Annotated in this window: 53 protein-coding genes and 1 riboswitch (2 of these 54 running past the window's edge); of the genes, 17 read left to right on the top strand and 36 right to left on the bottom strand. The window is 39.7% G+C overall.

Going from position 1 to position 57,671, the window contains the following annotated elements; genetic code table 11:
• The 7 genes in view from murA to mlaF are tightly spaced (at most 12 nt apart) and all read right to left on the bottom strand, a layout consistent with a single transcriptional unit that may run on beyond the window.
• Window positions 1–810, bottom strand: the 5' portion of a protein-coding gene (gene murA, locus PVK63_RS11760) for a UDP-N-acetylglucosamine 1-carboxyvinyltransferase (RefSeq protein ID WP_130046913.1). It extends 459 nt beyond the left edge of the window; only the first 810 of its 1,269 coding nucleotides appear in the window; it begins with the start codon at window positions 808–810; the stop codon falls past the left edge of the window.
• A 12-nt stretch (window positions 811–822) separates the two neighbouring features.
• Window positions 823–1,080, bottom strand: a complete 258-nt coding sequence (gene ibaG, locus PVK63_RS11765) for a BolA family iron metabolism protein IbaG (protein WP_122036590.1) — start codon at window positions 1,078–1,080, stop codon at window positions 823–825.
• Window positions 1,080–1,400, bottom strand: a complete 321-nt coding sequence (locus PVK63_RS11770) for an STAS domain-containing protein (protein WP_130086904.1) — start codon at window positions 1,398–1,400, stop codon at window positions 1,080–1,082. The genes ibaG and PVK63_RS11770 overlap by 1 nt, the downstream gene beginning before the upstream one ends.
• Entirely contained in the window at window positions 1,400–2,041 is a 642-nt protein-coding gene (gene mlaC / locus PVK63_RS11775) for a phospholipid-binding protein MlaC (RefSeq protein ID WP_130044385.1), read from the bottom strand. Before mlaC ends, PVK63_RS11770 begins: the two co-directional genes overlap by 1 nt.
• Window positions 2,041–2,535 (bottom strand): outer membrane lipid asymmetry maintenance protein MlaD, encoded by a 495-nt coding sequence (gene mlaD, locus PVK63_RS11780; protein WP_130044386.1) that lies wholly within the window; start codon window positions 2,533–2,535, stop codon window positions 2,041–2,043. Before mlaD ends, mlaC begins: the two co-directional genes overlap by 1 nt.
• A 2-nt stretch (window positions 2,536–2,537) precedes the next feature.
• Window positions 2,538–3,332: a lipid asymmetry maintenance ABC transporter permease subunit MlaE gene (gene mlaE, locus PVK63_RS11785; RefSeq protein WP_130086903.1), complete on the bottom strand. Its 795-nt coding sequence runs from the start codon at window positions 3,330–3,332 to the stop codon at window positions 2,538–2,540.
• Window positions 3,325–4,131, bottom strand: a complete 807-nt coding sequence (gene mlaF / locus PVK63_RS11790; RefSeq protein WP_165371191.1) for a phospholipid ABC transporter ATP-binding protein MlaF — start codon at window positions 4,129–4,131, stop codon at window positions 3,325–3,327. The genes mlaE and mlaF overlap by 8 nt, the downstream gene beginning before the upstream one ends.
• 200 nt (window positions 4,132–4,331) lie before the next feature.
• Between mlaF and PVK63_RS11795 the strand changes: the two genes are divergently transcribed.
• The 12 genes from PVK63_RS11795 to mgtE all read left to right on the top strand — a co-directional run bounded on the left by PVK63_RS11795 (window position 4,332) and on the right by mgtE (window position 13,708).
• Window positions 4,332–5,300, top strand: coding sequence for a calcium/sodium antiporter (locus PVK63_RS11795; RefSeq protein WP_130046918.1), 969 nt, complete (start codon window positions 4,332–4,334; stop codon window positions 5,298–5,300).
• Window positions 5,301–5,500: 200 nt separating this feature from the next.
• Window positions 5,501–6,475: an arabinose-5-phosphate isomerase KdsD gene (gene kdsD / locus PVK63_RS11800; RefSeq protein WP_130046919.1), complete on the top strand. Its 975-nt coding sequence runs from the start codon at window positions 5,501–5,503 to the stop codon at window positions 6,473–6,475.
• Window positions 6,475–7,035, top strand: a complete 561-nt coding sequence (kdsC, locus tag PVK63_RS11805; RefSeq protein ID WP_130086901.1) for a 3-deoxy-manno-octulosonate-8-phosphatase KdsC — start codon at window positions 6,475–6,477, stop codon at window positions 7,033–7,035. The genes kdsD and kdsC overlap by 1 nt, the downstream gene beginning before the upstream one ends.
• Window positions 7,032–7,595 carry an LPS export ABC transporter periplasmic protein LptC gene (gene lptC / locus PVK63_RS11810; RefSeq protein ID WP_130086900.1) on the top strand — a complete coding sequence of 188 codons (564 nt, stop codon included), beginning with the start codon at window positions 7,032–7,034 and terminating at the stop codon, window positions 7,593–7,595. Before kdsC ends, lptC begins: the two co-directional genes overlap by 4 nt.
• The gene (gene lptA, locus PVK63_RS11815; RefSeq protein ID WP_130086899.1) at window positions 7,576–8,073 is read left to right on the top strand and encodes a lipopolysaccharide transport periplasmic protein LptA; all 498 of its coding nucleotides are present in this window, start codon (window positions 7,576–7,578) and stop codon (window positions 8,071–8,073) included. The genes lptC and lptA overlap by 20 nt, the downstream gene beginning before the upstream one ends.
• 2 nt (window positions 8,074–8,075) lie before the next feature.
• A complete protein-coding gene (gene lptB / locus PVK63_RS11820; RefSeq protein ID WP_130044394.1) occupies window positions 8,076–8,801 on the top strand; it encodes an LPS export ABC transporter ATP-binding protein in 726 nt (241 codons plus the stop codon).
• Between the two features lie 66 nt (window positions 8,802–8,867).
• Window positions 8,868–10,295: an RNA polymerase factor sigma-54 gene (locus PVK63_RS11825; RefSeq protein WP_422836555.1), complete on the top strand. Its 1,428-nt coding sequence runs from the start codon at window positions 8,868–8,870 to the stop codon at window positions 10,293–10,295.
• A gap of 19 nt (window positions 10,296–10,314) precedes the next feature.
• The gene (gene hpf / locus PVK63_RS11830) at window positions 10,315–10,602 is read left to right on the top strand and encodes a ribosome hibernation promoting factor (RefSeq protein ID WP_130044396.1); all 288 of its coding nucleotides are present in this window, start codon (window positions 10,315–10,317) and stop codon (window positions 10,600–10,602) included.
• Window position 10,603: 1 nt separating this feature from the next.
• The gene (gene ptsN / locus PVK63_RS11835; RefSeq protein ID WP_130046923.1) at window positions 10,604–11,047 is read left to right on the top strand and encodes a PTS IIA-like nitrogen regulatory protein PtsN; all 444 of its coding nucleotides are present in this window, start codon (window positions 10,604–10,606) and stop codon (window positions 11,045–11,047) included.
• Between the two features lie 19 nt (window positions 11,048–11,066).
• The gene (gene rapZ, locus PVK63_RS11840) at window positions 11,067–11,921 is read left to right on the top strand and encodes an RNase adapter RapZ (protein ID WP_130086898.1); all 855 of its coding nucleotides are present in this window, start codon (window positions 11,067–11,069) and stop codon (window positions 11,919–11,921) included.
• A gap of 2 nt (window positions 11,922–11,923) precedes the next feature.
• A complete protein-coding gene (locus PVK63_RS11845; RefSeq protein ID WP_130086897.1) occupies window positions 11,924–12,202 on the top strand; it encodes an HPr family phosphocarrier protein in 279 nt (92 codons plus the stop codon).
• 150 nt (window positions 12,203–12,352) lie between these two features.
• A complete protein-coding gene (gene mgtE / locus PVK63_RS11850; RefSeq protein WP_130086896.1) occupies window positions 12,353–13,708 on the top strand; it encodes a magnesium transporter in 1,356 nt (451 codons plus the stop codon).
• An 84-nt stretch (window positions 13,709–13,792) separates the two neighbouring features.
• Here mgtE and pmbA read toward each other — a convergent pair whose 3' ends face one another.
• The gene (gene pmbA, locus PVK63_RS11855) at window positions 13,793–15,136 is read right to left on the bottom strand and encodes a metalloprotease PmbA (protein WP_130044441.1); all 1,344 of its coding nucleotides are present in this window, start codon (window positions 15,134–15,136) and stop codon (window positions 13,793–13,795) included.
• Window positions 15,137–15,254: 118 nt separating this feature from the next.
• On the opposite strand from pmbA, the gene yjgA reads away from it, so the two are divergent.
• Window positions 15,255–15,785: a ribosome biogenesis factor YjgA gene (gene yjgA / locus PVK63_RS11860; protein ID WP_165367117.1), complete on the top strand. Its 531-nt coding sequence runs from the start codon at window positions 15,255–15,257 to the stop codon at window positions 15,783–15,785.
• Window positions 15,786–16,030: 245 nt separating this feature from the next.
• Here the strand turns inward: yjgA and tldD are convergent, their stop codons facing one another.
• The 26 genes from tldD to PVK63_RS11990 all read right to left on the bottom strand — a co-directional run bounded on the left by tldD (window position 16,031) and on the right by PVK63_RS11990 (window position 46,223).
• On the bottom strand, window positions 16,031–17,476 hold the full coding sequence (gene tldD, locus PVK63_RS11865) for a metalloprotease TldD (RefSeq protein ID WP_130086895.1): 1,446 nt from the start codon (window positions 17,474–17,476) through the stop codon (window positions 16,031–16,033).
• Window positions 17,477–17,587: 111 nt separating this feature from the next.
• Complete coding sequence (locus PVK63_RS11870) at window positions 17,588–18,406, bottom strand: carbon-nitrogen hydrolase family protein (protein WP_130086894.1); 819 nt, start codon at window positions 18,404–18,406, stop codon at window positions 17,588–17,590.
• Window positions 18,407–18,554: 148 nt separating this feature from the next.
• Window positions 18,555–22,427: a YhdP family protein gene (locus PVK63_RS11875; protein WP_130086893.1), complete on the bottom strand. Its 3,873-nt coding sequence runs from the start codon at window positions 22,425–22,427 to the stop codon at window positions 18,555–18,557.
• A gap of 13 nt (window positions 22,428–22,440) precedes the next feature.
• Entirely contained in the window at window positions 22,441–23,910 is a 1,470-nt protein-coding gene (gene rng / locus PVK63_RS11880; RefSeq protein ID WP_130044405.1) for a ribonuclease G, read from the bottom strand.
• 19 nt (window positions 23,911–23,929) lie between these two features.
• Window positions 23,930–24,523 carry a Maf family protein gene (locus PVK63_RS11885; RefSeq protein ID WP_274440494.1) on the bottom strand — a complete coding sequence of 198 codons (594 nt, stop codon included), beginning with the start codon at window positions 24,521–24,523 and terminating at the stop codon, window positions 23,930–23,932.
• 9 nt (window positions 24,524–24,532) lie between these two features.
• Complete coding sequence (gene mreD, locus PVK63_RS11890; protein WP_130044407.1) at window positions 24,533–25,024, bottom strand: rod shape-determining protein MreD; 492 nt, start codon at window positions 25,022–25,024, stop codon at window positions 24,533–24,535.
• A complete protein-coding gene (mreC, locus tag PVK63_RS11895) occupies window positions 25,014–25,871 on the bottom strand; it encodes a rod shape-determining protein MreC (protein ID WP_274440495.1) in 858 nt (285 codons plus the stop codon). The genes mreD and mreC overlap by 11 nt, the downstream gene beginning before the upstream one ends.
• Window positions 25,872–25,894: 23 nt before the next feature.
• Window positions 25,895–26,938, bottom strand: coding sequence for a rod shape-determining protein (locus PVK63_RS11900; RefSeq protein WP_130044409.1), 1,044 nt, complete (start codon window positions 26,936–26,938; stop codon window positions 25,895–25,897).
• A 122-nt stretch (window positions 26,939–27,060) separates the two neighbouring features.
• Window positions 27,061–30,117 (bottom strand): DUF6701 domain-containing protein, encoded by a 3,057-nt coding sequence (locus PVK63_RS11905; protein WP_274440496.1) that lies wholly within the window; start codon window positions 30,115–30,117, stop codon window positions 27,061–27,063.
• Complete coding sequence (locus PVK63_RS11910) at window positions 30,117–30,551, bottom strand: MSHA biogenesis protein MshP (RefSeq protein WP_165371183.1); 435 nt, start codon at window positions 30,549–30,551, stop codon at window positions 30,117–30,119. The genes PVK63_RS11905 and PVK63_RS11910 overlap by 1 nt, the downstream gene beginning before the upstream one ends.
• Window positions 30,541–31,266: a PilW family protein gene (locus tag PVK63_RS11915; protein WP_274440497.1), complete on the bottom strand. Its 726-nt coding sequence runs from the start codon at window positions 31,264–31,266 to the stop codon at window positions 30,541–30,543. The genes PVK63_RS11910 and PVK63_RS11915 overlap by 11 nt, the downstream gene beginning before the upstream one ends.
• Window positions 31,266–31,844, bottom strand: coding sequence for a prepilin-type N-terminal cleavage/methylation domain-containing protein (locus PVK63_RS11920; RefSeq protein WP_274440498.1), 579 nt, complete (start codon window positions 31,842–31,844; stop codon window positions 31,266–31,268). The genes PVK63_RS11915 and PVK63_RS11920 overlap by 1 nt, the downstream gene beginning before the upstream one ends.
• Complete coding sequence (locus tag PVK63_RS11925; RefSeq protein WP_443111690.1) at window positions 31,841–32,437, bottom strand: prepilin-type N-terminal cleavage/methylation domain-containing protein; 597 nt, start codon at window positions 32,435–32,437, stop codon at window positions 31,841–31,843. Before PVK63_RS11925 ends, PVK63_RS11920 begins: the two co-directional genes overlap by 4 nt.
• Window positions 32,438–32,565: 128 nt before the next feature.
• A complete protein-coding gene (locus PVK63_RS11930; protein WP_274419299.1) occupies window positions 32,566–33,036 on the bottom strand; it encodes a type II secretion system protein in 471 nt (156 codons plus the stop codon).
• A 150-nt stretch (window positions 33,037–33,186) separates the two neighbouring features.
• On the bottom strand, window positions 33,187–33,750 hold the full coding sequence (locus PVK63_RS11935; RefSeq protein ID WP_274440500.1) for a prepilin-type N-terminal cleavage/methylation domain-containing protein: 564 nt from the start codon (window positions 33,748–33,750) through the stop codon (window positions 33,187–33,189).
• 88 nt (window positions 33,751–33,838) lie between these two features.
• Entirely contained in the window at window positions 33,839–34,291 is a 453-nt protein-coding gene (locus tag PVK63_RS11940; protein WP_274440501.1) for a type IV pilus, mannose-sensitive hemagglutinin protein MshF, read from the bottom strand.
• Window positions 34,291–35,520, bottom strand: a complete 1,230-nt coding sequence (locus PVK63_RS11945; RefSeq protein ID WP_130086887.1) for a type II secretion system F family protein — start codon at window positions 35,518–35,520, stop codon at window positions 34,291–34,293. Before PVK63_RS11945 ends, PVK63_RS11940 begins: the two co-directional genes overlap by 1 nt.
• Window positions 35,521–35,531: 11 nt before the next feature.
• The gene (locus PVK63_RS11950; protein WP_130086886.1) at window positions 35,532–37,256 is read right to left on the bottom strand and encodes a GspE/PulE family protein; all 1,725 of its coding nucleotides are present in this window, start codon (window positions 37,254–37,256) and stop codon (window positions 35,532–35,534) included.
• Window positions 37,256–38,368, bottom strand: coding sequence for a tetratricopeptide repeat protein (locus tag PVK63_RS11955; RefSeq protein WP_274440502.1), 1,113 nt, complete (start codon window positions 38,366–38,368; stop codon window positions 37,256–37,258). The genes PVK63_RS11950 and PVK63_RS11955 overlap by 1 nt, the downstream gene beginning before the upstream one ends.
• Window positions 38,365–39,213: an ExeA family protein gene (locus PVK63_RS11960; protein ID WP_274440503.1), complete on the bottom strand. Its 849-nt coding sequence runs from the start codon at window positions 39,211–39,213 to the stop codon at window positions 38,365–38,367. Before PVK63_RS11960 ends, PVK63_RS11955 begins: the two co-directional genes overlap by 4 nt.
• Before the next feature lie 11 nt (window positions 39,214–39,224).
• Window positions 39,225–40,862, bottom strand: coding sequence for a pilus (MSHA type) biogenesis protein MshL (gene mshL, locus PVK63_RS11965; protein ID WP_274440504.1), 1,638 nt, complete (start codon window positions 40,860–40,862; stop codon window positions 39,225–39,227).
• Window positions 40,863–40,873: 11 nt separating this feature from the next.
• A complete protein-coding gene (locus tag PVK63_RS11970) occupies window positions 40,874–41,209 on the bottom strand; it encodes a type IV pilus, mannose-sensitive hemagglutinin D (MSHK) (protein WP_274440505.1) in 336 nt (111 codons plus the stop codon).
• 1 nt (window position 41,210) lies between these two features.
• Window positions 41,211–41,849 carry a type II secretion system protein GspM gene (gene gspM, locus PVK63_RS11975; RefSeq protein ID WP_274440506.1) on the bottom strand — a complete coding sequence of 213 codons (639 nt, stop codon included), beginning with the start codon at window positions 41,847–41,849 and terminating at the stop codon, window positions 41,211–41,213.
• Window positions 41,849–43,297: an MSHA biogenesis protein MshI gene (locus tag PVK63_RS11980; RefSeq protein WP_274440507.1), complete on the bottom strand. Its 1,449-nt coding sequence runs from the start codon at window positions 43,295–43,297 to the stop codon at window positions 41,849–41,851. The genes gspM and PVK63_RS11980 overlap by 1 nt, the downstream gene beginning before the upstream one ends.
• 129 nt (window positions 43,298–43,426) lie before the next feature.
• On the bottom strand, window positions 43,427–45,406 hold the full coding sequence (csrD, locus tag PVK63_RS11985) for an RNase E specificity factor CsrD (protein WP_274440508.1): 1,980 nt from the start codon (window positions 45,404–45,406) through the stop codon (window positions 43,427–43,429).
• Between the two features lie 277 nt (window positions 45,407–45,683).
• Window positions 45,684–46,223, bottom strand: coding sequence for a single-stranded DNA-binding protein (locus tag PVK63_RS11990; RefSeq protein WP_130046947.1), 540 nt, complete (start codon window positions 46,221–46,223; stop codon window positions 45,684–45,686).
• A 506-nt stretch (window positions 46,224–46,729) separates the two neighbouring features.
• On the opposite strand from PVK63_RS11990, the gene galU reads away from it, so the two are divergent.
• The 3 genes from galU (at window position 46,730) to PVK63_RS12005 (ending at window position 52,455) form a co-directional block, all read left to right on the top strand.
• The gene (gene galU, locus PVK63_RS11995) at window positions 46,730–47,599 is read left to right on the top strand and encodes a UTP--glucose-1-phosphate uridylyltransferase GalU (RefSeq protein ID WP_130044426.1); all 870 of its coding nucleotides are present in this window, start codon (window positions 46,730–46,732) and stop codon (window positions 47,597–47,599) included.
• A gap of 176 nt (window positions 47,600–47,775) precedes the next feature.
• Entirely contained in the window at window positions 47,776–50,601 is a 2,826-nt protein-coding gene (uvrA, locus tag PVK63_RS12000; protein WP_274440509.1) for an excinuclease ABC subunit UvrA, read from the top strand.
• A gap of 99 nt (window positions 50,602–50,700) precedes the next feature.
• Window positions 50,701–52,455 (top strand): PglL family O-oligosaccharyltransferase, encoded by a 1,755-nt coding sequence (locus PVK63_RS12005; RefSeq protein ID WP_130044428.1) that lies wholly within the window; start codon window positions 50,701–50,703, stop codon window positions 52,453–52,455.
• A 61-nt stretch (window positions 52,456–52,516) separates the two neighbouring features.
• On the opposite strand, the gene PVK63_RS12010 is transcribed toward PVK63_RS12005, so the two are convergent.
• Window positions 52,517–53,626, bottom strand: coding sequence for a pyridoxal-phosphate-dependent aminotransferase family protein (locus PVK63_RS12010; RefSeq protein WP_274440512.1), 1,110 nt, complete (start codon window positions 53,624–53,626; stop codon window positions 52,517–52,519).
• A gap of 215 nt (window positions 53,627–53,841) precedes the next feature.
• Window positions 53,842–54,014: riboswitch (Lysine riboswitch) on the top strand.
• A 65-nt stretch (window positions 54,015–54,079) separates the two neighbouring features.
• Here PVK63_RS12010 and lysC point away from each other — a divergent pair.
• Window positions 54,080–55,429 (top strand): lysine-sensitive aspartokinase 3, encoded by a 1,350-nt coding sequence (gene lysC / locus PVK63_RS12015; protein WP_130086878.1) that lies wholly within the window; start codon window positions 54,080–54,082, stop codon window positions 55,427–55,429.
• 276 nt (window positions 55,430–55,705) lie between these two features.
• Here the strand turns inward: lysC and metH are convergent, their stop codons facing one another.
• Window positions 55,706–57,671, bottom strand: the 3' portion of a protein-coding gene (gene metH, locus PVK63_RS12020; protein ID WP_130086877.1) for a methionine synthase. It continues 1,715 nt past the right edge of the window; 1,966 of the gene's 3,681 nt are visible here — the last part of the coding sequence; its start codon lies beyond the right edge, outside the window; the stop codon is at window positions 55,706–55,708.

A 57,671-nucleotide genomic window follows, 5' to 3' on the forward strand; every position in this document is an offset into this window, starting at 1 on the left:
GGCTTCTTCAAGCTTAGCAAGAACGGCTTCAAGTAGATGCGCTTTTGTGTTCTTACAAACAACTTTACCGCCAGATACCGCAGCAGCAACTAAGAAAGTCCCGGTTTCAATACGGTCAGCAACCACTTCATGATAACCACCACCAAGACGCTCTACGCCTTCGATAGTAATAGTATCTGTACCCATGCCTGATACTTTCGCACCAATCGCATTTAGGAAGTTAGCAGTATCAACGATTTCAGGTTCACGCGCTGCGTTTTCTAAAATAGTTTTACCTTCAGCCAATGTTGCTGCACACATTACAGTGATTGTTGCACCAACACTTACTTTATCCATTACGATATGAGCGCCTTTCAGACGACCATCAACTTCCGCTTTAACGTAACCTTCTTCAAGCTTAATCGTTGCACCAAGTTGCTCAAGTCCGTGAATATGAAGATCAACAGGACGAGCACCGATAGCACAACCACCAGGTAACGACACTTGGCCTTTACCAAAGCGAGCAACTAATGGGCCAAGCGCCCAAATTGATGCACGCATCGTTTTTACAAGATCATACGGTGCACAGAAATCATTAACGCCGCTAGCATCAATATGAACTGAACCATTACGAGAAACATTAGCACCTAGGCGTTGTAATAACTCCATAGTTGTATCTACATCACGTAATTTTGGAACGTTTGCAACTTCTACTGGTTCTTCAGCCAGCAGTGCTGCAAATAAAATTGGCAGTGCAGCATTTTTTGCACCAGAAATCGTAACTTCTCCAGAAAGTGGTTGTTCACTTCCTTGAATTCGAAACTTATACATTCAAAGGGCCTCTTAGAATAAGCTATTTAATTTTTTATCACGTGCCCACTCTTCCGGAGTAAACGCTTTTATTGATAGAGCGTGAATGGTATTTGTTGAGATGTGTTCCATCAAAGGTCCGTAGATGGTTTGTTGTTTTTTAACTCGGCTCATTCCATTGAACGATTCATCCACAGCAATAACTTCAAAATGGCTTCCTTCACCTTTAACGTGAATCTCTTGAAGTTGAAGTGCTGCGTCTAATAATTCTTTAATCTCGGCGCTTTCCATTACTCTACCTTTTGCGTTATTAAGTGATCAGCAAACAATGATTCCACATTACTTAATTGAATTAATGTAATGAGCTGATCAGGGACGAAAGCTAGCATTATATGACAGTTTTGATTTTTTGCATGCTCTATTAGGTGTAAAAGTAACACTACCCCTGCTGAGTCAATGCGATTAACGTGACCTAAGTCTACCTTTACTTGTGTTGATTTAGGTTTCCATTCTGTCAATTCTTTCCAAATATTCGGCACAGTCTCACGATCAAGGGCTCCATTTAGATGAATTTCATCTATTTTCGTCTCACATAAGTCCACCATTAGCATTATTTACTGCCTTCTAGGCGAATAGGTTGCTGCGCTAAAGACGCCAATTCTTTACTTACTGAGCTAATGCCTTCTTTGCGAATTTTACCATTCCACTCTGACTGCTTGGTGGATAAAAGACTGACGCCTTCGGCAACCATATCAAATGCCTGCCACTCTCCCGTTTTCTTATTCTTACGCAGTTTAAAATCCACTTTTACCGTTGGGCGGGCAGAATCTAAGATATCAACACGAACGCTGATAATTCTTTTACCCTCAGGTATTTTTTTCGCTTTTTCTAATACAATTTGTTGGTTTGTATATAGCGTTAATACTTGAGCATAAGATGACACTAAATAATCACGAAACGCAGTAACAAACTCAGCACGTTCTTCTGGTGAGGTTTTCTTTAAATGAGTGCCTAATAACTTATAAGCGGCATATCTCACATTGACGTATGGCATTAACTCTTCATCAACCACCGTTTTTAATACATTAGGATCAGACTGAATCGCAGCTTGCTCTGCTTTCAAGCGTGCAAACGTCATTTCAGATACCTGAGCCATCATTTCGTATGGTTTTGTTTTATCGATATCTTGAGCCTGAACTGTACCTGTAAATAAACTTACTATAAGGGCAAATAGGCTAATCCACTGTTTCATTACTCATTCTCACTTTTCTCTGACGAATCACCACCAATGCTATACAGCACTTGGCCTATCATATCTTCTAGAACTAAAGCCGATTTAGTGTCTTCTATATAATCACCGTCTCCAAGCATATCAATGTCTTCATCAATAAAGCCAGGTACTATGCCTATGTATTGTTCACCAATTAATCCTGAGGTTAAAATTTGTGCCGCAGAGGTTTCAGGAAAAGAACCAAATTGTTTATCGATCTCCATGCTTACTATTGGTAAATAACTTTCAGTATCTAGCGTGATGCCTTCTACACGCCCAACCACAACACCACCAACTTTTATAGGCGAGCGTGACTTTAAACTGCCAATATTATCGAACTGAGCATTTAGCGTATAATACTCACCACTGCCACCACTTCGAACATCCGCAACTTTAAGTAATAGCATGAGTAACGCTGCCATTCCGGCTAATACAAAAAGGCCAACAAAAAATTCTACTTTACGTGTCTGCTGCATAATTAATTCCCAAACATCAGTGCTGTCAGCACAAAATCAATTCCTAATACCGCCAGTGACGAATGCACTACCGTTCGTGTTGTTGCCAGCGAAATACCCTCAGACGTTGGCGTCGCATCATAACCATTAAATAAGGCAATCCACGTAACTATAAACGCAAACACCACACACTTAATTAAACTGTTTACGATGTCATAATGCACATCAACTGATGACTGCATTAATGACCAAAAGCTACCATAATCAATCCCTTTCCATTCAACACCGACAATTTGACCGCCCCATATTCCTACCGCCATAAAGATCATTGCAAGTAATGGCATTGAGATAATTCCAGCCCATAATCTCGGTGCAATAACACGGCGTAGAGGATCAATCGCCATCATTTCCATACTTGAGAGTTGCTCGGTGGTTTTCATTAACCCAATTTCTGCGGTTAAAGCAGAGCCAGCGCGCCCTGCAAATAATAATGCCGTAACCACTGGCCCTAGCTCTCTTAATAAAGATAAAGAGACAAGCTGCCCTAAACTGGTTTCAGCACCGTAATCAACCAAGATAATGTAGCCTTGTAAGCTGATAACCATTCCGATAAATAAGCCAGAGACGACAATAATAACTAAAGAGCGAACCCCAACGGAATACAGTTGCGTTAATAGCAATGGAAACATTTTGAGGGGTTGAGGCTTTGAAATCAAAGCGCCTAATAACATGAACGTCGCACGCCCAAATGCTTCGCAAACCGATAAAGTACGCTTACCAAGTTGCTCGATAGATGAGATAAGAGAAAAGTTACTCATAAGAAAACAACACCTCATTTAATGGTTTGGCTGGGAACCGAAAAGGGACAGGGCCATCAGAACGCCCATCCAAAAACTGCCGAACTTGAGGATCTGGATTCTCTTCTAATTCTTTTGGCGAGCCTTGAGCAATGACTTTTCCATTTGCTAATAAATAAACATGATCCGCAATACTCATGACTTCTGGTACATCATGAGAGACCACCACTGAGGTCAAACCTAACGCATCATTTAAATTACGGATCAAATCAACCAAGACCCCCATGGTTATTGGGTCTTGGCCAACAAAAGGTTCGTCATACATAATTAAATCAGGATCTAATGCAATTGCACGAGCTAATGCTGCACGACGCGCCATGCCACCCGATAACTCACTCGGCATTAAATCAGAAGCACCGCGCAACCCTACTGCTTCGAGCTTTAATAGCACTAAAGTACGAATAAGTTCTTCTGGTAATCGAGTGTGCTCTCGTAATGGAAAAGCCACGTTATCAAAGACACTCATATCAGTAAAAAGTGCCCCTGATTGAAATAGCATGCCCATTTTTTTTCGAGCTAAATAAAGCGCCTTTCTGCCTAGTTTAGGAATATTCCACTCTTCAAAATGAATATCTCCAGACTCAGGTAAAATCTGCCCACCAATCAGTCGTAATAGTGTCGTTTTACCTATCCCTGACGGCCCCATAATGGCGGTAATTTTTCCTTTTGGGACAGACAAACTAATGTCATCAAAAATCACTCGCTCACCACGTTTAAAAGTGAGGTTTTCTACTTTTATTAAGGTTGTTTCGTTATCCATATCAATATAATTCATTTAAAATCACTTTCTAACAACACCTTCATTAGTATACGTTAAGTTACCGATCCCATTTCTTTTTTTTAACATTCTTGCGAGAATCCCTAAGTAAAGGAGTCCTTTTCTCTTTCCTTTTTGTCAGATAAGCGTCAAAATTGTTCCCCTCAACTATAAAATATCTTCTACAAAAGGAAATTAACACAATGACAGAGCTGCTCATGCCAACTCTACTTCTTATTGTCGGCCTCTCTCTGCTCGTTTGGGGCGCTGATAAACTGGTATTTGGTTCTGCTGCATTAGCGAAAAACTACGGTATCTCTCCTCTTGTGATTGGTATGACTATCTTAGCTATGGGCTCATCCGCACCTGAAATGATGGTATCAGCCGCAGCAGCATTAGATGGTAAAACAGATACCGCAGTAGGTAATGTAATAGGCTCAAACATTGCGAACATTGCGTTAATTTTAGGTATTACCGCTATTATTAAGCCTCTTGCTATTAGCTCTGGTATCATTCGTCGTGAACTACCACTCATGTTGATTGTGACCTTGTTAGCAGGCGCTATCATGTATAACAACTACCTTGGTTTTTACGAAGGGGTATTATTAATTGTACTTTTTGCTGCCTTTATTATCGCGATGCTTTATATCAGTAAAAGCGAACAACAAAATGGGGATATCCTTCTCGAAGAGCAAGAGTCTGAAATTCCTGAAGGCGTAGATAATAAAATTGCCTTATTCTGGGTTGTTGTTGGGCTTATTTTGCTACCCGTTGGTGCAAATATGCTGATTGATAATGCCGTTGTTATTGCTAAATTCTTTGGCATGAGTGATCTAGTGATCGGCTTGACGATTATTGCATTAGGCACAAGTCTTCCTGAACTGGCTGCGTCTGTCGCGGGTGTATTAAAAGGTGAAGATGACATGGCAGCAGGTAATATTATTGGCTCTAACGTTTTCAATATCCTTGCGGTTATGGGGCTACCAGCACTTATCAACCCATCAGCAATTAGCCCTGATTTAATGAGTCGTGATTTTTATGTCATGATGGGCGTTTCTGTTTTATTGCTATTTATGGCACTAGGTAAGAGTCGCAGTATTAACCGAATTGAAGGCGGTGTGTTAGTGACATGCTTCTTGGTATATCAAGGCTACCTTTTTTACACAATATAAGCGTACTCTCATTTAAAAAAATATAGGTTTGTTAATTAGTAAACACACGTTATTAATTAACAACCCATACTCATTTCATTTATTCATCCTCATAACCATCCCCACTAGCTTGAACTACCTCTGGTATATGGCATAATAATTGTATACGCTACTCATCCAAATCATACATCTGTTATAACCAAAATAAAGGTGGTACCCCGATGGCAACTCAGTTTGATTTCTGCACTGCAGGAAAAAATGTACTTCAAATTGAAATAGATGCACTCACTCAACTGAACAACTACATTAATGATGATTTTGCTAAAGCATGCCAATTAATGTTGGAATGTAAGCGTAAAGTAGTTGTAATGGGCATGGGTAAATCGGGCCACATAGGTAATAAAATTGCAGCGACATTAGCAAGTACAGGCACCCCCTCTTTCTTTGTGCACCCAGGTGAAGCAAGCCATGGAGACTTGGGGATGATAGAAAAAGGCGATGTAGTAATTGCCATTTCAAACTCAGGTGAAGCGGGTGAAATTTTAGCGCTATTACCGGTTATTAAGCGCCTTGGTATTACATTAATCACCATGACAGGTAACCCTGATTCAAGCATGGCAAAAGTAGCCGATGTAAACTTACAAATTACCGTACCTCAAGAAGCGTGTCCTTTAGGGTTAGCGCCAACGTCAAGTACCACAGCAACTCTTGCTATGGGTGATGCTTTTGCTGTCGCTCTACTGCAAGCAAGAGGGTTTACTGCGGATGATTTTGCCTTATCTCACCCAGGTGGCGCACTTGGCCGTAAATTACTGCTATTATTGTCTGATATCATGCACAAAGACGATGAACTGCCAATGGTAACGAAAGACGCTCTAATTAAAACAGCACTGCTTGAAGTGTCTGAAAAAGGATTAGGGATGACAGCCATTGTTGATAACGAACAAAAAGTCATTGGTATTTTTACTGATGGTGATTTACGTCGTTTATTGGATAATCGAGTTGATATTCACACCCAAACAATTGGTGAGGTGATGACACACTCTCCAGCCGTTGCAAATCCAAACCTGCTGGCAGTTGAAGGCCTGAACTTAATGCAAGATAAGAAAATTAATGGCCTACTGTTATGCGATGAAAACCATCGTTTAGTCGGAGCACTTAATATGCACGATTTACTAAAAGCGGGAGTAATGTAATGACAACTAAATTCATTTCAACACTCTACGGTAATGTCGACGAAACCGTGTTTAATATCGCAAAAGACATTAAATTACTTATCTGCGATGTTGATGGCGTTTTTTCTGACGGCCTAGTTTATATGGGTAATGATGGTGAAGAGTTAAAGACCTTCCATACTCGCGATGGCTACGGTGTTAAATCATTAATGTCTGCGGGCGTAGAAATCGCCATCATCACAGGACGCAATTCTAAAATTGTAGAAAACCGTATGACGGCCCTTGGTATTAAACTAATTTATCAAGGACAAGATAATAAACTGCAAGCCTATCAAGATATTTTAACTAAACTCAATGTCGCGCCTGAGCATACTGGGTATATTGGTGATGATCTTATTGATTGGCCAGTAATGGAAAAAGTTGCCTTGAAAGTCTGCGTGTCAGATGGACACCCATTACTTGCGCAACGTGCAAACTACGTTACAACCATTAAAGGTGGTCATGGTGCTGTTCGTGAAGTCAGTGACCTTATCCTTGAAGCCAAAGGCGAACTTGAGCAGCATAAAGGTTTAAGTATATGACCTTGAAACACCTTTTCATGACAATATTATTGATGATCTCCAGCTGGTCTGGCTATTACTTGTATTACGAGTACGCTCAAAATAATCAGCAAGTAACTCCTGATCAACAGGTTCCTGTTTTTACTGGTAGAGACATCAGCAATAATAATTATGACGAAAGTGGTGTTCGTAATTACCAAATTGATGCCAAAGCCCTAGAGCGTTTTGCTAAAACCGGTGAAACTAATTTTACCACTCCACACCTTTTTGTTTTTAAAGATGGAGAACTCAAAGAGTGGGAAATTATTTCTGATCTTGGCGTCCTAAATAAAAAGCATGAGCTCTATTTAAGCGGGAATGTCATTGTCAAAAACTTACTGCCAGGCGCAGCGTTCGACACGATGACGACCGATAGCATAACAATAGAGCTTTCCACAAAAGATTTTTCGACAGAAGATGTCGTTAACTTAGTTGGTCCGACGTTTGAAACCACCGGCGTAGGCATGAAAGGTAACTTTACTAGCCAACAAACGACCCTATTAAAAAATGTACAAGGTATCTATGAAGCTTTCACACGTTAGTCTACTTGCTGGCTTATTGTTAAGCTCTCCAAGCTGGGCATTAAGCAGCGACACAGAGCAACCAATTCACATTAATTCAAATTCACAAAACTTTGATATGCAAAGTAATCAAGTGACATTTATTGGTGATGTAACACTAAAACAAGGCAGCATCGAAATTTTTGCTGACAAACTTATCGTTATTCGCCCTCAAGGAGAAGAAGGTCGTGAGATCTTAGAAGCGTATGGTAAACCGACACGCTTTAGCCAATTAACTGATGATGGTAAAACTCTTAAAGGTAAAGCCAATAAACTGCGTTATGAATTAGAAAAAGAATTTCTAAAAATGACGGATAACGCAGAATTAACTCAAGACGATAGCATCATTAAAGGTAAAGTGATTACCTACAATATGAAGACTCAAAAATTAATTGCTGATGGTGGCAAAAACGAACGCGTTACGACCATACTTCAGCCTAGCCAATTGAATAATAAATAATTATGGCCATTTTAGAAGCAAAAAACCTCGCAAAAACATACGGCAGCCGTAAAGTGGTTACCGATGTGAGCTTGACGGTTGAATCAGGAAAGATTGTGGGTTTACTTGGACCAAATGGTGCAGGTAAAACGACCTCTTTCTATATGATCGTAGGTCTTGTCTCTCGTGATGAAGGCTCTATCACTATCGATGGTGTTGATATTTCATTACAGCCAATGCATAACAGATCAAAAATGGGCATAGGTTACCTACCTCAAGAAGCCTCTATTTTTAGAAAACTGTCTGTTTTTGATAATATTATGGCTGTTCTGCAAACCCGTAAAGATTTATCAAAAGCAGAGCGCTTAGATAAGCTTGAAGAGCTATTAGATGAGTTCAACATTCAGCATATTCGTAACAGTAATGGTATGGCGCTTTCAGGTGGTGAACGTCGTCGAGTTGAAATTGCGCGCGCACTAGCTGCAAATCCAAAGTTCATTCTACTTGATGAACCTTTTGCTGGTGTCGATCCTATTTCTGTAATCGATATCAAAAAAATCATTCAACATTTACGAGATCGCGGTTTAGGTGTGTTAATTACAGACCATAACGTTCGTGAAACACTTGATGTATGTGAGCACGCTTATATCGTAAGCCAAGGCCACATGATTGCCAATGGGACTCCTGACCATGTATTAAATGATGAACACGTTAAACGCGTTTATCTTGGTGATCAGTTTAAGTTGTAATTTATATAAAGGTATCACTATATAATGAAAGCATCTCTTCAGTTAAAAATGGGCCAACAACTTGCTATGACGCCTCAGTTACAGCAAGCAATACGATTATTACAATTGTCGACCCTTGACCTACAGCAAGAGATTCAAGAAGCTCTCGACTCTAATCCTCTCCTTGATGTTGAAGAAGAGCAATTAAGTACGCCTGAAAGTTTATTATCTCCAGAGCCAACGCCTGAAAAAGAAACTGCAAGTGCAGAACAAGAAGATCCTATTACTGACAGTAGCGATGTTATTGAAAGCAATAATATTTCAGAAGAGCTTGAAATGGATGCGAGCTGGGATGATGTATATAGCGCTAACAGTGGCAGTACAGGGTTAGCTATTGATGATGATACGCCATTATATCAGGGTGAAACGACTGAAAGCCTGCAAGACTATTTAATGTGGCAGGCGGATTTGACCCCTTTCAGTGATATTGACCGTACTATTGCAACCACCATTATTGAATCATTAGATGACTATGGTTATTTAACCATCAGTCTTGATGACGTATTAGAAAGCCTTGGTAATGATGATGTTGAAATGGATGAGGTTGAGGTCGTATTAAAACGCATTCAACAATTTGATCCATTAGGCGTAGCTTCACGCGATCTTGCTGAATGCTTAATGTTACAACTTGCCACCTATCCAGCGGACACACCTTGGCTTCAAGAAACAAGATTGATCTTAACCAATTACATTAATCTATTAGGTAATCGTGACTACCGACAATTAGCAAAAGAGACTAAGCTTAAAGAGACTGACTTAAAACAAGTCATGATGCTAATTCATGAACTTGATCCTAGGCCTGGAAATCGAGTTATTGACACTGACACAGAATACGTTATTCCTGACGTTTCTGTCTTTAAGCATAATGGCAAATGGGTTGTGACGATTAACCCAGACAGTGTACCTCGCTTAAAAGTAAATGCAGAATATGCCGCATTAGGTAAAGGATTAGGTAACAGTCCTGACGGACAATTTATTCGAACCAATTTGCAAGAGGCAAAGTGGTTAATTAAAAGCTTAGAGAGCAGAAACGAGACGCTGCTCAAAGTTGCGCGTTGTATAGTTGAACATCAACAAGATTTCTTCGAATATGGTGAAGAAGCGATGAAGCCAATGGTGCTCAATGACATCGCTTTAGACGTTGAAATGCACGAATCAACGATATCTCGTGTAACAACACAAAAATTCATGCATACCCCTCGTGGTATTTTTGAATTAAAATATTTCTTCTCTAGTCATGTTAGTACGGATAATGGGGGTGAGTGTTCATCTACCGCTATTCGAGCACTAGTGAAAAAGTTGGTCGCGGCTGAGAATCAAGCCAAACCGTTAAGTGACAGTAAAATCGCAACCTTATTAGCTGAACAAGGTATCCAAGTTGCACGACGCACCATAGCTAAATATCGTGAATCACTAGGTATTGCCCCATCGAATCAGCGTAAGCGTTTACTTTAATTAACAGAAAGGAAGTGTTATGCAAATAAACATCACAGGTCAAAACGTCGAACTAACCGATAGCCTTCGTGAGTATGTCGATACCAAATTCCAAAAACTCGATCGCTTTTTTGAACACATTAACAATGTCCATGTTGTACTAAAATTAGAAAAAGTACTGCATGTAGCCGAAGCAACACTTCATGTAAATCAAGGTGACATACACGCCCATTCTGACGCAGAAGATATGTATGCCGCTATTGATGGTTTGGTGGACAAGCTCGTTCGCCAGCTCAATAAACATAAAGAAAAACTAAGTAGTCATTAACATGCAATTAAGCACCATTCTTTCATTGGACTGCACTAAAAGCGCAGTCCAATGCTCAAGTAAAAAACGCGCATTAGAACTTATCAGTGAAATTGCGGCACCCAAAATTGGGCAAAACCCTCAAGACTTATTCGAAAGTTTACTCAGTCGAGAAAAAATGGGCAGTACAGGAATTGGCAATGGTATTGCCATTCCACACGGTCGAATTTTTAACTGTGATAATGCCGTTGCTGTCTTACTTCAGTGCCAAGAACCGATCGAATTTGATGCCATAGATAATCGTCCTGTCGATGTACTCTTTGCCTTACTTGTCCCTGATGAGCAATGTAAATTTCACCTACAAACACTCTCTTGTGTTGCTGAAAAACTCAATGATAAGCACGTCTTACGTCAACTTCGTCATGCCGAGAGTGATCAAGACCTATATCAAATTTTCACATCTTAATATACGCAAAGGTCACATAATGAAACTCATGGTAGTTAGTGGTAACTCTGGTGCGGGTAAATCCGTTGCACTTCGAGTATTAGAAGATTTAGGGTATTATTGTGTCGATAACCTCCCTATTGATCTTCTTACTCAGTTTGTCGAGTCCATTCAACACACCGCTCAAAATGTGGCCGTAAGCATCGATATTCGAAATCTACCAAAAGATCCGCTATTACTGACCAATACCTTAACTGAACTGAAAAAAAATCATGATGTAACTGTCGTTTTCTTAGACGCTGAAAATAAAGAATTGATTAAGCGTTATAGTGAAACTCGTCGCTTGCATCCACTCTCTTTAACTGGCGAACAATGTTCACTAGAGCAAGCCGTCGCATTAGAAAAAAATATTCTATGTAACTTTAAAGAAGGTGCTGATTTGGTTCTTGATACCACAACTAAATCCATTCATGACTTAAGTGAAACTTTACGTTCCCGTATTCTAGGTCGAGAATCAAAAGAATTAGTTATGGTGTTTGAATCTTTTGGTTTTAAGCACGGCTTACCCACCGATGCGGACTATGTTTTTGATGTCCGATTTTTACCTAATCCTCATTGGGAACCAAACCTAAGACCAATGACAGGATTAGATAAACCCGTTGCCGACTTTCTAGCTGGGTATGATGAAGTCATTCAACTTAAAGAACAAATTCAGCAATTTTTAACCACTTGGTTACCCGCACTAGAAAAAAATAACCGCAGTTATTTAACCGTTGCGATTGGTTGTACTGGTGGGCAACACCGTTCTGTCTATATAACCCAGCAGCTTGGTGAGTACTTTAAACAGCAAGGGCAACAAGTGCAAATTCGTCATAAAACACTAGAGAGGCACTAACAATGCCAATTTCATCCCGTCACCTATTGATAAAAAATCGGCTTGGGTTACATGCTAGAGCAGCCATCAAATTAGTTGAAATGGCACAAAGCTTTGATGCAGTAATCACTCTAACCAATGACGAGAAAAAACAGGCAACTGCTGATGGTGTCATGGGGCTGCTAATGCTGGACTCAGCACAAGGGCAGTATGTTGATGTTTCTGCTGATGGGCCTGATGCTGAGCAAGCACTCAATGCTATTTGCGAACTAATTAAAGCGGGTTTTGACGAAGATGAGTAGATAATACTCATCTCAACACCTGTTTAACCCAATCCTTACAAAATTCACTTATCGCGCCCTCCAAATTGCGTTACTATTCAGCCCATTATCTAATCTAAATTGTCTATACTCATTATTCGAGTTAGAAATCGGTTTTCTATGGGGGAGAGTATGCAAGAGCTACAAGATTTCGATCAAACCCATCAAACTCTTCAAGAAGTATCTAATGCGCTTGATAGTGGGATGTTTGTCCATGTTCGTCGTTTATTACAAGACATGGAACCCGAGGATATTGCCCATCTATTAGAAGCCTCGCCCAGAAAAAGCCGTAACGTATTATGGCAATTAACCGATCCTGAAGATTACGGTGAAATCCTTGATGAGCTATCAGAAGGCGTAAAAGATGGTATCGTCTCTCAAATGGCACTTGAGAGCATCGTCGAAGCAACTGAAGGCATGGAGACAGATGATGTTGCCTACGTTCTTCGTAGCTTGCCTAACGACCTCTCGCGCGAAGTATTAAGTCAAATGGATACGGTTGATCGCTTCCGCGTTGAAACCGCTCTATCTTATCCAGAAGACACCGCTGGCGGTATGATGAATACCGACTTCATTACCATTCGTGCTGATGTAGAGATCGATGTTGTCCTTCGCTACCTTCGCATGAAAGGCGAATTGCCAGAAGCAACCGATGCTCTGTATGTATTGGATGAAGAAAGCCGTTTAATTGGTCACTTATCCTTAACCACCATTCTTACAGCACAACCTGATGTACTGGTTAGTGATGTAATGGATGATGCCGATGAAGCGATCCCAGTAAATACCGACGATGGCGAAGTAGCTAATTTATTTGAACGTCGTAACTGGATATCGGCACCCGTTGTTGATGAAAATAACCTACTTTTAGGCCGTATTACTATTGATGACGTTGTCGATGTTATTCGTGAAGATGCCGAACACTCAATGATGAGCATGGCCGGTATGGATGACGAAGAAGACACCTTTGCACCCGTAGTGAAATCAGCACGCCGTCGTAGTGTTTGGCTCGGAATGAATGTACTTGCGGCCCTTGCAGCTGCTTCTGTTTCAAATATGTTTGAAGCCACTTTAGCGCAAATGGCATCCATCGCTGTACTTATGACCATTGTACCTTCAATGGGTGGAGTAGCAGGTAACCAAACCGTTGCTCTGGTTATTCGAGGTCTTGCCGTTGGTCATATTGGTGACAGTAACAAAAAAGAACTGCTGATGAAGGAAGCTGGAATTGGGGTACTTAATGGTATTCTTTGGGCTGCGATTATTGGTGGTATTGTGATGGTTTGGAAAGGCGACATCATGCTTGGCGCGATTATCTCCGCAGCCATGTTAGTTAACTTAACCATTGCCGGAGTTGCTGGCGTATCGATTCCTTTAATTCTTAAAAAGATGAATATCGATCCTGCCTTAGCTGGTGGTATGGCATTAACCACCATTACCGATGTTATCGGCCTATTTGCTTTCCTTGGCCTAGCAACTATCCTGATGTAATTTTGATTTTTATATCACATAAAAAAAGCGCGCTCTCATTTAATGATTGCGCGCTTTTTTGTTTATAATTTATTTGTGTTACGACTACTGACCAGCAATTTTCATTGATTCAATTAAGATAGAACCGGTTTGAATTTGTGAACGTGTTTCTACATCATTACCTACAGCAACAATATTGTGGTACATATCAGCAAGGTTACCTGCAATGGTAATTTCAGAAACTGGATATTGGATCTCACCATTCTCAACCCAGAAACCCGCCGCACCACGAGAGTAATCACCCGTTACTGTATTGACACCCTGCCCCATAAGCTCTGTCACTAAAAGGCCAGTGCCCATGGTTTTTAGCATTTGCTCGAAGCTTTGCCCTGTAGATTTAACAAACCAGTTATGGATACCACCAGCGTGGCCTGTTGGTGTCATATTTAATTTTCGCGCCGCATAACTTGTTAATAAGTACGTAGCTAATACACCATCGGTAATAATCTCACGATCTTGCGTGTATAGACCTTCACTATCAAATGGGCTACTTGCTAGGCCTTTTAGAATATGTGGGCGCTCACTCACATTAAACCATTCAGGTAAAATCTTCTCATTTAGCTTATCAAGCATAAACGTCGATTTACGATATAAGTTAGCACCACTGATCGCCATGACAAGATGCCCTAATAAGCCAGTCGCAACATCTGCTGCAAACATAACAGGAACTCTCATCGTCTCTAGCTTTTTAGCATCTAAACGACTCACGGTACGCTCAGCAGCTTCTAAACCAACCTTTTTCGCATCCCATAAATCATCACGATGACGAGCAACGGTATAGCTATAATCGCGTTCCATGTCACCATTTTTATCGACACCAATCACACTACAACTGATGCTATGACGGCTTGATGGGTAACTTGCTAACATGCCATGGCTATTACCATAGACCTTAATACCATAGTGGCTATCGTAACTTGCACCATCACTCTGTTTAATTGAAGAGTGGTACTCTAATGCTGCTTGTTCTGCTTCAATGGCTTTTTGTGCTGCATAATCCGGCTCAGGATCGTCTGGATGAAACAAATCTAAATCAGGAATATTTTGAGCCATTAGCTCTTTTGGCGCAGGTCCAGAAAATGGGTCTTCAGACGTATAGTTTGCAATATCTAGCGCAGCAGCAACCGTCTGCTGAATCGCTTTATCACTAAGATCAGACGTCGATGCACTGCCTTTACGGTGACCACGATAAACGGTAATACCTAATGCACCATCACGATTAAATTCAACGTTTTCAACCTCTCCCATTAAAGTTGATACGCTAATACCTGTCGTTTTAGTGATTGCTACTTCTGCAGCGCTTGCGTGCTTTGTCGCCATTTCTAGCGCTTTGGCTACTGCTGCTTCAAGTTCTATTTTTTGATTCATCATTTGGGCTTTTGCATCCATAACATCAGACTGAATATATACATTTTTACTAGAATAACACTCTATGTGATAAATTTGCGCCCAATTCTCCATTTATCTTGCTAAAATAGAGAGAATCACCCATTAAAGAATGAATATCATGGCACGTAAAAATCAAAAAGCACCTTGGGAAGAAGAAGAAGAGATCATCTGGGTAAGCAGAACCGAGATGAAAAACGACATGGAAGACTTACAAAAGCTAGGCGAAGAATTGGTGGGTTTAAAACCATCTGTTCTTGCTAAGTTCCCATTATCAGAAGACTTGCAAGTCGCAATCGCTGATGCGCAACGCTTTAAGAACGAAGCAAAACGCCGCCAATTACAATACATTGGTAAATTAATGCGTCTTGAAGATCCTGAGCCAATTCAATTAGCTCTAGATAAAATTCGTAATAAGCACTCACAAACTACAATTGCACTTCAAAAATTAGAGATCCTACGTGACCGTATGATCGAAACACCAGATGTGGTAATTGAAGAAGTTATGGTGAGATACCCAGAAGCAGATCGCCAACGCTTCCGCCAACTTGCTCGCCAAGCACAAAAAGAAAAAGCATCGAAAAAGCCGCCAAAAGCGTATCGAGAAATTTTTCAAGTATTAAAAGATCTATACTTAGACGAAGATTTATAAGTCTTATACCAATCACAGTAAGTAAGAGATCAGAAATAGCGCAGGAAAAATGCTTGAGAACAAGGCGAAATTTTTCGATACGTAGTTATTCTACAATCAAAAATTTCAACGTAGTTATCGAGCATTTTAACCAGTTAGGATGACCAATTATTTACTACGATTGGTATTATCTAAAAAGCACAAGGGCCACGTATCTTTTAATACGTGGCCCTTTCTTATAGGTATCGCATAATTTTAACTGGCTGTTACTCAGTACCGCCAACCGTTAAGGCATCCAGTTTTAATGTCGGTTGACCAACACCAACAGGTACGCTTTGTCCTGCTTTACCACAAACACCAACACCGCGATCAAGTGATAAATCATTACCAACCATTGAGATCTGCTGCATTGCTTCAATCCCAGAACCAATTAAGGTAGCGCCTTTAACTGGGCGAGTAATTTTACCATTTTCAATTAAGTACGCTTCTGATGCAGAGAATACAAATTTACCTGACGTAATATCAACCTGACCACCACCAAAGTTTGGTGCGTAAATACCATTTTTAACCGTTGAGATAATCTCTTCTGGTGTATGTTCACCCGGTAGCATATAAGTATTTGTCATACGTGGCATAGGTAAATGAGCGTACGATTCACGACGACCATTACCCGTTGGTGCTACACCCATTAAACGTGCATTCAGCTTATCTTGCATATAGCCTTTTAATACACCGTTTTCAATTAACGTATTATATTGACCCGCTACACCTTCATCATCCACATTTAATGAACCACGGCGATCTGCTATGGTGCCATCATCAACGATAGTACATACCGAAGAGGTAACTTGCTCACCAATCTTGCCTGAAAATACCGATGAACCTTTACGGTTAAAGTCACCTTCAAGACCATGTCCAACCGCCTCATGTAATAAAACACCCGGCCAACCAGAACCAAGTACGACAGGCATCATACCGGCAGGTGCTGCATCAGCATCAAGGTTCACAAGTGCTTGACGGATCGCTTCATCAGCAAATTCTAACGCGATAGATTTACCATTTACCTCGGTTAAGAAATAATCGTAACCATAACGGCCACCACCACCCGCACTACCACGTTCACGCTTATCACCACGCTGAACTAATACGCTAATAGATAAACGCACCAATGGGCGAATATCCGCAGCATACGTACCATCTAAAGCAGCAACCAACATTTGTTCGTAAACACCACTGATGCTTGCTGATACTTCTTGAACAAGTGGTTCTTTTGCTCGAATGTACGCATCTACTTCTTCAAGTAGGGCAATTTTTTGTTGCTTATCCAAGCTATTAAGTGGATTGATTGGCGCATAAAACTGAGGAATAGTTTGCGCTGAAAACGCCTTAACTCTGCCTTCTCCACCTTGTTGAACAATACCACGAGCCGCTTTAGCGCTTTGAGTTAATGCTTCAAGATTAATTTGGTCTGAATACGCAAAGCCTGTTTTTTCACCGGCAACGGCACGAATACCCACACCACGGTCGATATTAAAAGAACCATCTTTAATAATGCTGTCTTCGAGTACTAACGATTCATGCCAGCAAGATTGAAAATAGATATCAGCATAGTCTACGTCTCTTTTTGCGATGGTACTTAAGGTCTGAGACAGTTCTTGCTGACCGATCCCTGCTTGACTCAATAAGGACTGTTCTACTTCTTGCAAACTCATTCGAGGTACTCTTGTTAAGAATTTAAGATCTAGGATCTAATTATGAATAAAAAAGAATGGCTTTTATAGTGAAACTCACTCTTTTATTAAATAAAACGGTAACAATCGCGATTAGTTAAGCTGACAATGCAATCTCGAATGCTGAACAACTGGCATTTTTCTACGTATCGCTCTTAGATGCGAAAGGTCAAGCTCTGCAGTAATTACTCCTGTGCCTTCTTTTTGGGCTGTTACTTTATTTCCCCAAGGATCAACAACCATTGAGTGACCCCATGTTTCTCGTCCTGAACCATGATTGCCCCATTGACCTGCAGCAAGGATCCAACATTGTGTCTCTATTGCTCTTGAACGCAATAATATATCCCAATGGGCGTAACCTGTTACTTTAGTAAATGCAGCAGGGACAACAATAATTTCAGCTCCTTGCTGACGAAGTTCACTATATAACTGTGGAAAGCGCACATCATAGCAAATGGATAGGCCGATCTTGCCAAACGGCGTCTCTACTACTTTGACTTCATTACCGGGAGTAAATGTATCTGACTCTCGATAGCTATGGTGACCATCTTCGATTTCAACATCAAACATATGCAATTTATTATAGTGCTCGACAAGTTCACCATTATCATTAAACACTAAGCACGTCGTCGACAAGCTACCATCATGATTACGAATAGGAAAAGAACCAACAATAAGCCAAAGCTGGTAACGCCTCGCTAGATCAGATAACTCTTGCTGTAAACCCCCCGTACCTAGCGATTCAGCATGACGCTCATAATCTTCTTTTTTCCCAAAGACAATGCTATTTTCTGGCGTTAAAGCAAGTTTTGCTCCTTGCTGTTGCAACCCTTTCAGCTTGAGATTTAATTGCTTCATATTCTCTTCAGGATTTGAGCCTGAATTCATCTGTACTACACCAATCTTCTTCATCTTATATCCTTACACTGATGCTGCAATTTATGTCTTACTCTAATCGATTTGTTCTAGGTAATTATCTGATCAACGACTTATTCAAATAGGCATCATCATTTGAATACTATTTAAGAAAAAACAACCCCACCACTTGGTGAGGTTATTATTATTTTTCCGTTTTCTCTGGTAATTGATATTCACCTTGGCTACGCGAAAGCTCTTTAACTGTTGGCGACTCCAATGGCCCTTCTACCTTGTAATTAACTTGAGTAATTACATCAATAACAGGTGCAATTGCGGTGGCTACCGCAAGCACTATAATCGCCGTCTGAGGAGCCACAGCAAAGGCGGTAATAATAGGTATCCCAGAGGTTAAGTCGGGGGTGAATTTCACTTCCGCATCAACGAGACGAGTATTTAAGTCCGCTTTACCTTTGATTATCATTTCACCTGCAACCGCGTCCATCGTTAGGTTATTACTCACAAAAATACCTTCGCGCATTTTTCCGCTGCCTGTGATCGAATTAAACGCCATGCCATCATCAAAGACGTCTCTAAAGTCCAATTTCATTTTACGAATGATGGAATCAATACTAAATAGCCCAAGAAAACGAGCCGCCCCTTTGACGTCAGTAATTACCCCTTCACCGAGCGTTGACGCTAACTCTCCAGATAAAGTATTAACTTGAATGCTCCATGGCGCACCATCCCAATTAAGATCCGCATCCATACTGTAGCTGGCTTTTTGAACACCAGAACTGATCCCAAATCGAGCCAGTAATTCAGAGTTATTCTTTCCTGACGCAGTCATTTTAAAGGCAGAATGGCTTTTCTCTTTATTTAGCACCCAGCTGCCAGACATCGCCAATTTATTCTCACCACTGGTGATATTTAACTTATCTAGATAAAAAGCATCGCCTTTTTTATGCAGTTTGGTATCTACTTTTCCAAGCTTATAGCCTTGAATCCACGAATCTCTAATCGTTAACTCTAGATTAGGCATTAAACGAAAAAACTCACGATCAAACTCAGAAATAAGTGGGTCGTCTACTTTTGCTCGATTCAACCCTCTTTGATTTTCAGGCTTATCTAGACTAGGAATAAAAATATGTAGGTTATCTAATTGCACTAATAAATCGTCATTTCCTTTCCAACTGGCTTTGCCATCGACTTCTTGGCTTTGCACTTGTGCATACCAGCCTTGAGACTTCTTACGCGCATCAATACTGACATCATTCCAATCTAAACTCGCTACTCGTAATGACTTCACTTTTGCATCAATCCGAGTCGGTGTCGGAATCGTAGGGAAATGACTGACCGATGATGATTTCGATGCACTTTGTGCTTTTTCTTTTGCCAAAATAGGTTCAGATAACCAAGTATCTAAATCAAATGTCTTGGTATTAATGGAAGCAGATTGTCCCACAACAGGACTCACCTTAAAGTTACCTCGACCAACGATGACATGACTGGCAGTAATAACTGGCTCTGAACTTGAGATATTTATTTCTGCTTGGTATTTAGCATTAGGTAACGTTAAGCGGCCAGAAAGTTTTTCTGAGTTACCAGACACTTGTAATAATGCCTGTTCCGTTGTTCCTTTTTCCAGCATTAATGGATATGGCAGTGTTGATGCCATATCTCCTAACGCTGCATTAACGCCAATTTGATAAGTGAAACCGACATCAGCCACTTGCAAATTAATGTTTGAACTCCATGAAGATACACCACTGACTTTGTCCATCATTGGAGAATCTATGTAGTCTTTTAACGGGGATACCTTCCACTTTCCTTTTGTTTCAATCGCAACACTATAAAAATCAGATTGTGCTTCACCATCAAATGATAAGGTGACTGGTTGTCCCAATAATGACGCTTTAATTCCTGATGATTTAACCACGTCATTATCAAACTCAATTCGCCCCTTAGCGTCTGTTAATACTATATTTGGGGATTGCAGCTCAATGTGGTTGCCCGCTAAATCGGCATAACCCCAAGCTCTAACGTCTTCTCCGGAAAAAGGAATATCCAGTCGCAGTAAAGCATCAACTCGATTATTTACATGAATACTGTTTAATGCTGCACCCACAGAATCAACCAATGGTGTCGCTGTCATGTATTCTCGCACTGCTTTACCAGAGCCATTAGCTGTCGCACGAATGGTGAGTTTTCCATCTTCGGATAAATTAGCAATACGCCCTGTCACACGGGTAGCATGGACATCCATTAAATCGGCAGAATGTGAGCTTAAGAACATTGAGGCATTTTGAAACAGTAAGTCTAACTGTAAATTTGTTAGCGGAGGCCAGGCCGTATCAAACGAAAACTGAGCATTTTTCAACCCCACTTTAACTTGGAAAATACCGTCATATTTTGTATATGGAAAATCACCTAATTCGCCATACCACAGTAATTGCACCGTCTTAGCACTTCCGCCTTGCACCGCCGAAGAGAGATAATCCGTTAAGTCTTGCCCTAATGCTAACGTTGGTAAATAGCGCCACGTTTGATCCGCATTAAAGGCATCCGCTTCGGCATAAAAAGAAAGTACAGAGGGCTTATCTTTAGGGAAATCTAAACGAAACTCCCCTTTAGCTTGTAGGTCAGGCGTTGCTACATTGATGTAATCTGACCACAAACGCCACCCTTCATTATTCACTTCCCAATAAATACTCACATCACCATGGGTTATATTTAAAGGTGCTTGGAATACGTCACCATAAGGCAAGGTATCGTCTACCAATGATAACTTTGCTTCGCCTTTTTCAGCATCACCAGCAATAAGTACATCTAACTTATGAAAGCCTGGAAGTAACTCCCATTGTTGCATTCCTGCTGCATGAATTGATGCGGAATAACTTAATCCTGTACTATGATCAAATTCAACACGGATATCATTAATGCTGCCTTTTGGATCTAACGTAGTGAGAAGATCGGTAATATTATCTTGAGAGGCTGGTAATAATGTTTTTAAACTTAATACACTTTTAAGATCAATGTGAATAAGGTTTAAAATCCACTTTTCAGGCTGCCATGTAAAGCTACCTGAGATCTTAGGCCATAAGCTTGATTGATGCTTTATCTGAACATCTGATGCAAATACCTTCCATCCTTGCTTATCAGGTTGAAGCTCAAAAACGCCCCCTTCGACGCTTGCTTGGTGAACCTGTTTATCTTCAACCCAATTAAGATAAGAAGGAGAGGCTTCCACTAATGCATCTATAGGTTGGCCATCTTTAAATGATAGCCATGCATTAGCCGATATTTCACCTTGGGTAACCCCATATTCTTTTTTAATCTCTTCCGTGATCCATGGTGTTACTTGAATATTTTTTGCTTCAATATAAAAATGGCCATCTAAACTTTTAAACGTGCCTTTTTCTTTAAAATTCGCGATGATTTTAAGTTGATTAATCTCACTTCCTACAACACTAACGACGCCTTCAGCTAAATGCTTTCTACGCTCATTTCGCCACTGTAGCGAGTCAATTTGTACCGTTTTATCTGTTCCATCCAGTGCAACAAACGCAACTTGTGAGTTCTTCACTGAGAAATGATTTAGACGAACTAAAAAGATATCCTCTAATCGTTTAGCTAATGAGTTATCTTCCTTGGCTTCCGTCTCATCTTTTGGGGTATTCGGTTCAGTAGAGCTATTCCCTAATGACGTCAGATCCGCATTAAGTTTATCAATGCGTAAATCTGCAAATTGTGGCTGTCTTGCCCATAGAGAAGAGAGGATATTTAATTGAATTTCGACTTCTTTAACTGAAATAATTTCATCACCAGAGACAGGGTCAATCGCTTTCAGTTTTTGAAGATTTAATGAAGGGTTGGTATTTCGCCAACGGCCATCTAACTCACCAATAGAGATAGAAAAACCAGTCGCTTTAGAAAGAAATGCTTCAATTTCAGGTTGATATTGATTCAAAGAGGGAAGAAACAGACGCAAGCTGGTTATGACTAATGCTGCTAGTAAAAATACCAGCAGCAATAATCCCATCAAGCAACGTTCGAAACGAATTAACTTAGTGGTCACGTATTATTATTCTCTACATCATTACAACATCAAACTGCTCTTGAATATACAAAGGCTCCGCTTGAATTTTGACCTGTTTACCAATAAAGAGTTCGAGCTCCGCTAATGCATGGGATTCCTCTCCCTCAAGAGCATCAGCAACAGCTACCGAGGCATAAACAACAAACTTATCAGAATCATAAGCTCGGTTTACTCGTGTGATTTCACGCAATATCTCATAGCACACACTCTCAACCGTCTTAACGGCACCACGTCCTTCACACGTAGGACACTGACCACATAGAATATGTTCAATACTTTCTCGAGTGCGTTTTCGAGTCATTTCAACAAGACCAAGTTGAGTAAACCCATTGATGTTGGTTTTTACTCGATCTTTCTCTAGTGCTGACCCTAAAGATTGAAGTACTCGACGACGATGTTCTTCGCTCAGCATATCAATGAAATCAATAATGATGATCCCACCTAAATTGCGTAAACGAAGTTGACGAGCAATGGCTTGAGTCGCTTCAATATTGGTGTTGAAAATGGTTTCTTCTAAATTACGACGTCCAACAAAAGCACCGGTATTAATATCAACCGTTGTCATGGCTTCGGTTTGGTCGATAATTAAGTAACCACCCGACTTCAATTCAACCTTACGATCAAGTGCACGCTGAATTTCATTTTCCGTTTCGTACATATCGAAAATCGGTTTATCACCAGCATAATATTCAAGCTTCTTAGTCAGCTCAGGGACAAATTCTGTGGTAAATTCTTTTAACTTTTCAAAAGCCAATTTTGAATCAACGCGAATTAAATCCAATTCGGTGCCGACAAAATCACGCAAAATACGTTGGTCTAAACCTAACTCGCCATAAAGCATTGACTTCGTTTTACTCTTTTTACGTCGTTCAATAACTTTATGCCATAAACGCTTTAAGAAAGCGGCATCTTGTGAGATTTCTGCTTCACTGGCGCCTTCCGCAGCAGTTCGAATGATGAAACCACCAAACTCATCACAGTAATCAGAGACGGTATTCTTTAAGCGGTTACGTTCTTTCTCGCTTTCAATGCGTTGAGATACGCCAACATGGCTCGCCCCCGGCATAAAGACCAAGTAACGAGAAGGAAGGGTTATATCTGTCGTTAAACGAGCGCCTTTGGTCCCAAGCGGGTCTTTTACCACTTGAACAACCAAATCTTGTCCTTGATGAACAAGTTGAGAAATGTCTCTTACTTGGAATTGACGTTTTTCATTTTCAGATACACACTCGGTATGAGGGACAATATCCGAGGCGTGCAGAAAGGCGGCTTTATCTAAACCGATATCTATAAATGCAGCTTGCATACCCGGTAATACTCGGCTTACTCGGCCTTTATAAATATTACCCACAATACCACGTCGTGCTTCTCTTTCTACATGGATCTCTTGAAGCACGCCAGCTTCAATCATCGCAACACGAGTTTCACTCGGTGTTACGTTTATTAACAACTCTGTACTCATTGGAGCACCTCACTAATTTTTACAAAAATTGGTGTAAGAGCTGATCTGTTTCCATCAAAGGCAGTCCCATGACAGCGTGATAGCTGCCATCAATACGCGAGACAAATCGCCCACCACTACCTTGAATTCCGTATGAACCCGCTTTATCGCAAGGTTCACCACTTTCCCAATATTGTTCTATCTCTTGTTCTGAAAGTGGTCTAAACCACACCTGTGTTATTACTGTTTTGGTTTTTGTTGTTTCAGGTGTCGCTAGTGTTACAGCAGTCATTACTTGATGTTGACGACCAGACAGTGCTAAGAGCATTCTCTTAGCATCTTTAAAATCTTTTGGTTTTTCTAAAATAACACCATCGATAACTACGATGGTGTCAGAGCCCAATACTGGGACTGTTTTTTTCTCAATATGTTCTATTGTATTGCCTTCAGCTAGTGCTTTTATGCCTGCCTGAGCTTTATCTTTAGAAAGACGCTCTACATACATAAGAGGTGTCTCATGCGCTTGATGCACCTCTTCAACATCTACAGATAACACCTCAAATTGGTAACCTAATTGAGCTAGCAGCTCTTTTCTACGCGGTGAGCCAGAAGCTAAAAAAACTTGAGTTGCCATTCCCTGTCCTTATCGAATTGACCAATGACGACGTACTCTACGCATCAATAAAAATAACCATGGCCATAAAAGAAAGTTTAACACGCCAGCCCATAAAAAGTGTGCGTTAAAGGACACATCATGAACTAAAAATTCGCCCATAAACTCAATTATTTTACCTAAAAGCGTTAATCCTGAAAAAATAGCGGCTTGTTGCCATAATGCCAAATTTCTCAATAACTTAAAATTAGCGGCAACAAGGTAGATTAAGATTGCCATCGTCATACCACGAATACCTAATGTCGTCCCTAATAAGAGATCCCATAAGATACCCAAAATCATTGCTGTACCCACATTCACTCGATGTGGTAATGCGAGTACCCAATAAAACGTGACTAAGATAATCCAAGAAGGTCTCAATACTTCTAGCGTTCCTGGCCAAGGTGCAGCTTGCAAAATTAATGCGATTAAAAAAGAGAGCCAAATAATGATTCGACCACGCATTAAATGACTACTCGCCATCCGGTATCTCCTTGGCTTTTACTTCTGTTTCTGTTGGCCAAACTAATAATAAATAACGCAATTTATCAAATTCAACGGTTGTAGCTAATTCAATCGAAGCAAATGGACGCTTATTATCATTATCAATACTGGAAATATAACCAACAGGATATCCTTCAGGATAACGACCGCCCAGGCCTGAACTCACCAATAAATCACCAATTTCAATATCGGTATTCGTCGGAATATGTTCAAGTTGCATGGTATCTAAATGGCCTTTACCTGACGCAATAACGCGAATGTCATTTCGAACAATTTGAACAGGAATCGCATTGTTTGGATCCGTTAATAGCAATACTCGGCTATTATGCGCTCCAACATAGTTAATTTGGCCAACAATACCTTTATCGTTGATCACTGGTTGTCCTTCATACACACCATCGATCAAGCCTTTATCTATCATGACTTGATGAGTATAAGGTGCTGAATCAACAGCCATCACCTCGGTAACCATCTTCTTTTCATCTCGAATAAAAGGGGAACCAAGAAGATCACGTAAACGACTATTCTCTTGTTTTAGCTGTTCCAACAACAATAAATTACTGTTTTGAATAAAAATATCTTGCTTAAGTTTCTGATTTTCAAGCATGAGCGTATTTCGGCTATTAAACCGTTCATACATACCATCAAACATCGTACGAGGAAGGTTTGCTGCATAATGAATAGGGGCAACAAAACTATTAAGTAGGTAACGTATCTCAGAAAATGCATTTAAACGACTATCGGCCAGCATAAGGCTAGCCGATATCATTACAGCAATAAACAGGCGAAACTGTAGAGAAGGGCCTCTACCAAAGATTGGAGTCATGTCCACTCACCCGTTATTAATTATTACTCTTCACTAAAGAGATCGCCACCGTGCATGTCGATCATTTCTAATGCCTTACCGCCGCCACGAGCCACACAAGTCAGTGGTTCTTCAGCAACAACAACTGGAATGCCAGTCTCTTCAGTTAGAAGACGGTCTAAATCACGAAGTAGTGCACCACCACCAGTTAGAACCATACCGTGCTCTGAAATATCAGATGCTAGTTCAGGCGGACATTGCTCTAAAGCAACCATTACCGCAGAAACAATACCTGATAGAGGCTCTTGAAGTGCTTCTAAGATTTCATTTGAATTTAGCGTAAAGCTACGAGGAACACCTTCTGCAAGGTTACGACCACGAACTTCAATCTCACAAACATCATCACCAGGGTATGCAGAACCGATTTCATGCTTGATGCGCTCAGCGGTTGCTTCACCAATTAAGCTGCCGTAGTTACGACGAACATAGTTAATGATCGCTTCATCAAAACGGTCACCACCGATGCGAACTGAAGAAGAGTAAACCACACCATTTAATGAGATAACAGCAACTTCTGTCGTACCACCACCAATATCGATCACCATAGAACCTGTTGCTTCAGATACAGGTAAGCCCGCACCAATTGCCGCAGCCATAGGCTCATCGATAAGGTAAACTTCACGAGCACCCGCACCTTGTGCAGATTCACGAATAGCACGACGTTCAACTTGTGTAGAACCACAAGGAACACAAACCAATACACGAGGACTTGGACGTAATACGCTATTGTCATGCACTTGCTTGATAAAGTGTTGTAACATTTTTTCAGTTACATAGAAGTCAGCAATAACACCGTCTTTCATTGGACGGATAGCTGAAATGTTACCAGGAGTACGACCAAGCATTTGCTTTGCATCGTGACCTACAGCGGCAACACTTTTTGTTGCGCCACCACGGTCTTGACGGATAGCAACAACAGACGGTTCATCAAGAACAATACCTTGACCTTTTACATAGATAAGTGTGTTGGCAGTACCTAGATCGATCGAAAGATCGTTTGAAAACATGCCACGAAGTTTTTTAAACATAATCTTCGTATTTCCTGAAAACGTGAGAATGAGATAAATTTTACTAAATGTACCAATGCCTAGCCTAATCAGCAAGGCATTGCTACAGAATCCTGAAGCAAATCAGGATTTTTATTCAATTTTTAGTTAGAAGTACCAATAATGTTACTTTCACCGCGGAATATGACGCGATCATTGCCACGGTAAATACCAAAGGTCACTACGGTTGATGGATCTTCATCACCTTTTCCTCGCCAATTAAATTGTAACCAAGGTTGTAGGTATAAACCCGATGGTTTTGATTCACAATGTGTATGCTTTTCACTTAATTGTGGCGAATCTTCAGATAAGCACAACCAAAAGCGGATCTGCTCTCTTAACTGATTGTTATCAGGTTCTGCTATTAGATCAATTGAGTTAAGACCAGATTTAATGCCACCAGTTCCCATTAATTTCGCAGCGCTTTCCTTATCAGATTCAGGCCAAATTGTTTGCTTATAATGATATGAACCATTAAATACAGCTGCGTCATCATCTTTACTTAAAATAAAACGCTGACCATCCCAATATTCAACTCTAAGAGGCACTGATACAGATTGCCCTGAAGCAACACCTACATTATCCAATACCATTCGTCCATAACGAACATCAGGTTGAGATAAAAGTTCGGCCTCTGCTGATTGTTGATCTTTAATGAAGGTGACAGGATCTGCGCCACTAATTTTTAAGCCTAAACTTGTGATTTCTGAACTTGAGTGTCCCGACGCATTAAATGGACCATCAACCACCGTAGTACGATTTCCAAATGAAGGTGCCCCCTCTTTTTTTGACCAAGTCACAGCATGCTCTAAATTCGTAACTTGCCATACAGCCTTATCACTCCAATGCGTTTCATCTAAATCCACATCAGTAATATTTAAGCGAGAAGCATATTCCCCACCCAATGAGAACCTAGATTTTAACTCATTGTTAAACAGACCATAGTTGGTGACCTCTGAATCTAAAGCACTATAAGCTGTAACTTGAAAATCAACATTTTTAAAAAATTGGTCCATATATACAAAACTACCCTCTGATGTGCCTTGCTTTTGAGGATAATCCCATTCGGTATTTGTGATAGAAAAATACGCAGGATAAAAACGCCCGACCTTAGAAAAAGTTGACGGGATAGTAAACCCAGAGCGATTAAAGTAATTATTCTGGAATACATCAAAACCCAGTGTGCCTACTTCATTCCAGTTCATTTGTGTTGAAGCGTTTTTATTCTCACTGGTTACCTCTTTACTAAAATTAGCAATAGGATGCCCATCTGCGGTAATCACTCCTATCACCCCTGATAGTGGGTAGTTTAATTGAGCCGCTAAGCTTAATTGAGCCATCCCCTCACTGTGAGTAATATAGCTTGGCGTCACAGCCTTACTGCACACTAACGATGGATTGTCATAATCAGGGACGCCATCGCCATAGAGTCCTGTATCTAATCCTTTAATCCAATTAACTGCTTTTAAATAAGCATTAAAATCGGTGCCCGAAGCCAAGTAAGCGCCATTAAGCTCATCGGTATAAGATGGTAATGCTGATGATTTATCACACAATGCAGCGGTAAAAGGACGAAAATAAAATTGCTCCGAGGTAGTAAACGTATTGCCTTGAATATTTGCACTAACCGTTAATCTTGCTTTACCAGCGTCATTCAAACGCGCTTTCAATGAGCCATCAGCCTGACTCTCATCTCCGCCAGCAACACCATTCACAAACGCAACCGATAAAGTTCGATTCGCTTCAGCCCAACCATTAGTTTCTTTCTTGATTTCAATGTTCTCATTGCTGGTCACAGGCAAGACTGAGTTCGAAAATGTGACATCAATGTCTGCGGTTTCTTTAATAATATGGCAATTTAGCATATTGCCATTTCCATTTTCTTTACCACGAATTTTTAATCTAAATGGATAAGGTCGACCTGCTACTTGATTACTATCAGAGCCATCAACGCCCTCAGATGGAACAATACTTATCGCTTTTGCAATAAACTCATACGGCCCTTCTGTTGTCGTTAAATTATCACTGCTAACACTGGCTGATACGTTATAAGAGTTTAAAAATTTACTATGAATATATCGAGTAACCACCGCTGGACCACTTGATGGAAATACCGTATCGAAACGACTGTCATCAGCATGATTACACTCGGGTGTTGTAATGTTTCCGTCTTCACTCCAACACGCTGAGTTTCTATCTCCAACAGCAACTGGAGTACTGCTTACTTGTAATTGCTGCCCCTTACCTTCAACCACATTGCCATCAAAATCAACAAGGGAGAAATCAATAGCAATACCATCACAAGCCAAGCCTTTACCTGATGTTGGGGAGATGACGAGTTGCACATCATTGCTGGGATTTATACACTCACTTTGCCCAATAATCCGTGAATTAGAGAATAATTTAAGCGTTTTTGCAGTGACCGCTCCATAGATAGATACACTACCATTCAATGCAATATTATTTTCACTGTACAAATGCGCTTTTAATAAATTAGAACCGGCCATCAATATATTAGAACTTGCCCCATGAGCTGCAATTAATAAATTATCTGGCTCAGCTTCATGGTTATAAATAACATTTCCCGGATCATTCCAGTTTTGAACATGAATTATGGTTTTTTCAGTATTCGAGAAATGTATTTTAGCAAAACCTGTTGCATTAAATTGATTAACCCAATAAACACCAGGTTCGATATTAACGTTAATATAATCAGCAGCATTACCCCCCATCAAATTGATGGCAGCGTAATGACCAGGATTAATAGTAATATCACTTAGGCCAGTAATAGAACCATCAACCCCAGTAAACTCTGTAGTTATTAATAATTTAGGCACAATTAAAGAAGGATCCGCAATACAATCACCACTGCCTCCATTACTATCTTCACAAGTTTTGTGTGAATTTAAATTCATAGAACCAAGAGGAAAACCGACTTTTCGTCCAGGAGTTTCAATGTACGAACGATTTGAACTATTTTTACCATCAACAATTAACTGTGTTTTTGTCCCACCGCCATCAAACCAAGTTTGAGCTGTAGATGGAAAATATTCACACATATCATTAATGGAAGTTAACTCTTGTTTTTCTTCTGCACTAGAATTCATAGAAAAGCACAGTAAAGAGAAACAACCGATTAAATAAATACAAATCTTTTTCATTAATTAATCTCCTTCGCCCATACTTCTTGAACTCGCGTCACTTGGTTTATCCCTGTCCCACAACTTGCGGTGCTTATAATCTGAAAATATCGAATAGCATTGCCTTTGTAATTTACTGATGTCATTTCACATTTCACTTGCGGTTTAGTGCGACAACCGCTGTTATCAAGTTCCATACTAGGAGTATGAACGCTGCCATTACAAATAGAATCATCAGCCCCGGATTGGTTTAATGGAAACAAGCGTACTAACCCCCACTCCGCTCCAGAGTGCGCTAAAGACCATGCTTGTGTACCTAATACTTCTTTAGATACAGTATCGTGATTACTGGTTTCCACTTTCAATAGATTTAATGATAGGTACCCCACCACAACCATAACGACCACTGACATGATCAATAAGTTACCTTTTTGCTTTGATTGATTATGGTACATTGATCACCTGCACATCATGTTGATACTGAGTTGCCTCACCAAGATCATTTTCAAACGTTAAGACCATCTTAATCATGCTATTACGATTGAGCGACGCGTTATCAATAGAAAATCCACCGGAGGTAACGTGGTTAGCAATTTGCACCCCATCACGAAACACCCCGCCCGCCTGTATACAATACTCAACGACACTTGGTCGATAAATAAAGGCACGCTCAGAAACAGAGCTTGAAATAAATGCAGGATTATTCGTAGTGTTTGGGAAGTGGATGGTAGAAATACCTCCCGATTGTGTCATAGACTCTATAGTAATAAACCGGTGATGGGCGTCATCTAATAAATCAGATTGGGAACTCGGGTTAATCACTAACCTAAAATTATCAAGCGTCACTGTATTATTAGAGAGCAAAACAACATCTATTTGTTTTTGATTAAATTGAGGTAATTGAAAATAAAAAGCACTGACTTTTAGAGGAATAAAACTAACACATTGACGACTTATAACCTCCGCACTATTTGGTACGGCATGACGCAATTCTCTGCTGAGTTTTTCAATCACAAACTTTGCCTGCATTTGGTTATCTTGACGATCAATACTGTCGTTATAACTTTGAAAACCAAGTACTAGAGTGTTGCTTGCTGCGATAGCGATAATCCCAACAACAACAATGGTTAAGATCAACTCGATAAGGGTAAATCCCCTGATACGCTTCATTAATAATTCCCTCGATAAGCACTAAAGGTATATTGAGCGTGGTTGCTTGCATACAGAGTAATATCGATTTTTTTGAACTGAGTTATTACTGTTACTCTATTATCTACATCCGCATAAGCGACATTGATTTCAACAGTGAAATTTTTATATTCATCCGCACTGCTTGAGTCTATTAGACGATTTAACGGATAGCTAACCAGTCCAGGAGTGCATTGAGGCGCTTCTCCCCAGCAACCAATAAAGTCATCTACATCATTAAAGGTTGGTGAACCATTCTCTTCGCTACTATCTCGCCCAAGTTCATTAGGACTTGAACACGCATCTGGTGCCGAAACTTCTCCGCAACGATACGCTCCACCATTAGGATCGCTATGCTCATCAAATTGACGACTTAGAATATCCGTCATTATCGAATACCCAAGCGTTGCTGCTTGAGATTGATAGGTGGCTTGATGTGATTTAGAGGCTGAACTAAACACGCCCGTCACTAAAATCAATAGCGCAAAACCCAGGATAATAATACCAATAATAGATTCGATTAAGGTAAAGCCCTTTTGACGATTAACAGCTCCACTCATAATCTGCATCCACTGGTTTCTCGTGAGCGATAAATAAACCCTTCGCTATTAATACATACCGAGCGGCTTTCGTTGACAGAGGGCGTATTAATGGTGATTCGACAATCACTGATAGTACAAAGAGAGGTGGCTGCAGATGAGGTAGCCATTATGGGCCGGCCTAATAAATCGAAGGTCAATTCAGAAACGGAGGTCACTCCATTAGCACTGTTAAACGCATAATTAAGTTGGATCTGCTCTAGTTGCTGTTGATTGCTGCCTTTAGAGTAATCGGATAATACCGCGCTGCTCATATCTCGACTTGGGCATGACTGGCTAACACCAAATTGAGTTTTTCTCATGACAATCAACCGACAGTCATCGTGGTCATTTGAACCATTTACTTGCATCGCGGTGATTTGAACTTGACGCAGAATAGAGAGTACTTGTTCTTGTGCAGCCGCTGAAGAAAAACGGCTCGCTCCCATGTATTTGCTCGAGGCATAGACACCAATAATGGCTAATATCAAGATCACGACAATCAGTTCTACTAAGGTAAAACCCATGTTCATTACTGGTTTTTTTGAGTGTTTTTTTATGAGAAAAGGGATCATCATCCGTTACCTTATTGCTTCCTGTTATTAGGATAACGGAAATTATAGAGATAGCGAGGGATTGTTAATTTTAGATACAAAAAATCCAGCGGAGATCGCTGGCTTTGAAATTACTTAAACTATACTAATTAACACTTTTTAGAATCAATTGTTACGGTTGGTGCCGCACCTGAAACTTCTGAATATGTCACAAAACATTGTGTAGCTTTAATATTAGAAGCACCTGAAACACCTTTGAAAGCTGCGACATAAGTTCTAGAGCCAAGAGTTGTTACATCAGGAGATACTGACCAATCTTCTGTTAAACCAACAACTGCTTTACCAATACCGTCTGTTGTTGCAGAAGGATAGCCTTGATAAATTTTAATACCATCCACATCTTTATCACCCGTAGCATCAGTTTCTTTACCTTCAATCGCCGCTTTACCGTAAACGATACCAGCTGCACCAGCCATTGCGCCTTTTAGGCCTTGTAGTGATGATGCACGTGCATCTGATTGTAGGTTAAGGAATTTAGGTGCTGCAGTTACTGCAAGAATACCTAAAATAACAATGACTACTACTAGCTCAATAAGGGTAAAACCACCTTGTCTTTTCATTTACTACTCTCTTTCTATTATAAAAAGTGATGGAACTCGATTGTTACCACCATTATTGTTAAAACAGTTACCGCTATAACACCATTGGTTTAAGCGGTTTTTCATTTAGTACCTTGCCATAATCAACGTTATCACTAAGGTATTAATTCTTTATTGCAGAGTCACTACCACACGGCCAGATTCAGGCTCATAAGTGAAAAAGTGCCCTTCATTTTCTTGTTGTGTGTATTTGCATTGATTGCGACTGTTTTCACTAATCACTTCTGCTAAGTATTTCGCTTTATTATCATTACTGTCATCGGTCACATAGGGTGCGTTTTGCAGTAACATTTCCATTAGCAAGATACACTCTTTTGCGGTTAATGAGCCTGGGTAATCCCCCGTATCATTACCATCTAAATCTTCACGAGGTGAAATTGGGTAACCCGGACGAAAATCTGATTGATTGCTTTTTGATGGGTCTGTTAACCAAAATTCAGTGCCATCATAACTAACCGCATTACTGCCATCAGTTTTAGGACGAGCTTCTGCTTCCCATTGTGCTCTTGCCGAAAGAACCGCCGTTGCATAACCACCTGCAACACCTTCAATACTGGCTTTTTTTGCTTCAAGGCTAACATCTAAAAATCGAGGTAATGCGACTGTTGCCAGCAAACCTATAACCACAATCACAATCACTAGCTCAACCAGTGAGAAACCTTTTTGGTGTTTCATCGTAATGCTTCTCTCTATTTCTTATTTCGTTCTGAATTGTAAGGGATTTTGTAAAAAAAAACACGCTGTTCGTCAAAAAAACGACAACTTAACCTTCATCCAAAAAACCGACACTGACTTTAAATACGCCATTGATGAGCATAACTGAAATCATTTTACCATTCGACGCACCGTAAGAACATTGGTATTGTTCTTTTTTTGTTGCATTATCATGTACTTTTATAGTATCTGCATAAATTTTTTCTTTCCTTGGTAACAGTAAATGCAGCCATTGCTCACAATCTAGCTTGTTATCATTCAATACTAATGGCCAACCAGATTTGCTGAAGATGACCTCAATATTGTCTTTATTCATACTTGCGGGTTGCCCATTAACCACCCAATAATTTTTAAACTCATTTGCAGATGATAGGATTTCGCGACTTGCCATCATCAATGCAGTATCTTCGACTTCTGGTTCCATTTTATCCCACTGAACCAAAATAACAGCCAATAGGATAATGAATAAAGCCCCCCACGTAATACGGGTTACTCTCATCATCAACTTCCTTTTACTACATCCAACATATTCCACATTGGTAAGAAAATACCTAATGCTAATATGAGTACCATGCCTGATACGATAACCAATAACAGAGGTTCAATTCTCGCTGTTAATGTTTTCAAATCATAATCAACTTCACGATCATAAAAATCAGAGACTTCTAATAGCAAATCATCAATTTGCCCAGTCTCTTCACCTACCGCAATCATTTGTTGCACTAAAGGCGTAAAGATCCCACTTTGAGCAGCAGTGGCTGACATACTGGTTCCCGACTCAATACCACTTTTCATCTCTAACAATCGGTTCTCTAAATACTTATTACCAAGAGCCTCGGCAGAGAGTGCTAACGATTGATTTAATGGCACCCCTGATTTCAGCATTAACGCAAAAGTTCTTGAAAAACGAGACATTTGGGCTCGAGTAACAATATCACCAACAATAGGGAGCCTAAGTCGAAACTTATCCCACTTTTCTCGTCCTACGTCACCGCTAACCCATGATTGGAAGGCAACAAACATGCCAGCCATACCACCTAAAATAAAGTGCCAGTAGTTAACAGAAAAACTTGAGGTTGCCATCAATATCCGTGTCGGTAGCGGTAATTCAACACCAAAACGAGCAAACATTGAAGTGAATTGCGGGATCACTTTAACGTTAAGCACTAACATGGCGATGAAAATAAAGCTCAATACGAAAATTGGGTAACGCATTGCTGACTTGATTCGCTTACGAGTTTCCATCTCTTGTTCGTAATAATTAGCCAATTGAAGTAAGGCCTGATCTAAACGACCTGTGTTTTCACCCACATGAATCATTGAAACGAACAAAGAGCTAAATACCCTAGGGTGCTGCTTCATTGCTAGTGATAAACTTCGACCATTAGTTAGATCCGCAGTAACCTCTTCAAGTGATTGCTTTAACAATTTATTATTGCTGTTTTGTGTCAATCCATTCATGGCTCTTAACAAAGGCACGCCAGCTTTCGTTAAGCTGTACATTTGGCGACAAAAGATCACTAACACTTCAAGTGGGATCGATGGCTGAAACCACGTCTTCCAATCAACAGAGGGTGCCGAACCTTTTAATTTTCGACCAGAATGTATTGAAATAGGAATAATACTCTCATTCATTAACTGCTCTGCAGCACTCTCTTGTGACGGAGCTTCAATCTTTCCTGATACCGATGCACCCTTGGCATTTCGGCCTGTATATTTATATATAGCCATGGCTTAACAACCTATAACCATATTGGTTGATGAGAGGAGGAGTTATCGCCTTCACCCAAGACCATCACTTCATTGAGACTAATAATGCCATTCATTGCTAACTCCATTGCTGAGGCTAGTAATGGTTTGTAATCTGGATTTTCTCGTGCTTTTTGAGCAAATTCTACTGCATTATTTCCACGCAGTGCATCCATCATGGGTTGGTCTAATTCTAATAATTCAAAGACACCAATTCGACCACTGTAGCCTGTTAAGTTACAACTTTGACAACCAGCACCCTTTCTAAATGGAACCGAGGCTTGATTTGGGAAGCGACTTTGCACCCATTGCAAACGTGATTCATCTAAAGGATCAGGAACTGAGCATTCTGTACACACCTTTCTAACCAAGCGTTGAGCCAATACCGCACGAACAGCACTAGCAACAAGATAGCCAGGCGCACCCATATCCATCATACGAAGCGCACTATCAACAGAGTCATTAGTATGTAACGTTGATAACACTAAGTGACCAGTTAATGCTGCTCGCAAACCAATTTCAACCGTTTCCTGATCACGCATTTCACCAATAAGAATGATATCAGGATCCTGACGTAGGAAGGTTCTTAAAATTTTAGAGAAGGTTAAATCTATCTTGCTGTTTACCTGAACTTGATTGATACGTGGTAAGCGATATTCCACTGGGTCTTCAGCGGTGATGATCTTTTTACTTGGTTTATTAAGTTCACTTAATGCACCATACAATGTTGTAGTTTTACCTGACCCCGTAGGACCTGTTACTAAGATCATGCCATGAGGGCGACCTAACTGCTTACGTAAGCGAACCAAAAGATGATCAGGAATTCCTGAATATTCTAACTCTCGGATCCCTGAGGTTTGGTTAAGCAGACGCATAACGACCGATTCACCGTATTGCACAGGCATAGTAGACAAACGAATATCCACTGACTGACCACGAGATTTAATATTAAATCGCCCATCTTGAGGCAAACGCTTTTCAGAGATATCAAGATTCGCCATTAGTTTTAGACGCAATACTAATGCTGGCGCAATGTTGACTTCATTAAGTAGGGTTTCGTGCAATATGCCATCAATACGCTGACGAAGTCGTAATACTTTATCATCAGGCTCAATATGAATATCTGAAGCTCCAACTTGGACCGCATCTTCAAACAATGAGTTAATCAACTTTACAACGGTAACTTCGTCATTATCACTGTCTGATATACCAAAGTTAAAGTCGTCCGTCTCTTGGTGCTCTGAATGCAACTGCTCTGCAAATGAAGCTATCTCTTTAGTTCGACGATAAAAACGATCAAAGCTATCGACTAATTGTCTTTCTGAAGCGATAACCATCTCAATTTGATATTGTTGAAGCTGAGAGAATAGGGCTTCTTGAGCAGAAAGATCGGCTGGATCACTCATCGCAACACGAATAGTATTGCCATGCTGACTAAGTACTAATGCTCTTAAGCGACGCGCATGAACTTCTGGCAGTAGTTGCACTGCTGCTGCATCAATATCTGCACGGCTTAGATCCACCAAAGGCACATCTAATTGCTGAGATAAGAAAGTTAGCATTTGCTTTTCGGTTAAGAAACCAAGCTGAATAAGCGTGGCTCCCAACTTACGGCCAGTTGTTTTCTGTGCCGCTAGCGCCTGCTCAATCTGTTGTTCAGTAACAATGTTTTCTTCGACTAATAAATCACCAAGCCTTTTTCTTAACTGAAGACGCATTATTCATTACCTTCCATTGTTTCTAATAACTTAATTCTATCTCGAACGAACACTTGAGAAGAGCGTGATAAACCTGGTGTCGTTAATGCCACTTTATAAGTTTTCAAGGCATTTTTAACTTGTGCATTTCTCTCATACACAATAGCTAACCCTAGCCACCAACGACCATTATCTGGATCTTTCGCTACCAACATTTGGTAACTTTCTTCAGCTAAGTCCATCAATTTTAATTTTTGAGCTAAGCCACCACGCGTAGCTAAATAATCGACAGACGCTCCTAAAGGTATATATTCTAATGCAGAGAGTGCGGCTTCTGGCTGCTCCTCTTTTTGCAATAAACTGGCTAAAGCTAAACGTAAGTCAATACTGTCATTATTTAACCTTATGCCTTGTTGTAAGATAGCTGCTGATTCCTGAATCTCACGTTTACCATAAAGCAAAGCCGCTAGTTTTTTACGAGAATCTTCATCACTAGGTTGGTATTTCAATACTCTATAATAAGCTTTCATCGCAGTATTAAAATCAGAGTTATCTAGGGCTTTTTTTGCTGCGTCACGATTTCTCTGAGCCAGTTCGGAAGGCAGAACCTCTACTTCTTCAACGTGTAATTGCTCTTGAGATTCAGTCTGACTAATAGCGTGTTCGCGAGGTGTATCTGGAACAATAGACACCTCTTTAGCTTTCGTTGGCGTTGTGTCGCTATTTACAACACGTATCGAACTTTCTTTTACTTTCGGTAATTCGATATGATGGCTTAAGGGTTTCTCATCAATATTTTCATTCAAATATATACGACTAACTTCTGAGGTAACAATTTTTGCCGTTGGCGAATTGACAGGTAAATAAGAGCCTTTAGAAAGTTCTGAATGATCAACAACGTCCTCTACAATCACCTCTGATACTTGATGTTCATTATTAATGGCATTTGGAGTATTACTCAGTGTTGCCCACCCAATTAAACACAATGAACTCATTACACCAATAGCAAAAAAGAAAGGCGCTTTAAATTTTGATTCAATATTAGGAACGTCAGCTTGAGATAGAGATGTTTTCCTCTCTATGTCTACATCTTGTTTTGTTATGTTTAACAGGGCTTTATTTGTGGCACTCACAAGGCTCTCCAACCCCAAAATTTGGGAAAATAGTGCTTGGGTTTGATGGTATCAGTTGTATCTATAATTGCATTAAATACCGCTTTTTTAGATACTTTATCCAATTGCTCAGCAAAAGAAATAAGTAACGCTTTATGGCATATTTGATTAATCAATCGAGGAACGCCACTACTCGCACGCCAAACCGCTTTCATTTGATCTAGGGTAAATGGATTGACTTGAGCCCCCGACTCTTTCATTCGATAAGTAATATAAGCGACCGCTTCATTTACATTAAGTGAGCGTAATTTTGCTGAAAAAGTAATTCGTTGTCTTAATTGTCGTAGATGATGCTGCTGTAAGCGCTCGTCTAATTCAGGCTGCCCAAATAGTACAATCTGAAGTAACTTAGTGTAATCCGTTTCTAAATTACCAAATAAGCGTAGGGTTTCTAGCGCTTCATCACTCAAGGCTTGTGCTTCATCTATAAATACTACTGCGCTCTTTCCTTCCGCTTGAATATCAATCAATTTTTCATGGATAAGCTCAGTTAAAGCAGTACCATCTCCCTCTTGCTCTAGCCAGAGCTCTTTGGCTAATGCTTGCCGTAGCTCTCGTCCATTCATAACAGGATTAGGTAAGTAGAGTAATTCGACATTCATAGGAAGTTGGCTCATCAACATTCTGCAAACAAGCGTCTTTCCTGTCCCAATTTCACCTGTCACCTTAATGACGCCTTCCCCCATTGAGATGGCTGACAAAACGGTTTGAATCGCCTCATAGTGAGGCGGTAATCCATGAAAAAGAGAGGTATTTGGCGTTAACGTGAAGGGAAGCTGTTTTAAGCCAAAATGTTGCTCGTACATAAAAGTAGTCGCTACTCGTCAGGGAACCATTCTTGTAATAAATCACGAGAACGCTCTAACTCTTCTTGCCAAGTATCCACGCCAACCACCGTTGGTTTTAATAAAATAACTAACTCGGTCTTCTGAGTTAACTTACTTACGTTACGGAATAAATGGCCTAATGCTGGAATATCCCCCAAGAATGGAACTTTAGATACTTGGTCAACGGTTTGGGATTTCATCAAACCACCTATAACCACCACATCCCCACTTTTCGCTCGAATAACCGAATCTGATTCACGAATTGAACTTTTCGCTAATGGTAATTGAAGTACGCCACCAACATCACCAAGATCTATCTCTTTAATTTCATTCTCAACATCAATAACGGATGGGTGAACATGCAGCATCACGTTACCTTTATCATCAATCTGAGGCGTTACATCTAGTGAAATACCCGAGAAGAATGGCGTTAAAGTAACTTCTGGTGACGCATTTGAATTATCACCACTGCCTGTTACGCTTGATACTTCTGTGACGTAATACTCGTCACGCCCAACCTTAATCACTGCTTTTTGGTTATTAGCCGCTGTCACTCTAGGACTTGAAAGAACGTTCAAATCACCCTGAGTATCCATGAAGCTTAAAACAGCATCAAAGTTACCATCAGAAATCTTAATATTGGTTTGACCGCCAAGTAGTGTTCCAATCGCATCCATTCCGGGTAAAACACCCGCGGTGGTACCCGCCGTTTGGCTAAGTGAAATATCAGTACCGCCAATTGATGCGCTTAAATTAGTCCAATTAATACCTTGTTGATAGCCATCACTTAAGGTTACTTCTAATAATTTTGCTTCTAAAATCACTTGGCGCTGTAAACGCTTGTGTGAGGTCGATAAAAATGCTTTCACCTTACGTAATTCATCCGGAGAAGCGGTAATCGTCACAACACTCGCCTGAGGTGAAACTACAACACTACGACCTGAACCATTGCCGATCATCACTGAAACCGCTTTCTCTAACTCTTTCCAGAAATCACTTTCACTAGTGGTTTCAATTTCTGTTCCACCTGTAGCTGAAGATGATGAGCTATTGTTTGAATTTGAACTTGAATTATCATTATTGTTTGATGATGAATTACCTTCAGAATTCGTGATAGAGCCGGTTGTTATTGTCGTTAGTGAACGGCCTTTACGAGTAAGCTGTAAATAATCAACAGGAATTGTTTCTGTGCGGATAGTCGCAGGGTAAACTTGTAATATTTTATCTGACTTTACAATTTCATAGCCATATAAGTCTTCAACAGAAGAGAGTACTTCATCTAAGGTTACATCGTTAACATTCATCGTAATACGACCAGAAACTGCTGGATGTATTACTACGCTGTATTCTGTACCTTTCACTAAACTGGTAAAGAAAGCCTTTGCATTAACACCATTCGCCTTAACTCTAAAACGCTTCACTGGCTCTTCAATTTCAACAACTTTCGCGTTGAGCTCAGGCATCAGATCTGCCTGGACAGATGCAGGCAAATCGACAAGTAACTGACTGCCATTATCATTAATAGACTTATCTAAGGTTTGTTTAATTTCAACAGGATCTCGATGACCCATTGAGCATCCTGTTAATGATGCAACCATTAATCCAATGATGACATTACATACTTTCATTACTGCAAACCTTAATTCTTAATATTTTGTGAAAATAGAGAAAGTTGCCACGTTTTACCAGAACGACCAATAGAAACGCTATCTTCACGAATCGCTAATAAGGTATATCCTGATACTTTGTCGCCTTTTTTCATTGATTTATCATCTAATACGGCATAACAATCACTTGTACCACTGCAACTAATCGCTTGCAGAGATGGGAAGTAATGACGTTTTTTAGTCACCACTTTCTTTTTAGCTACAGGCTTAGTCCAACTTAACGGTTCAGTTGGATCGTGCCCTTCAGTGCTATCTGAGGCAAACGTAAAGCTTGAAAATAAAGCCAATAAAATAAGAAAAACCTTCATATTAACCGCCGATAAATCCTTTACTTGAACCAAGTGTATATACTTCAATCGTTAGCTCTGCAGTTGGGTATTTCTTAACTTCATAACGGAAGTTTCTCCAATAATACTTAACAGGTAACGCTTCTAAACTTGATAGATACGTTTCTATATCAAAGTAGTTACCTGACAACACTAATTTAACCGGATGAATGTAATAACCCGCCTTATTATTCTCATCAAGTAAGCGCTCTGAAGGCTGCGTACTCATAGATATTAAGGTTAATTTTGACGACTGCTGTAATACTGTTTCTAAAAGCTGAGCCATCTGAGTAGGAGAAACCAATGCAGCAACTCGATTAGACAATAATTGAGCTAAATCTTGGCTTTCTAACGTTAAATCTTGATACTGCTTGTCCACTTCAACATTTGGGTCTTTTTGTAAGCGAAAGTGAGCTAACTCAATTTGCTGTTTTAACGATGTAATTGAATTCGTTACCTGATAAGTTTCACGCTCAGCCTTCTGCTTCGCAACAAGCGCTGGCTCAATAAATAGACTAAATGAGATAAAAATGACCGCGAACCAACCAACCAGAGTAATAAGTATTTTTTCTCGTTGTGAAAGTGCAAAAAATGCATCTTTGGCTTTAATCCAATGCTCCATTATTTTTCCTCTGTCGCTTTAGTGTTTAAAACAAACGACACCAAGCCTTTCTCATCGGTTTTTATGTCTAACTGATTGAACGTTCGACCAATAAGATGCAATTCATTTTCAAAGCTCTGTATCCAATTTGGTACCACATCTGGTGTTCGAGCATACCCAACAAAATTTACATCTTCTCCTGAAATATAGATTTTTGTTAACGATATATTCCCTTTACCAAGCTGAGCTAAGCTACTCATCACACCGGAATAACCAATTTGCATTCCTTCATCAAAGTTATCGATAACTTTTAATGATGACTTCTTAGATTCAATATCTTCCTGTAAGCGCTTAATTGCTGCTAATTTTGCCGCGGATGGTTTATGACTTTCAAGCTGGTTGTTCAAGTTACCCAGTTCTTGCTGATAACTTTGCTCTTGCGAAGATAATACAGTGAGGTGACTTTCTAACTGGTTCAATTGCCACTGATAATAGCCTGTAATCATACCTACAACAGCAAGACCTACTCCCCAACTAATTATCACATTTTGTAACGTAAAGTGATCGACTTTAGGCTTCAGTCTGTCGTTATATAAGTTAATGTCAGGCTTGTTAAATAATCCTAACCAGCTTAGTACTTCACCAGAGCGAAATACTCTTGGCTCATCGACCAATAAAGATGCGACTTGTACACCAAGACGCTTTTGTAGTTCAGCAGAAAGTTCAGCATCATCTTCATCATCACAACGGAAATAAAGGTGATTAATATTAACGCCGTGCAATTGTGCACTTAAGTAATCTAAAGAACGCTGTAATTCCAAAGCTAAACTATCAAGCTGAAAGCTATTAGATAGTTCGCCAGTTAATGGGGCTGTAATACCACGTAATGAACGGTTTAAATGTAAATCACCTTCATTAAAAGCAAGCAACTTAAATTCAGCAGAAGCACTGTGACTTAATAACATGAAGCTATTTTGTTCTGGTTTAGCGTATTTCCACACTAATTCATCAGGCGTCACGTTAGATATTTGAATTGAAAGTGGTTTTAATAACTCAAGAATCGTTTCTATTACTGAAACCTGAGAAATATAGACCTGCATTTTCCCGTTGGTAATATCTACACCATCAGCTACGATGTCAGAGACTCTATCACTAATTAAATCCTTCACTAAAAAAGGCAATGCACCTGGCAGTTCTTCTTTAAGGATATTTGGGTTTTCTATTTGAAAGGATTGATATAAATGAGAACCGATGACAATATTTACACAGCAGTCAGATAAACCCATCTTTTGGCAAGCGCTAACAAGCGAATCTCTCCACGCTTGGGGCTGACTAACAGGCATAAAAACTTGCTCTTTAAGCGCTTTATTTCCACCACTTTTTGCAATGTAAATACCGCCTTGCAATATCACAATTGATGCTGTGACATTGACTGAACGAGATAGCTTCAGTTTTTTAAATGCATCCATTATCTTCATCTACTGCTAGTCTCTTATCTCTCACTTTATTTACAATGCTCTCAGAAAAAGCACAATTCGCGCAATCATACAACATTCTATTCTTTTCTGATATGCTGTAATTAATAAAACACGAAAAACTTACTTTTCCCAACGACTCCTTCTTTTAGGTATTGATAGCTTTTCTTTATGATGGAACAAGGCCGTTTCTGCTTCAAAAATTCGCCCTTGAGCACCTTCAACACCAAGCTCTTTTATTACTTTTAATTCTTTTTTATTTTCAATACCTACAGCAAGAACTTGCGAACCTGTATTTTCGCAAGCACCTAATAAACTTCTCACAAACAATTGGTTTTCATATCGTTGAGGGATATCCTTCATCAAACTGCGGTGCAATTTAATGTAATCAACATTTAAATCCTTAATATAGTGAGTGCTCACTATTGTCCTTCCAGCTTGCTCTACAATTAACTGACAACCAAAGCTTTTTATTAACTTTGCTACTGGTCTTACCGCATCTAAGTAAGTGACTACTTGCCCTTCAACTAACTCAAAACTTAACCGCTGAAGTTGAGCTCGAGGTGTTTGTAATAGTCGATTTCGTAACTGCCTAATAAATCCTGAATTTTGTAAACTTTTAACATGCAAGTGTACAGAAAAAGAATGCTGCGAAAATTCAGGATCACTAAGTAAAGGGAAAACTTGTTTTAACACGGCAGCATCTAGCTTAATTTGATACCCTACTTGTGCGATCGCAGGTAGAAATCGAGAGGCTTTGATCTGCACACCATTCTCATCTTTAATTCGAGAAAAAAGCTCTAAGTGAAGCGGATTAAGCTCAGCACCATCAAATAAGAATGTTGATTGCTTATATAAAATTAATTGGTCTTGAGAAAAAATAGCATCAAATAAGTTTCTCCAGCGCACACTTCCTAAACTTTCAGTTAGTTGCTGCTGTTTTTTAAACAATGACCAGCTATTATTATTTTGTAATAATGCACTACGATGAGCCATATCAAGCTCATCCATCAAGCGACCTCGTCTTTCCCCACTCACATACATACTGACACCAATATGGCACCAATTATCAATATCTAGGCTTTTAGGTGGAATAATTTTTTCTATCACTTTTAAACATTGTGAAGCTAAAGCTTTTGCTTCTTTTAGTGATTGCTGTGGAATAAGAAGAGCAAAATCAGATTGATAATAGCGAGAGAGAACACTGTCACTGTAGCGTTGCATTACATTGTTTAATTGCTTGCCTATCTCGACAATGAGTTCATCTCCAACTGCTTTTCCACTTTCTTCAATTAATTCTTCCCAACCATTAATACGTAATAATAAAAGAACCCCTTGGCTTTCTGATTCTTGCAGAGTTGACTCTAACTTACTGTCAAATAACACTCGATTTGCCGAACCTGTAAGTTGATCCAGGAAGGTATGCGTACGTATAAATGTATCAAAACGGCTACGCTCCTTTCTTGCATCTTTCAGCTCAGCAATCACGTTATCAAGAGCCAAGCTTGCTGTTGCTGGCCATTCTTCTTCATTACCTATAGCGTAATCATCTAGCTTTCCAGCCAGTAGCATACGCCCACGTTCTTCTAATAATTCTGAACCATGCAGTTGTTTTCTTAACCAAACTACCCCCCACAATAATGAGACGATAATTACGGCAATCGCAGCTGTAATTGAAAATAACGCCCCTAAAGAATAAGTAAAAGCACTATAAGGAGGGACGGATTTGAAAGTAATGGAATAACCTTTATTCAGTTCTAAAGGCAGTGTTTTTTGATATAGTAAATTATCATCAGGCATAACCGCTAAGGTTTGAAAAGAGTAAACGACGCCAGTGGGTGAAGACAGCTCCATGCTTACTACACTGCTTGCCTTTAATAATTTAGGTAGCCATTTAGTCATTGATTTTGCTTCCTCTGGCTGAAGAAGCTCTTCATCAACAACATTAACGACACCAATTAAATAGTGCTCAAGATATTCATTACCTATCTGCTTAAATGAGATCGTCCCACCAATAAATAAAATAAAAATAGCGGCTGAAACCATTAATGTTACAAACGAAATTAATCGGTTACTCAACCGTAAACTAGGGGTTTTTCTCATTAAACTTTTCTTCCTTGAAAAAGTTGGCTTTGAATCATGCCACAATTTAAAATGTAAATTTTTGAACTATCTCTAAGTCCGTATTAGATGTAATACAAATATCTTACTTCAGTTCTTTATGATACGAAGCTTCAGTAACAGAATGATGAATCGCTAAATTAGTAATAAACTTTCTGACTTAACAATAAATATCACTGATTGATTAGATTACTCATTATAAAAAAAGCCTCGTTAAATTCGAGGCTTTTTCTATCTATAACAACATTACTCTTAAGTTCTAGAACGGAATGTCATCATCAAAATCCATTGGCGGCTCATTGTATTGAGGTTGAGGTGCTTGTTGAGCTTGCTGCTGAGGCGCTTGTTGTTGCTGTTGAGGTGCAAAATTATTCTGCTGGGCAGGCTGTTGAGGCTGGCCCCAGTTACCTTGCTGTTGCTGTTGACCACCAGCAGGTGCGCCTTGGCCACGGCCACCAAGCATCTGCATTACGCCATTAAAACCTTGAACTACAACCTCTGTAGTAAAACGGTCTTGACCACTTTGATCTTGCCATTTACGCGTTTGAAGCTGGCCTTCAACATAAACTTGAGAGCCTTTACGTAAATATTCACCAGCTACTTCTGCTAATTTTCCGAATAAAGCAACTCGATGCCATTCAGTTTTTTCACGTTGTTCACCAGTTGCTTTATCACGCCATGATTCAGACGTTGCAATTGTAATGTTTGCTACCGCACCGCCACTTGGCATGTAACGGATTTCAGGATCTTGCCCTAAGTTACCCACAAGAATAACTTTATTAATACCACGGCTGGCCATAGTTTGCTCCAGATAGATTAGAGGTGAATATTCATATCACCCGGTTATATATACAGTAGTCTTCAGTCTAACACGTTCAAGGTTATTTCTGATACCCCTAAAGATGGAATCCATTTCATAACCTCCTAAAATAGAGACACAGTTAAAGAGTTCTAACAACTTACCCCGCTAAAAAGCTTAGATCACTCTTTTAATTACAATGGGTATACTTAGTATATTCGTTTCGCTATTCTTACTTTGTACGTAATCAAATCAACCATTAGAATTCATATTTTCCATAATGCCTCATTTGGTGTGTGGAATGGGGTTAAAACAGCACCTCAGTCTTAATATTAAGCCTAGTTTTAACTAATATTCATAGATGAATCGCATTAATGGCTACACGAGATGATTGTTTTACTCAAAGCGCTTCATTTCATTATGTTTAATCGCTAAACTGCATTCATAATGATGAGGCTCAAAGGGCTTTCAACGAATTTAAAATATTGTCTATCTAGGACTCAGTGATGATCAAAAAATGTCTTTTCCCTGCCGCAGGCTACGGCACTCGCTTTTTACCAGCAACCAAATCAATGCCAAAAGAGATGATGCCAGTGGTAAACAAACCTCTGATTGAATATGGTGTAGAAGAAGCGATTAATGCTGGTATGGACGGGATCTGTATTGTAACAGGTCGTGGTAAGCACTCTTTAATGGACCATTTTGATAAAAACTACGAGCTAGAACATCAAATTAGTGGCACAAATAAAGAAGAGTTACTGGAGGATGTGCGCGAACTGATCGACGCGGCTAACTTTACCTATATTCGCCAGCGTGAAATGAAAGGTTTAGGCCATGCTATTCTTACTGGCCGCGAACTTGTAGGTGATGAACCATTTGCAGTCGTACTTGCTGATGATTTATGCGTAAATGAAGAGCAAGGTGTTCTTTCTCAAATGGTTGCGCTGTATAAACAATTCCGCTGCTCTATTGTGGCAGTAGAAGAAGTGCCAGACGACGAAACTCACAAATACGGCGTAATTGCTGGTGAGATGATCAAAGACGATTTATATCGTGTAGACAACATGGTTGAAAAACCAGAACCAGGTACTGCACCAAGTAACCTTGCGATTATTGGTCGCTACATTTTAACTCCTGATATTTTTGAGATTCTAGAAACCACAGAGCCAGGTAAAGGTGGTGAGATCCAAATTACGGATGCACTACTAAAACAAGCTCAATCAGGTTGTGTTCTTGCCTATAAATTTAAAGGTAAGCGTTTTGACTGTGGTAGCGTTGAAGGTTACATCGAAGCAACTAACTACTGCTACGAGAATGTTTATTTAAAAGATAAAAAATCTTCAGAATTAGCAAAGCAAGCTACAGGTAAAAAGTAAAACCTCTACATGCCAGTATATAAACGCCTTGTGATACATCTCAAGGCGTTTTCATTTCCCCCGATACTATCTCCAATTTAATAAAACCACTGTTTTTTTACCCAGTACCTCTTTGTTGTTTTGATACTCTGTGCAATACTTATCCTAGTTATTCTTTAAAGCAGAGAGACATTTCCATGGATAAAATTGAAGTTAGAGGGGCAAGAACCCATAACCTAAAAGACATTAGTTTAACTATCCCAAGAGATAAGCTAACCGTTATTACAGGGTTATCTGGTTCAGGAAAATCCTCTTTGGCCTTTGATACTTTGTATGCAGAAGGTCAGCGACGCTATGTAGAGTCTTTATCTGCATACGCTCGTCAGTTCTTATCATTAATGGAAAAGCCAGATGTTGACCACATTGAAGGCCTATCTCCTGCTATTTCTATCGAACAAAAATCAACATCTCATAACCCTCGCTCTACTGTTGGTACGATTACTGAAATTTATGATTATTTACGTCTTTTGTATGCTCGTATTGGTGAACCTCGCTGTCCTGAACATCATGTCGAACTAACCGCACAAACTATCAGTCAAATGGTTGATAAAGCGTTAGAGTTGCCAGAAGGCACAAAACTCATGTTGTTAGCGCCTATTGTGAAAGAACGTAAAGGTGAGCATGTTAAAACCTTAGAAAATTTAGCTGCTCAAGGATTTATTCGTGCTCGTATTGATGGCGAAGTTTGCGATCTTTCTGATCCACCGACGCTGGAACTTCATAAAAAACACACCATCGAAGTGGTTGTTGATCGTTTTAAAGTTAGAGATGATCTAAAACAGCGCCTTGCTGAATCTTTTGAAACCGCTTTGGAACTGACAGGTGGTATTGCTGTTGTCGATTATATGGATGATACCAAAGACGAGCCTCTGATTTTCTCAGCTAACTTTGCATGTCCACATTGTGGTTATAGTATGTCAGAGCTTGAGCCGCGCCTCTTCTCATTCAATAATCCAGCAGGGGCTTGTGGTACTTGTGATGGTCTCGGTGTTCAACAATATTTCGATGCCGACCGCATTGTTCTAGATAATAAATTAAGTATTGCTGAAGGAGCGATCAAAGGTTGGGATCAAAAAAACTATTATTACTTCCAAATGTTAGGTTCATTAGCCAAGCATTACGGATTTGATCTTTTCGCACCATTTAAATCACTATCAAAAAAATTCCAAAGCATCATTCTTAATGGCTCTGGTTCAGAAGAAATTGAATTTCAATACAGTAATGATCGCGGAGATCTTCGTGTTAAACGTCATCCTTTTGAAGGAATACTAAATACGCTTGATCGTCGTTATAAAGAAACAGAATCAAGCTCTGTGCGTGACGACCTATCAAAATACATTTCAACTCAATCATGTTCAAGTTGTCATGGTACTCGCTTACGTTTAGAAGCTCGCAATGTATTTGTTGGTGACACAACATTACCTGAAATCTGTGAAATGAGTATTCAAGATTCAATGACTTTCTTTAGTTCACTTGAACTGAAAGGACAAAAAGCTCAAATCGCAGATAAGGTAATGAAAGAGATTAATGAACGTCTGCATTTCCTTATCAATGTCGGCTTAAATTACCTTAATTTATCACGTAGTGCTGATACCCTTTCTGGTGGTGAAGCACAGCGCATCCGCTTAGCAAGCCAAATTGGTGCCGGTTTAGTTGGTGTTATGTACGTTCTTGATGAACCTTCTATCGGTCTTCATCAACGAGACAATGAGCGCCTATTAAAAACCCTTAATCACCTTCGTGATCTTGGTAATACCGTCATTGTGGTGGAGCATGACGAGGACGCGATCAGAAGCGCCGACCATATTATTGATATTGGCCCCGGGGCAGGGATTCATGGTGGGCATATTGTGGCTGAAGGTGATTACCAAGCTATTATTTCGAACCCAAATTCACTAACAGGCCAATACTTAAGTGGTGCTAAAGAAATCGCGATACCTAAAGAGCGCATCAAAGCCGATCCGAAAAAACAGGTTGAGTTAATTGGCGCGACAGGCAACAACCTAAAAAACGTGACATTAAAATTACCTGTCGGTCTTTTTACTTGTGTGACAGGGGTTTCTGGTTCAGGTAAATCTACACTGATTAACGATACCTTCTTTAAAATTGCTCATACCCAATTAAATGGCGCGACGACATCAGAGCCAGCACCCTATAAGAAGATCAAAGGGATCGAGCATTTTGATAAAGTTATCGACATAGATCAAAGCCCGATAGGCCGAACACCTCGCTCAAACCCTGCTACTTATACTGGTATTTTTACTCCAATTCGTGAGCTGTTTTCTGGTACGCCTGAATCTCGATCTCGTGGTTATAAACCAGGCCGCTTTAGCTTTAACGTTCGCGGCGGTCGCTGTGAAGCGTGCCAAGGTGATGGTGTAATCAAAGTAGAAATGCATTTCTTACCTGATGTTTATGTGCCATGTGATGTATGTACAGGTAAACGATATAATCGCGAAACACTAGAGGTAAAATACAAAGGCAAGAGTATTGATGAAGTTCTTCAAATGACGATTGAAGATGCTCACTCTTTCTTTGAACCAGTACCTGTTATCGCTAGAAAGCTACAAACCTTAATGGATGTAGGACTGTCTTATATTCGTTTAGGGCAAGCTGCGACGACACTATCTGGTGGTGAAGCTCAACGGGTTAAACTAGCTCGTGAACTATCAAAGCGAGATACAGGGAAAACGCTTTATATTCTAGATGAGCCGACAACAGGTCTGCATTTTCACGATATTCAGCAACTATTGAACGTCTTGCATCGCTTACGTGAGCGAGGCAATACCATTGTCGTGATCGAACATAACCTTGATGTCGTTAAAACTGCTGACTGGATTATCGACTTGGGGCCAGAAGGTGGACAAGGAGGCGGAGAGATCATCGCAGAGGGAACACCTGAAGATGTTGCATTAGTTGAGGGGTCTCATACGGCACGCTTCTTAAAACCAATGCTAAAGTAATAAAATTAAGCCTTTTATTGCTTGGATCAGATAGAATAAAGCCAGCATTTTGTTGGCTTTACTTTTATTCTCATGCTCGTAATAAGGAATTAATGAAACATGGCAACGCTACTCACTCAAGGAACATTATTAGAAGCTAGAAAGATTAAAAAACCATTAACTAAATCCTATCTATTCAGCTTAAGTGTTCTTTTCTTTGTTTGTGCTCATTTTTTCCAACCCAACCCTGGAGGTTCAGGGCTACACCTAGCATTCAATGCCGCCTCTTGGATCCCTGCAAGTATTGCAATCGCAATTGCCTTATTTCATACAGCAAAACAGGGACTAATTAAATATTCGACCTTAACTCTGGTTTTATTGTTCGCTGTTAGCTTACTTTCCCTTCCTCTGTTCTATCACGATGCCTCTCCTCAATTAGCTTTAGGGAAGTTTTTAGGTTTATGGGCTGGGTTACTTTTCTTCATTACTCTGCAACAATTCGCCTTTTCAAATAAACAGAAGCAGTGGCTCTTGTGGTGTATTATCGGTTCAGTGTTAATCGAAGCAGTTTTTGGCTATATCCAATACCTTTTTCTAAAGGAAGGGAACAGCTTCGGTTATAACGTTATAGCAAATCGCCCTTACGGTATTTTTCAACAACCCAATGTAATGGCAAGTTTTCTAGCGACAGGGCTAGCTATCGCCTCTTACTTCCTTGCTCGACAACCAATTAAATACCGTGAAAATGTTATTGCACTCACTCTACTTTATGCAACGATCTTATTTACCTTACCACTGATCGTCGTATTAGCGTCTCGTACAGGTTGGCTAGCGACGGTTTTCAGCCTTATTTTATTAACGCCATACATGTGGAAATATTGTACAAAACAACGTTTCTTTTCTTGGGTATTAGCGTTAATTATTGGTTTTAGTGGTAGCTTTGTTTTATTTAACTTATCTCAAGATAATTTATCTAAAGTATCATTAATTAGTCAAAAAGCGGATCTAGAAAGTCCGAGACGATATACCTTTCCACAAGCTCTAGACATGTTTTTAGAAAAGCCGATTACCGGTTATGGTTATGGTAATTTCGAGGCTGATTACACCCTATATACAGCAAAACAACACCAAATTTCATCAAGCTATAAACCTGGGTTGCCTTCAATGGATCATCCTCACAATGAAGTATTATACTGGGGCGTAGAAGGTGGTATCGTTGCAATATTAGGTTTGTTAATTGCCGCGGGAGGAGTGTTACTCAAAATACGAAAAAGCAAACTAGATACACAATTTGCTTTGCTCGCTTTAATTGCTCCGATCTTTATTCATAGTCAATTAGAGTATCCATTTTACCACTCTATGCTGCACTGGTTTACATTCATCATTCTTCTGTTCTGGATAGATCAACTAAGCTGTAAATATAAAAAGTACCGCATTAGTGATATCAGTAAAATAACATTACGAGTCAGCTCATTAGTACTGCCAATTGTCACTGCTTTTTATATGCTTTCAACACTTCACACGAATTGGGTTTTAACTAAATTTGAAACGACTCGACCAATGAACCCTGATATTTTAAATCAAGTAACTAATCCTGTGATTTGGGAAGACAGATTTAATTGGGATGTGTTATCTGCTCAGCTATCCATTGGGATAATGAATAAAAAACCAGAACTGATCACGCCTTATATTACTTGGTCAAAAGAACTGATTAAAACCAAGCCAAGACCAGCCTTTTATCAAAACCTAATCATTGCTTATCAAGCTTTAGGCGAAGAAAAAAGAGCAGAAGATATTAGAAGAGAAGCCATTTTTCTCTTTCCAAATAACAAATTTGAATTGGTACAACTCGACGAAAAGTTACGTCAAAAATAAAATCATAAATAAAGACACAGTAAAAAGCCGCTACGTTTTTAGCGGCTTTTGTATTTGTAACCTAAAGAACGTCAGATAATGCTTTTAAACATAATGCGACATTTTCTTTTTTAGCTGCATACCCCATCAAACCAATACGCCAAGTCTTTCCGGCTAAATCGCCCAGCCCTGCGCCAATTTCTAAATTATACTCATTCAGTAATCGACTTCTAACTTCTACGTCGCTAACACCTTCTGGAATATAAACGGCATTAAGCTGTGGTAAACGATACGCTTCATCAACCATAAACTGAATACCTAGCGATTCTAATCCTTCTTTTAATTCTTGATGATAAAATGCATGTCGACTCCACGTGGCTTCTAATCCTTCATTTTTAAGCATCAATAATGATTCGTGCAATGCATACAAACTATTTACAGGCGCAGTATGGTGATAACTTCGTTTTCCGTCACCGCTCCAATAAGACAGGACTAAGCTTTGATCTAAGAACCAGCTTTGCACAGCTTTAGTTCTTGATTTCATCTTATCGACTGCTCGCTTAGAAAACGTCACAGGAGATAAACCTGGAGTACAAGATAAACATTTTTGAGAGCCAGAATAAACCGCATCTAATTGCCATTTATCAACGAATAATGGTACTCCACCCAACGACGTTACTGCATCAACAATAGTTAAGCAGCCATGTTGACGCGCAAGAGTTGAAATGGCTTCTGCATCACTTAATACACCAGTTGATGTCTCTGCATGCACAAAAGCGACGATCTTAATATCTGCATGTTGCAGTAAAGCCTCTTCAACTTTATTTAGTGAAACTGGCTCACCCCATTTATCATCGATAACAATCGCAGTTCCACCACATCGCTCAACATTCTGACGCATACGCTCGCCAAAAACACCATTACGACAGACTAAAACTTTTTCACCTTCCTCCACGAGATTAACAAAACAAGTTTCCATTCCTGCACTTCCTGGTGCAGAAACCGCAATGGTAAACTCATTTTCTGTTTGAAATGCATACTTAAGTAGCTCTTTTACTTCATCCATCATTTTAATGAATAGAGGATCTAAGTGGCCAATCGTTGGGCGACTTAATGCCTGCAATACTTGTGGCGATATATCAGAAGGTCCAGGTCCCATAAGGGTTCTTTTTGGTGGGATAAAACTTTGCATCATTCACTCCTTGAAATATAGGGTGTTTAAAGAATAGACACAATAATAATTAAACTCAATTAGACGAAGTAATTAGAGTGACTTAACTATAGAAAATAGCCATAAAACATTTATATTTACTTTAAATCGGAGAAATACAAATAAAGCCATTACTATTGATTGACATTTGTTTCATAAAAAAGCACATTGTTAACATATATTTTGTTATATAAAACATACACAGAAGAGGAGCACTGCCTAGGTAGCTTTATTTGTGGAGCCCAAACTCCCAAACAAATAAGTGAGGGAGAGCAGTGCCGAGATAATCTTGATTGGGAAAAGATTATCGATCGTACAGGCTGAATCCTTACGATTGCCACTTAATTTTAAGTGGAGAGCTTCTAGCAGCTATTTATTTTTTGCTATGACTCTTCACATTTATTTACACATTGGATGTAGTCGGGAGACAGGAAAGTGAACCCTATAAATGTTGCTAAATTTGGCGGAACAAGTGTTGCAAATTTTGAAGCAATGAGCCGCAGCGCTTATGTCATAGAACAGAACCAAAATACTCACCTTGTCGTTATCAGTGCTTGCTCCGGAGTCACTAATCTTTTAGTTGAACTTGCAAATGGCACACAAGATAACCAAAGAAAAAAAGTAATCCTCTCTGAACTCAAGTCCATACATTTTTCAGTATTAGACCAACTTTCCGATCCCATTTACCCTGAAAAAGCCATTCTTGAAATTCTTGATGATATAGAAAAAACGGCTGACGCTGCGACTTTCCAACCTAGCGATAAACTTACTGACCACCTTGTCGCGTGTGGTGAGTTAATGTCTACCCACCTTTTTACTCAACTATTGATTGAACGTGGAAATTCTGCGGTTCGCTTTGATATTCGAACCGTACTACGCACCGATTCAAAATTTGGTAAAGGTGAACCTCAACTTGAAGAAATTACTCGTTTAGCTCGAGAAAAACTGATACCTCTATCTCAAAAACATATCGTTGTAACGCAGGGCTTTATTGGCTCAGATAGCCAAGGGAGTACAACAACATTAGGTCGAGGAGGCAGTGATTACAGTGCCGCTTTGATTGCGGAATCAGTGAATGCATGTGGATTAGAGATTTGGACCGATGTTCCGGGTATTTATACAACCGATCCACGCATTGCCTCTGCTGCCTCACCAATCCCTGAAATCAGTTTCAGCGAAGCCTCTGAAATGGCAAATTATGGGGCTAAAATATTGCACCCATCAACCCTATTGCCAGCACTTCGCCATCAAATTCCGGTATTTGTTGGTTCATCAAAAGAACCAGAAAAAGGCGGCACATGGATTAAACAACAGGTAAATAGCTCTCCACTATTTAGAGCGCTAACCCTACGCTGCAATCAAACCATGGTGACATTACATAGCCCAAATATGTTTCATGCTTACGGTTTCCTTGCCGAAGTGTTTAAAATTTTGGCAAAATACCAAATATCTGTAGATTTAATTACAACTTCCGAAGTCAGTGTTGCTCTCACTCTTGATCAAACAAATACCAATGGCAAAGCACCTGAATTGCCACCAGAAGCACAGCAAGAACTTGAAGAACTTTGCACAATCGAAATAGAACACAATTTGTGCTTAGTTGCGCTCATTGGTAATCAAATGAGTCACTCTAAAGGCTCAGCTAAACAAGTATTCGGTACTTTAGAGGATTTCAATTTACGTATGATTTGTTATGGTGCAAGCCAACATAATTTATGCTTTTTATTAAATGAATCAGACTCAAAACGTGCAGTTCAAGTTCTACATAAAGAGTTATTTGAATAAATAGAACTAATTTAAATAAGGACCTGACCATTTATACCAATCTACATAAGTATTTGATCATTCTTGCTTGTTAAAATCGATTATATCTGCGTTATAAATTTTGTAATTAGAACCACTAGTTACTGTAATTTATGCCTTGCTCTAATCGATTTTTCCTACGCAATTATCTGATCAACTATTTATCCAGAATGGTATTACACTTGAATAGATATCAAGTGTATAAACTAAAAATCCCATTAATAGATTTATTAATGGGATTTTTAATTTAAAAAGAAATTAGTTTAAATTTGGACCTAACCATTTTTCAGTCTCTAACATGTCCCAGCCTTTTCTTTCTGCGTAACTCTCTGCCTGATCTTTTTGGATCTGAGCTATCGCAAAATAACGAGAATCAGGATGAGAGAAATACATGCCAGAAACGGAGGCTCCCGGCCACATAGCGTAGCTAGAAGTCAACGACATTCCTATTGCTTCTTCAACATCCATCAACTCCCACAATGTCCCTTTTTCTGTATGCTCAGGACAAGCTGGGTATCCAGGTGCAGGACGAATACCTTGATACTTTTCACGGATAAGATCATCATTTGAAAGGTCTTCATCTGGAGAATAGCCCCAAATATCTTTACGTACTTCTTTATGCAAATACTCGGCAAACGCTTCAGCTAAACGGTCAGCAACGGCTTGGATCATAATGGCATTATAATCATCACCTTTGGCTTTATAGTCGTCTGCAAGCTCTCTTTCACCAATACCTCCAGTCACAGCAAAGCCACCAATCCAATCGCCCTTTCCGCTCTTTTTCGGTGCGATATAATCAGATAAACAATAGTTAAACCCTTTTGGTTTTTCTGTTTGTTGACGTAAATTATATAGAACTTTCAATACCTCTGTGCGTGATTCATCGGTATACACTTCAATATCATCATCAACACTGTTAGCAGGAAAAAGAGCACACATTCCTCGCGCTTTTAGTAAGCCTTCTTTTTCTACACGATCCAATAGATCATTCGCGTCTTTATATAAACGCTTCGCTTCTTCACCCACTTCTTCATGATCTAAAATTGCAGGGTATTTGCCCATTAAAGACCATGTCATAAAGAAAGGAGTCCAATCAATATATTGGCGTAACGTCGCAACATCCATATCATCAATAATATGTACACCCGGCTTTACAGGTACTGGAGGCGTGTAGTTTACCCAATCAATATCGACTTTGTTTGCTCGCGCTCTTTCTAGTGAAACGGGTTTTGTTCGTGGTGTTTTACGATTATGTTGATCACGTACACGCTCGTAATCTAAATCTAATTTTTCAACAAATGCAGGTTTCAATTCATCAGAAAGTAATGAGGTACATACGCCAACCGCACGAGAAGCGTTGTTAACATAAACCACAGGCTGAGAGTAATTTTGTTCTATTTTAACGGCAGTATGTGCTTTAGAGGTTGTTGCTCCACCAATCAAAAGTGGCAAATCAAAGCCTTGACGCTCCATCTCTTTAGCCACATGAACCATCTCATCAAGTGATGGTGTAATAAGACCAGAAAGCCCAATAATATCGACGTTCTCTTCTTTCGCAACTTTTAGAATTTTCTCACAAGAAACCATCACGCCAAGATCAATGATCTCATAGTTATTACATTGAAGAACAACCCCAACGATATTCTTGCCGATATCGTGTACGTCACCTTTCACCGTTGCTAATAAGATTTTGCCATTGGTTGAACCGACATCTTTCGTGGCATTAATAAAAGGTTCTAAATGCGCTACGGCTTGTTTCATCACTCGCGCAGACTTAACCACTTGAGGAAGGAACATTTTCCCTTCACCAAATAAATCACCCACGACGTTCATGCCGTCCATTAAAGGACCTTCGATCACTTCAATAGGGCGAGCTGCATTGACTCGTGCTTCTTCTGTATCTTCAACAATGAAGTCAGTAATTCCCTTCACTAAAGAATGTTCAAGGCGTTTTTCTACCGACCACGCTCTCCATTCTAAAGCCGATTTATCTTCAACCTTTCCGACCGTTCGTTCTAGATATTCTGTTGCCATATCAAGTAAGCGTTCTGTTGAATCATCACGACGGTTAAGTACGACATCTTCTACCGCTTCACGTAAATCTTCAGGTACATTATCGTAAATTTCTAATTGGCCTGCATTTACGATACCCATATCCATACCGTTCTTAAAACAGTGATATAAGAACACGGCGTGAATAGCTTCACGTACGTAATTATTACCT

The organism is Aliivibrio sp. S2TY2, assembly GCF_028765525.1.
GTDB classification, from domain to species: domain Bacteria; phylum Pseudomonadota; class Gammaproteobacteria; order Enterobacterales; family Vibrionaceae; genus Aliivibrio; species Aliivibrio finisterrensis_A.

What these genes read in the sequence shown, in the direction of transcription:
- PVK63_RS11885 (WP_274440494.1), bottom strand. Translation starts at nt 24,523, where the DNA reads ATGGCAACTCAAGTTTTTTTAGCTTCTGGCTCACCGCGTAGAAAAGAG.
- PVK63_RS11845 (WP_130086897.1), top strand. Translation starts at nt 11,924, where the DNA reads ATGCCAATTTCATCCCGTCACCTATTGATAAAAAATCGGCTTGGGTTA.
- PVK63_RS11940 (WP_274440501.1), bottom strand. Translation starts at nt 34,291, where the DNA reads ATGATGAGAGTAACCCGTATTACGTGGGGGGCTTTATTCATTATCCTA.
- lptC (WP_130086900.1), top strand. Translation starts at nt 7,032, where the DNA reads ATGACCTTGAAACACCTTTTCATGACAATATTATTGATGATCTCCAGC.
- PVK63_RS11920 (WP_274440498.1), bottom strand. Translation starts at nt 31,844, where the DNA reads ATGAGTGGAGCTGTTAATCGTCAAAAGGGCTTTACCTTAATCGAATCT.
- hpf (WP_130044396.1), top strand. Translation starts at nt 10,315, where the DNA reads ATGCAAATAAACATCACAGGTCAAAACGTCGAACTAACCGATAGCCTT.
- PVK63_RS11945 (WP_130086887.1), bottom strand. Translation starts at nt 35,520, where the DNA reads ATGGCTATATATAAATATACAGGCCGAAATGCCAAGGGTGCATCGGTA.
- mgtE (WP_130086896.1), top strand. Translation starts at nt 12,353, where the DNA reads ATGCAAGAGCTACAAGATTTCGATCAAACCCATCAAACTCTTCAAGAA.
- PVK63_RS11905 (WP_274440496.1), bottom strand. Translation starts at nt 30,117, where the DNA reads ATGAAAAAGATTTGTATTTATTTAATCGGTTGTTTCTCTTTACTGTGC.
- PVK63_RS11935 (WP_274440500.1), bottom strand. Translation starts at nt 33,750, where the DNA reads ATGAAACACCAAAAAGGTTTCTCACTGGTTGAGCTAGTGATTGTGATT.
- PVK63_RS11980 (WP_274440507.1), bottom strand. Translation starts at nt 43,297, where the DNA reads ATGGATGCATTTAAAAAACTGAAGCTATCTCGTTCAGTCAATGTCACA.
- mshL (WP_274440504.1), bottom strand. Translation starts at nt 40,862, where the DNA reads ATGAAAGTATGTAATGTCATCATTGGATTAATGGTTGCATCATTAACA.
- tldD (WP_130086895.1), bottom strand. Translation starts at nt 17,476, where the DNA reads ATGAGTTTGCAAGAAGTAGAACAGTCCTTATTGAGTCAAGCAGGGATC.
- mlaD (WP_130044386.1), bottom strand. Translation starts at nt 2,535, where the DNA reads ATGCAGCAGACACGTAAAGTAGAATTTTTTGTTGGCCTTTTTGTATTA.
- kdsC (WP_130086901.1), top strand. Translation starts at nt 6,475, where the DNA reads ATGACAACTAAATTCATTTCAACACTCTACGGTAATGTCGACGAAACC.
- PVK63_RS11910 (WP_165371183.1), bottom strand. Translation starts at nt 30,551, where the DNA reads ATGTACCATAATCAATCAAAGCAAAAAGGTAACTTATTGATCATGTCA.
- ibaG (WP_122036590.1), bottom strand. Translation starts at nt 1,080, where the DNA reads ATGGAAAGCGCCGAGATTAAAGAATTATTAGACGCAGCACTTCAACTT.
- mreD (WP_130044407.1), bottom strand. Translation starts at nt 25,024, where the DNA reads ATGGCGAGTAGTCATTTAATGCGTGGTCGAATCATTATTTGGCTCTCT.
- yjgA (WP_165367117.1), top strand. Translation starts at nt 15,255, where the DNA reads ATGGCACGTAAAAATCAAAAAGCACCTTGGGAAGAAGAAGAAGAGATC.
- PVK63_RS11870 (WP_130086894.1), bottom strand. Translation starts at nt 18,406, where the DNA reads ATGAAGAAGATTGGTGTAGTACAGATGAATTCAGGCTCAAATCCTGAA.
- PVK63_RS11925 (WP_443111690.1), bottom strand. Translation starts at nt 32,437, where the DNA reads ATGATCCCTTTTCTCATAAAAAAACACTCAAAAAAACCAGTAATGAAC.
- PVK63_RS11825 (WP_422836555.1), top strand. Translation starts at nt 8,868, where the DNA reads ATGACGCCTCAGTTACAGCAAGCAATACGATTATTACAATTGTCGACC.
- rng (WP_130044405.1), bottom strand. Translation starts at nt 23,910, where the DNA reads ATGAGTACAGAGTTGTTAATAAACGTAACACCGAGTGAAACTCGTGTT.
- PVK63_RS12010 (WP_274440512.1), bottom strand. Translation starts at nt 53,626, where the DNA reads ATGCAAAGTTTTATCCCACCAAAAAGAACCCTTATGGGACCTGGACCT.
- PVK63_RS11990 (WP_130046947.1), bottom strand. Translation starts at nt 46,223, where the DNA reads ATGGCCAGCCGTGGTATTAATAAAGTTATTCTTGTGGGTAACTTAGGG.
- csrD (WP_274440508.1), bottom strand. Translation starts at nt 45,406, where the DNA reads ATGAGAAAAACCCCTAGTTTACGGTTGAGTAACCGATTAATTTCGTTT.
- PVK63_RS11900 (WP_130044409.1), bottom strand. Translation starts at nt 26,938, where the DNA reads ATGTTTAAAAAACTTCGTGGCATGTTTTCAAACGATCTTTCGATCGAT.
- uvrA (WP_274440509.1), top strand. Translation starts at nt 47,776, where the DNA reads ATGGATAAAATTGAAGTTAGAGGGGCAAGAACCCATAACCTAAAAGAC.
- PVK63_RS11970 (WP_274440505.1), bottom strand. Translation starts at nt 41,209, where the DNA reads ATGAAGGTTTTTCTTATTTTATTGGCTTTATTTTCAAGCTTTACGTTT.
- PVK63_RS12005 (WP_130044428.1), top strand. Translation starts at nt 50,701, where the DNA reads ATGGCAACGCTACTCACTCAAGGAACATTATTAGAAGCTAGAAAGATT.
- pmbA (WP_130044441.1), bottom strand. Translation starts at nt 15,136, where the DNA reads ATGGATGCAAAAGCCCAAATGATGAATCAAAAAATAGAACTTGAAGCA.
- PVK63_RS11950 (WP_130086886.1), bottom strand. Translation starts at nt 37,256, where the DNA reads ATGCGTCTTCAGTTAAGAAAAAGGCTTGGTGATTTATTAGTCGAAGAA.
- lptB (WP_130044394.1), top strand. Translation starts at nt 8,076, where the DNA reads ATGGCCATTTTAGAAGCAAAAAACCTCGCAAAAACATACGGCAGCCGT.
- PVK63_RS11960 (WP_274440503.1), bottom strand. Translation starts at nt 39,213, where the DNA reads ATGTACGAGCAACATTTTGGCTTAAAACAGCTTCCCTTCACGTTAACG.
- PVK63_RS11795 (WP_130046918.1), top strand. Translation starts at nt 4,332, where the DNA reads ATGACAGAGCTGCTCATGCCAACTCTACTTCTTATTGTCGGCCTCTCT.
- mlaF (WP_165371191.1), bottom strand. Translation starts at nt 4,131, where the DNA reads ATGGATAACGAAACAACCTTAATAAAAGTAGAAAACCTCACTTTTAAA.
- lptA (WP_130086899.1), top strand. Translation starts at nt 7,576, where the DNA reads ATGAAGCTTTCACACGTTAGTCTACTTGCTGGCTTATTGTTAAGCTCT.
- PVK63_RS11930 (WP_274419299.1), bottom strand. Translation starts at nt 33,036, where the DNA reads ATGAAAAGACAAGGTGGTTTTACCCTTATTGAGCTAGTAGTAGTCATT.
- mreC (WP_274440495.1), bottom strand. Translation starts at nt 25,871, where the DNA reads ATGACTCCAATCTTTGGTAGAGGCCCTTCTCTACAGTTTCGCCTGTTT.
- PVK63_RS11770 (WP_130086904.1), bottom strand. Translation starts at nt 1,400, where the DNA reads ATGCTAATGGTGGACTTATGTGAGACGAAAATAGATGAAATTCATCTA.
- galU (WP_130044426.1), top strand. Translation starts at nt 46,730, where the DNA reads ATGATCAAAAAATGTCTTTTCCCTGCCGCAGGCTACGGCACTCGCTTT.
- mlaC (WP_130044385.1), bottom strand. Translation starts at nt 2,041, where the DNA reads ATGAAACAGTGGATTAGCCTATTTGCCCTTATAGTAAGTTTATTTACA.
- mlaE (WP_130086903.1), bottom strand. Translation starts at nt 3,332, where the DNA reads ATGAGTAACTTTTCTCTTATCTCATCTATCGAGCAACTTGGTAAGCGT.
- kdsD (WP_130046919.1), top strand. Translation starts at nt 5,501, where the DNA reads ATGGCAACTCAGTTTGATTTCTGCACTGCAGGAAAAAATGTACTTCAA.
- gspM (WP_274440506.1), bottom strand. Translation starts at nt 41,849, where the DNA reads ATGGAGCATTGGATTAAAGCCAAAGATGCATTTTTTGCACTTTCACAA.
- PVK63_RS11915 (WP_274440497.1), bottom strand. Translation starts at nt 31,266, where the DNA reads ATGAAGCGTATCAGGGGATTTACCCTTATCGAGTTGATCTTAACCATT.
- ptsN (WP_130046923.1), top strand. Translation starts at nt 10,604, where the DNA reads ATGCAATTAAGCACCATTCTTTCATTGGACTGCACTAAAAGCGCAGTC.
- rapZ (WP_130086898.1), top strand. Translation starts at nt 11,067, where the DNA reads ATGAAACTCATGGTAGTTAGTGGTAACTCTGGTGCGGGTAAATCCGTT.